The organism is Nocardia sp. NPDC050630, from assembly GCF_044457245.1.
In the GTDB taxonomy this organism is placed as follows: domain Bacteria; phylum Actinomycetota; class Actinomycetes; order Mycobacteriales; family Mycobacteriaceae; genus Nocardia.
The window spans coordinates 113,941-168,136 of record NZ_JBITGN010000007.1 but is presented as its reverse complement, the minus strand read 5'-3'; the positions used below and the strand labels follow the sequence as shown (position 1 = coordinate 168,136).

General features: G+C 65.0%; 55 protein-coding genes. 30 read left to right on the top strand and 25 right to left on the bottom strand.

The genetic code is table 11. The features are described 5' to 3' along the window. Positions 1 to 272: 272 nt before the first annotated feature. The 3 genes from ACIBG0_RS19975 to ACIBG0_RS19965 form a co-directional block, all read right to left on the bottom strand. Entirely contained in the window at positions 273 to 1,496 is a 1,224-nt protein-coding gene (locus ACIBG0_RS19975) for an oxygenase MpaB family protein (RefSeq protein ID WP_397034399.1), read from the bottom strand. A 481-nt stretch (positions 1,497 to 1,977) separates the two neighbouring features. Beyond that, complete coding sequence (locus tag ACIBG0_RS19970) at positions 1,978 to 3,705, bottom strand: DUF3556 domain-containing protein (protein ID WP_397034397.1); 1,728 nt, start codon at positions 3,703 to 3,705, stop codon at positions 1,978 to 1,980. A 154-nt stretch (positions 3,706 to 3,859) separates the two neighbouring features. Beyond that, a complete protein-coding gene (locus ACIBG0_RS19965; RefSeq protein WP_397034395.1) occupies positions 3,860 to 4,672 on the bottom strand; it encodes an alpha/beta fold hydrolase in 813 nt (270 codons plus the stop codon). A 137-nt stretch (positions 4,673 to 4,809) separates the two neighbouring features. Between ACIBG0_RS19965 and ACIBG0_RS19960 the strand changes: the two genes are divergently transcribed. The 3 genes from ACIBG0_RS19960 to ACIBG0_RS19950 all read left to right on the top strand — a co-directional run bounded on the left by ACIBG0_RS19960 (position 4,810) and on the right by ACIBG0_RS19950 (position 7,030). Then, on the top strand, positions 4,810 to 5,196 hold the full coding sequence (locus ACIBG0_RS19960) for a winged helix-turn-helix transcriptional regulator (protein WP_397034393.1): 387 nt from the start codon (positions 4,810 to 4,812) through the stop codon (positions 5,194 to 5,196). Positions 5,197 to 5,295: 99 nt separating this feature from the next. Next, complete coding sequence (locus ACIBG0_RS19955) at positions 5,296 to 6,033, top strand: SDR family oxidoreductase (protein ID WP_397034391.1); 738 nt, start codon at positions 5,296 to 5,298, stop codon at positions 6,031 to 6,033. Positions 6,034 to 6,106: 73 nt separating this feature from the next. After that, the gene (locus ACIBG0_RS19950) at positions 6,107 to 7,030 is read left to right on the top strand and encodes an NADP-dependent oxidoreductase (RefSeq protein WP_397034389.1); all 924 of its coding nucleotides are present in this window, start codon (positions 6,107 to 6,109) and stop codon (positions 7,028 to 7,030) included. A 164-nt stretch (positions 7,031 to 7,194) separates the two neighbouring features. Here the strand turns inward: ACIBG0_RS19950 and ACIBG0_RS19945 are convergent, their stop codons facing one another. Next, positions 7,195 to 7,836, bottom strand: coding sequence for a LysE family translocator (locus ACIBG0_RS19945; protein WP_397034388.1), 642 nt, complete (start codon positions 7,834 to 7,836; stop codon positions 7,195 to 7,197). Between the two features lie 172 nt (positions 7,837 to 8,008). On the opposite strand from ACIBG0_RS19945, the gene ACIBG0_RS19940 reads away from it, so the two are divergent. The 3 genes from ACIBG0_RS19940 to ACIBG0_RS19930 all read left to right on the top strand — a co-directional run bounded on the left by ACIBG0_RS19940 (position 8,009) and on the right by ACIBG0_RS19930 (position 9,915). Beyond that, the gene (locus ACIBG0_RS19940; RefSeq protein WP_397034386.1) at positions 8,009 to 8,416 is read left to right on the top strand and encodes a heme-binding protein; all 408 of its coding nucleotides are present in this window, start codon (positions 8,009 to 8,011) and stop codon (positions 8,414 to 8,416) included. Positions 8,417 to 8,522: 106 nt separating this feature from the next. Next, a complete protein-coding gene (locus ACIBG0_RS19935; RefSeq protein ID WP_397034384.1) occupies positions 8,523 to 9,314 on the top strand; it encodes an alpha/beta fold hydrolase in 792 nt (263 codons plus the stop codon). Positions 9,315 to 9,489: 175 nt separating this feature from the next. Further along, positions 9,490 to 9,915, top strand: coding sequence for a hypothetical protein (locus tag ACIBG0_RS19930; RefSeq protein WP_397034382.1), 426 nt, complete (start codon positions 9,490 to 9,492; stop codon positions 9,913 to 9,915). A gap of 51 nt (positions 9,916 to 9,966) precedes the next feature. Here ACIBG0_RS19930 and msrA read toward each other — a convergent pair whose 3' ends face one another. From msrA to ACIBG0_RS19915, 3 genes are all read right to left on the bottom strand, one after another. Beyond that, a complete protein-coding gene (gene msrA / locus ACIBG0_RS19925) occupies positions 9,967 to 10,434 on the bottom strand; it encodes a peptide-methionine (S)-S-oxide reductase MsrA (RefSeq protein ID WP_397034633.1) in 468 nt (155 codons plus the stop codon). Between the two features lie 44 nt (positions 10,435 to 10,478). Next, complete coding sequence (msrB, locus tag ACIBG0_RS19920) at positions 10,479 to 10,934, bottom strand: peptide-methionine (R)-S-oxide reductase MsrB (protein WP_397034380.1); 456 nt, start codon at positions 10,932 to 10,934, stop codon at positions 10,479 to 10,481. 101 nt (positions 10,935 to 11,035) lie between these two features. Next, positions 11,036 to 12,685 carry a bifunctional phosphatase PAP2/diacylglycerol kinase family protein gene (locus ACIBG0_RS19915; protein WP_397034378.1) on the bottom strand — a complete coding sequence of 550 codons (1,650 nt, stop codon included), beginning with the start codon at positions 12,683 to 12,685 and terminating at the stop codon, positions 11,036 to 11,038. Positions 12,686 to 12,704: 19 nt separating this feature from the next. Between ACIBG0_RS19915 and ACIBG0_RS19910 the strand changes: the two genes are divergently transcribed. Then, complete coding sequence (locus tag ACIBG0_RS19910) at positions 12,705 to 14,729, top strand: M3 family metallopeptidase (protein ID WP_397034376.1); 2,025 nt, start codon at positions 12,705 to 12,707, stop codon at positions 14,727 to 14,729. A gap of 49 nt (positions 14,730 to 14,778) precedes the next feature. On the opposite strand, the gene ACIBG0_RS19905 is transcribed toward ACIBG0_RS19910, so the two are convergent. Continuing rightward, positions 14,779 to 16,248, bottom strand: a complete 1,470-nt coding sequence (locus ACIBG0_RS19905; RefSeq protein WP_397034632.1) for an AIM24 family protein — start codon at positions 16,246 to 16,248, stop codon at positions 14,779 to 14,781. Positions 16,249 to 16,344: 96 nt separating this feature from the next. Next, positions 16,345 to 16,671: a hypothetical protein gene (locus tag ACIBG0_RS19900; RefSeq protein WP_397034374.1), complete on the bottom strand. Its 327-nt coding sequence runs from the start codon at positions 16,669 to 16,671 to the stop codon at positions 16,345 to 16,347. A gap of 138 nt (positions 16,672 to 16,809) precedes the next feature. On the opposite strand from ACIBG0_RS19900, the gene ACIBG0_RS19895 reads away from it, so the two are divergent. Beyond that, entirely contained in the window at positions 16,810 to 18,294 is a 1,485-nt protein-coding gene (locus tag ACIBG0_RS19895) for an alpha/beta hydrolase (protein WP_397034373.1), read from the top strand. Between the two features lie 3 nt (positions 18,295 to 18,297). Here ACIBG0_RS19895 and ACIBG0_RS19890 read toward each other — a convergent pair whose 3' ends face one another. Further along, positions 18,298 to 19,896 carry a putative glycoside hydrolase gene (locus ACIBG0_RS19890; RefSeq protein WP_397034371.1) on the bottom strand — a complete coding sequence of 533 codons (1,599 nt, stop codon included), beginning with the start codon at positions 19,894 to 19,896 and terminating at the stop codon, positions 18,298 to 18,300. 163 nt (positions 19,897 to 20,059) lie between these two features. Between ACIBG0_RS19890 and ACIBG0_RS19885 the strand changes: the two genes are divergently transcribed. The 3 genes from ACIBG0_RS19885 to ACIBG0_RS19875 all read left to right on the top strand — a co-directional run bounded on the left by ACIBG0_RS19885 (position 20,060) and on the right by ACIBG0_RS19875 (position 24,006). Continuing rightward, positions 20,060 to 21,016, top strand: coding sequence for a polysaccharide deacetylase family protein (locus ACIBG0_RS19885; RefSeq protein ID WP_397034369.1), 957 nt, complete (start codon positions 20,060 to 20,062; stop codon positions 21,014 to 21,016). A 63-nt stretch (positions 21,017 to 21,079) separates the two neighbouring features. Next, on the top strand, positions 21,080 to 21,250 hold the full coding sequence (locus ACIBG0_RS19880) for a hypothetical protein (RefSeq protein WP_397034367.1): 171 nt from the start codon (positions 21,080 to 21,082) through the stop codon (positions 21,248 to 21,250). Positions 21,251 to 21,447: 197 nt separating this feature from the next. Further along, positions 21,448 to 24,006 (top strand): MFS transporter, encoded by a 2,559-nt coding sequence (locus ACIBG0_RS19875; protein WP_397034365.1) that lies wholly within the window; start codon positions 21,448 to 21,450, stop codon positions 24,004 to 24,006. Between the two features lie 103 nt (positions 24,007 to 24,109). Here ACIBG0_RS19875 and ACIBG0_RS19870 read toward each other — a convergent pair whose 3' ends face one another. Continuing rightward, a complete protein-coding gene (locus tag ACIBG0_RS19870) occupies positions 24,110 to 25,030 on the bottom strand; it encodes an LLM class flavin-dependent oxidoreductase (protein ID WP_397034363.1) in 921 nt (306 codons plus the stop codon). A gap of 159 nt (positions 25,031 to 25,189) precedes the next feature. Here ACIBG0_RS19870 and ACIBG0_RS19865 point away from each other — a divergent pair, with 159 nt between their 5' ends. Beyond that, entirely contained in the window at positions 25,190 to 25,663 is a 474-nt protein-coding gene (locus tag ACIBG0_RS19865) for a hypothetical protein (protein WP_397034361.1), read from the top strand. A 151-nt stretch (positions 25,664 to 25,814) separates the two neighbouring features. Here the strand turns inward: ACIBG0_RS19865 and ACIBG0_RS19860 are convergent, their stop codons facing one another. The 5 genes from ACIBG0_RS19860 to ACIBG0_RS19840 all read right to left on the bottom strand — a co-directional run bounded on the left by ACIBG0_RS19860 (position 25,815) and on the right by ACIBG0_RS19840 (position 30,154). Next, a complete protein-coding gene (locus ACIBG0_RS19860; protein ID WP_397034359.1) occupies positions 25,815 to 26,039 on the bottom strand; it encodes a hypothetical protein in 225 nt (74 codons plus the stop codon). A gap of 46 nt (positions 26,040 to 26,085) precedes the next feature. Then, entirely contained in the window at positions 26,086 to 27,312 is a 1,227-nt protein-coding gene (locus tag ACIBG0_RS19855) for a cytochrome P450 (RefSeq protein ID WP_397034357.1), read from the bottom strand. An 87-nt stretch (positions 27,313 to 27,399) separates the two neighbouring features. After that, positions 27,400 to 27,819 carry a MarR family winged helix-turn-helix transcriptional regulator gene (locus ACIBG0_RS19850; RefSeq protein WP_397034355.1) on the bottom strand — a complete coding sequence of 140 codons (420 nt, stop codon included), beginning with the start codon at positions 27,817 to 27,819 and terminating at the stop codon, positions 27,400 to 27,402. Further along, positions 27,809 to 29,185, bottom strand: a complete 1,377-nt coding sequence (locus ACIBG0_RS19845; protein WP_397034354.1) for an MFS transporter — start codon at positions 29,183 to 29,185, stop codon at positions 27,809 to 27,811. Before ACIBG0_RS19845 ends, ACIBG0_RS19850 begins: the two co-directional genes overlap by 11 nt. 75 nt (positions 29,186 to 29,260) lie before the next feature. Further along, entirely contained in the window at positions 29,261 to 30,154 is an 894-nt protein-coding gene (locus ACIBG0_RS19840) for a LysR family transcriptional regulator (protein WP_397034352.1), read from the bottom strand. A gap of 79 nt (positions 30,155 to 30,233) precedes the next feature. On the opposite strand from ACIBG0_RS19840, the gene ACIBG0_RS19835 reads away from it, so the two are divergent. Genes ACIBG0_RS19835 through ACIBG0_RS19825 form a run of 3 tightly spaced genes read left to right on the top strand, consistent with a single transcriptional unit; the run spans position 30,234 to position 32,766 of the window. Continuing rightward, positions 30,234 to 31,157: an EamA family transporter gene (locus tag ACIBG0_RS19835; protein WP_397034351.1), complete on the top strand. Its 924-nt coding sequence runs from the start codon at positions 30,234 to 30,236 to the stop codon at positions 31,155 to 31,157. Continuing rightward, positions 31,154 to 31,777, top strand: coding sequence for an NAD(P)-dependent oxidoreductase (locus tag ACIBG0_RS19830; protein ID WP_397034349.1), 624 nt, complete (start codon positions 31,154 to 31,156; stop codon positions 31,775 to 31,777). The genes ACIBG0_RS19835 and ACIBG0_RS19830 overlap by 4 nt, the downstream gene beginning before the upstream one ends. Then, positions 31,744 to 32,766: an SMP-30/gluconolactonase/LRE family protein gene (locus ACIBG0_RS19825; RefSeq protein WP_397034347.1), complete on the top strand. Its 1,023-nt coding sequence runs from the start codon at positions 31,744 to 31,746 to the stop codon at positions 32,764 to 32,766. Before ACIBG0_RS19830 ends, ACIBG0_RS19825 begins: the two co-directional genes overlap by 34 nt. Positions 32,767 to 32,819: 53 nt before the next feature. On the opposite strand, the gene ACIBG0_RS19820 is transcribed toward ACIBG0_RS19825, so the two are convergent. Beyond that, positions 32,820 to 33,776 (bottom strand): alpha/beta fold hydrolase, encoded by a 957-nt coding sequence (locus ACIBG0_RS19820; protein WP_397034345.1) that lies wholly within the window; start codon positions 33,774 to 33,776, stop codon positions 32,820 to 32,822. A gap of 118 nt (positions 33,777 to 33,894) precedes the next feature. Next, positions 33,895 to 35,265: an ABC1 kinase family protein gene (locus tag ACIBG0_RS19815; protein WP_397034343.1), complete on the bottom strand. Its 1,371-nt coding sequence runs from the start codon at positions 35,263 to 35,265 to the stop codon at positions 33,895 to 33,897. 156 nt (positions 35,266 to 35,421) lie between these two features. Here ACIBG0_RS19815 and ACIBG0_RS19810 point away from each other — a divergent pair, with 156 nt between their 5' ends. Continuing rightward, complete coding sequence (locus ACIBG0_RS19810; protein ID WP_397034341.1) at positions 35,422 to 36,051, top strand: TetR/AcrR family transcriptional regulator; 630 nt, start codon at positions 35,422 to 35,424, stop codon at positions 36,049 to 36,051. A gap of 258 nt (positions 36,052 to 36,309) precedes the next feature. After that, positions 36,310 to 37,557, top strand: a complete 1,248-nt coding sequence (locus ACIBG0_RS19805) for a PucR family transcriptional regulator (protein WP_397034339.1) — start codon at positions 36,310 to 36,312, stop codon at positions 37,555 to 37,557. A gap of 153 nt (positions 37,558 to 37,710) precedes the next feature. Here the strand turns inward: ACIBG0_RS19805 and ACIBG0_RS19800 are convergent, their stop codons facing one another. Then, the gene (locus ACIBG0_RS19800; protein ID WP_397034337.1) at positions 37,711 to 39,252 is read right to left on the bottom strand and encodes an MFS transporter; all 1,542 of its coding nucleotides are present in this window, start codon (positions 39,250 to 39,252) and stop codon (positions 37,711 to 37,713) included. A 99-nt stretch (positions 39,253 to 39,351) separates the two neighbouring features. On the opposite strand from ACIBG0_RS19800, the gene ACIBG0_RS19795 reads away from it, so the two are divergent. From ACIBG0_RS19795 to ACIBG0_RS19780, 4 genes are all read left to right on the top strand, one after another. Further along, positions 39,352 to 40,266 carry a LysR family transcriptional regulator gene (locus ACIBG0_RS19795; protein ID WP_397034335.1) on the top strand — a complete coding sequence of 305 codons (915 nt, stop codon included), beginning with the start codon at positions 39,352 to 39,354 and terminating at the stop codon, positions 40,264 to 40,266. Positions 40,267 to 40,404: 138 nt separating this feature from the next. Next, a complete protein-coding gene (locus ACIBG0_RS19790) occupies positions 40,405 to 40,545 on the top strand; it encodes a hypothetical protein (protein ID WP_397034333.1) in 141 nt (46 codons plus the stop codon). A gap of 58 nt (positions 40,546 to 40,603) precedes the next feature. Then, positions 40,604 to 41,560: an alpha/beta hydrolase gene (locus ACIBG0_RS19785; protein WP_397034331.1), complete on the top strand. Its 957-nt coding sequence runs from the start codon at positions 40,604 to 40,606 to the stop codon at positions 41,558 to 41,560. A gap of 188 nt (positions 41,561 to 41,748) precedes the next feature. Next, positions 41,749 to 42,174 carry a nuclear transport factor 2 family protein gene (locus ACIBG0_RS19780; protein WP_397034329.1) on the top strand — a complete coding sequence of 142 codons (426 nt, stop codon included), beginning with the start codon at positions 41,749 to 41,751 and terminating at the stop codon, positions 42,172 to 42,174. Between the two features lie 12 nt (positions 42,175 to 42,186). On the opposite strand, the gene ACIBG0_RS19775 is transcribed toward ACIBG0_RS19780, so the two are convergent. Next, positions 42,187 to 42,852, bottom strand: coding sequence for a hypothetical protein (locus ACIBG0_RS19775; RefSeq protein ID WP_397034327.1), 666 nt, complete (start codon positions 42,850 to 42,852; stop codon positions 42,187 to 42,189). A gap of 220 nt (positions 42,853 to 43,072) precedes the next feature. On the opposite strand from ACIBG0_RS19775, the gene ACIBG0_RS19770 reads away from it, so the two are divergent. From ACIBG0_RS19770 to ACIBG0_RS19760, 3 genes are read left to right on the top strand one after another with little or no spacing between them, the layout of a single operon-like run. Beyond that, positions 43,073 to 44,257: an NAD(P)/FAD-dependent oxidoreductase gene (locus ACIBG0_RS19770; RefSeq protein ID WP_397034325.1), complete on the top strand. Its 1,185-nt coding sequence runs from the start codon at positions 43,073 to 43,075 to the stop codon at positions 44,255 to 44,257. After that, the gene (sigJ, locus tag ACIBG0_RS19765; protein WP_397034323.1) at positions 44,254 to 45,150 is read left to right on the top strand and encodes an RNA polymerase sigma factor SigJ; all 897 of its coding nucleotides are present in this window, start codon (positions 44,254 to 44,256) and stop codon (positions 45,148 to 45,150) included. The genes ACIBG0_RS19770 and sigJ overlap by 4 nt, the downstream gene beginning before the upstream one ends. 41 nt (positions 45,151 to 45,191) lie before the next feature. After that, positions 45,192 to 45,620 carry an ester cyclase gene (locus ACIBG0_RS19760; RefSeq protein WP_397034321.1) on the top strand — a complete coding sequence of 143 codons (429 nt, stop codon included), beginning with the start codon at positions 45,192 to 45,194 and terminating at the stop codon, positions 45,618 to 45,620. A gap of 178 nt (positions 45,621 to 45,798) precedes the next feature. Here ACIBG0_RS19760 and ACIBG0_RS19755 read toward each other — a convergent pair whose 3' ends face one another. Further along, complete coding sequence (locus ACIBG0_RS19755) at positions 45,799 to 46,299, bottom strand: DUF6194 family protein (protein ID WP_397034319.1); 501 nt, start codon at positions 46,297 to 46,299, stop codon at positions 45,799 to 45,801. Between the two features lie 85 nt (positions 46,300 to 46,384). On the opposite strand from ACIBG0_RS19755, the gene ACIBG0_RS19750 reads away from it, so the two are divergent. Continuing rightward, on the top strand, positions 46,385 to 47,080 hold the full coding sequence (locus ACIBG0_RS19750) for a MerR family transcriptional regulator (RefSeq protein ID WP_397034317.1): 696 nt from the start codon (positions 46,385 to 46,387) through the stop codon (positions 47,078 to 47,080). Positions 47,081 to 47,444: 364 nt separating this feature from the next. On the opposite strand, the gene ACIBG0_RS19745 is transcribed toward ACIBG0_RS19750, so the two are convergent. Then, on the bottom strand, positions 47,445 to 47,918 hold the full coding sequence (locus ACIBG0_RS19745; protein WP_397034315.1) for a nuclear transport factor 2 family protein: 474 nt from the start codon (positions 47,916 to 47,918) through the stop codon (positions 47,445 to 47,447). Here ACIBG0_RS19745 and ACIBG0_RS19740 point away from each other — a divergent pair. Then, a complete protein-coding gene (locus ACIBG0_RS19740; RefSeq protein WP_397034313.1) occupies positions 47,917 to 48,102 on the top strand; it encodes a hypothetical protein in 186 nt (61 codons plus the stop codon). The genes ACIBG0_RS19745 and ACIBG0_RS19740 overlap by 2 nt on opposite strands. Here ACIBG0_RS19740 and ACIBG0_RS19735 read toward each other — a convergent pair. From ACIBG0_RS19735 to ACIBG0_RS19725, 3 genes are all read right to left on the bottom strand, one after another. Further along, complete coding sequence (locus ACIBG0_RS19735) at positions 48,092 to 48,655, bottom strand: YdcF family protein (protein ID WP_397034311.1); 564 nt, start codon at positions 48,653 to 48,655, stop codon at positions 48,092 to 48,094. The two genes, ACIBG0_RS19740 and ACIBG0_RS19735, sit on opposite strands and share 11 nt — an antisense overlap. A 93-nt stretch (positions 48,656 to 48,748) precedes the next feature. Beyond that, the gene (locus ACIBG0_RS19730) at positions 48,749 to 49,003 is read right to left on the bottom strand and encodes a hypothetical protein (RefSeq protein ID WP_397034310.1); all 255 of its coding nucleotides are present in this window, start codon (positions 49,001 to 49,003) and stop codon (positions 48,749 to 48,751) included. Between the two features lie 213 nt (positions 49,004 to 49,216). Continuing rightward, positions 49,217 to 49,621, bottom strand: a complete 405-nt coding sequence (locus ACIBG0_RS19725; RefSeq protein ID WP_397034308.1) for a peptidase inhibitor family I36 protein — start codon at positions 49,619 to 49,621, stop codon at positions 49,217 to 49,219. A gap of 197 nt (positions 49,622 to 49,818) precedes the next feature. On the opposite strand from ACIBG0_RS19725, the gene ACIBG0_RS19720 reads away from it, so the two are divergent. The 4 genes from ACIBG0_RS19720 to ACIBG0_RS19705 all read left to right on the top strand — a co-directional run bounded on the left by ACIBG0_RS19720 (position 49,819) and on the right by ACIBG0_RS19705 (position 53,882). Next, positions 49,819 to 50,385 carry a hypothetical protein gene (locus ACIBG0_RS19720; protein ID WP_397034306.1) on the top strand — a complete coding sequence of 189 codons (567 nt, stop codon included), beginning with the start codon at positions 49,819 to 49,821 and terminating at the stop codon, positions 50,383 to 50,385. Positions 50,386 to 50,660: 275 nt separating this feature from the next. Then, positions 50,661 to 52,862, top strand: coding sequence for an RNA polymerase recycling motor ATPase HelR (gene helR / locus ACIBG0_RS19715; protein WP_397034304.1), 2,202 nt, complete (start codon positions 50,661 to 50,663; stop codon positions 52,860 to 52,862). A gap of 261 nt (positions 52,863 to 53,123) precedes the next feature. Beyond that, positions 53,124 to 53,429 carry a hypothetical protein gene (locus ACIBG0_RS19710; protein ID WP_397034302.1) on the top strand — a complete coding sequence of 102 codons (306 nt, stop codon included), beginning with the start codon at positions 53,124 to 53,126 and terminating at the stop codon, positions 53,427 to 53,429. Between the two features lie 204 nt (positions 53,430 to 53,633). Next, positions 53,634 to 53,882 carry a hypothetical protein gene (locus ACIBG0_RS19705; RefSeq protein WP_397034300.1) on the top strand — a complete coding sequence of 83 codons (249 nt, stop codon included), beginning with the start codon at positions 53,634 to 53,636 and terminating at the stop codon, positions 53,880 to 53,882. Positions 53,883 to 54,196: the final 314 nt, after the last annotated feature.

Here is a 54,196-nt window from a genome sequence, read left to right as displayed (position 1 = left end):
GTGGTCCCGCCGACCGCGGCACTCCCGCCGACCGCGGCACTCCCGCCGACCGCGGCACTCTCGCCGACTGGGGCGCTCTCGCCGACTGGGGCGCTCTCGCCGACTGGGGCGCTCCCGCCGACGCAGTGGTTCCGCCGACTGGGGCGGTCCCGCCAACCGCGGCGGCCCCGACGACGAGTCCGGCCGAGATGTCACGAACGCGTACGAGGTTCGAGCTGTTCTTCATCGGTCGCTCCTTCGCGGGTGTCCACTGCGGCCGGCGAGGCCGGTTGTCAGCGGTTGGTCAGGGGTATTTCGATGCTGAGCGGCATCCGCAGTTCGGCCATGTACCACATGGTGAACTGACGTAGGAACTCATCGAACATCCAGTACGCAGCGTCGGCCCCAGGGGCCACCGACAGCACGCCTTCCCGGACCGCGATGTACGGTCCCCAAGCGACTTCCAGCAGCGGGCTCCAGACCGGTTCCCTGGGGATGACGAGCCAGTCGGCGACCTTGTCGCCCAGAATGAATCGGGTGAACGCGCCGAGGATGCCCCGGCTGAGCAGGGTCAGGTCGAGATCGGCGCCGAGGTTGAGCAGCTGATGGGCCAGGTCGTTGCCCTCGGCGGTGGGCGCCAGGATGGGGTCGAGCTGCTGTTCGGCCTGCGCGTTGGCCTGCTCCCAGGTCGACGGGATGTATTCGTCGCTGATGCCGAGCAGGTGCGCGGCCAGCTGCCAACTGTGCAGGTAGCCTTCGGATTCGGCGGGCGGGATGGGCAATTTCCATGCGGTGAGGGTCCGCATGATGGTGGTGGCCAGGCTGTGCCAGGTGACCATCAGGTCATCCTGGCTGATCGGGGTGACACCAGCGGGCCAGTGCGGTGACTGCGGCAGCAGATGCCGCACGGACGCGTGGATGATCCTGGTCTTCACGCAGGTCACGACCATCTCGCCGCCGTCTCCGTAGGCGTTGACCGCGCCGATGTCGTACCCGAATTTCGCGGTCTTGGCGATGCGTTCCTTCAAATGCGACCCGCCGCGTGAGTAGTACACCGCGAGCGCCTCGTGCGGGATGACCGTGGACATCATGCCGCTGGCAAAGGCGTAGAGCACGCCGAGGTAGGTTCCACGCTTCTTGTAGAACTGGAAGGAACTGGCCAGCTTGCCCTGGTCGGTCCACGCGGGCAGCTGCCGAGCGTATTCGATGAAGTCGGCCAGTCCTTTCGGCAGGCCAACGGGCAGGGGCTGGTCGTTGTAGATCCAGGTCGCCAGCAGCCTGTTGATCTCGGGCACATCGGCGTGGTCGATGACATCCGCCAGCACCGAATCCGCTTCGGGGTCCCACACTTTCATCGGATCGGCGCCCCCGCCACTGCCGACCACCGAATCGGCGGGCGACCACTTCCATGGCTCCGCCCTCGCGGTACGGGCGGTCAGCGCCATCGCGCCGACCACGCCCAATAACCCGCCACCTGTCCGCAATGCGTCGCGCCGGCTGAGACGGTGTGCATCCATGCTAGGTCCTCTTCGTCGAGCTGATATAAAGACACAACGGATGTATCTGTGTATCTTCGATGACACCACACCGTGATCGCCATCACAACCAATTCGCAAGGATTTCCAACGATCAGAGCACCGCCAATCGCACGAGAGCGCTAGCAACCGTTGCGGCGCAACAGGTGTCGTCATCCTCGACCTTTGGTCGCCAACCACGAGAAAGGCCCTGACTATGAATCTCTATGTCGTGATCCAGAACCTCCTCAACCGCCTGGACCTCGGATCTGCTGGAAGCAGCGCACCCGTCGCCCTCCCATTCCTCTCGGGCTACATCAGCGCCTGAAAGTCGTTGTGGACTCGACGTCCCGGCTGGTGAATGGGAAGCTCGGCGGACCCACGAACCACCCGATCCCGCCTCGGCGTCACGGCCACTTGCTGTTCGAGCCGAGGTCGGTTTCGGCTGTATCTCAGCCGGCGCGACGCTGCGGGCCTTCTGCGATCAGCCCCGGTTGGTGTGGGTGACGTGCACGGGAACGTCGTCGGCCCACGGTTGGCGGGTGACCATATCGGCGACATTTACTGTGCCGCGCTCGAATTCGCCGGTGGCGGCATCGACCAGGCGATACGACTGGGTCTGTTTGTGGATGGGTTGGGCGTCGAGGAGGACTACGCGGACTTCGCCGGGTTCGAAGTGGCAGCGCTCCTGCATGGCGGTGATGAGTTGTTCGTTGTGCAGGTGGCCATCGCCGAAATTCCAGCCGAGGGCGGTGCTGCAGATGCGTTCGCCGTCGGTGAGGGTGTATTCGTCCTCATGGCCGGATGGCATCGCTCGGTGCACGAGCGTGAACAGGGCGCGGCCGTGGGTGTTCATGGCACGGAAGGCATACCCCATGAACATCGGGATCTGAGCGCGGTCCTTGCCGTAGAACCGTTCCAGTTGGGCCTGCGGCATGCTGGCGATCGCGACGATGCCGCGGCCGATCTTCTCGGCGGCCGATGGCTTGATGCACCACATCGTGGTGTCCCAGTTGCCCGCGTAGTAGCGCATGCCCGGTAGGAAAGAAATCTGATGCGGGAAAAGGTTTCCGGCGACCACGATGCCCGCGATGACGACAATGAGCAGTGCCACGGGCACCGGATATCGCAGATCGCCGAGTCCGAGATCGGTGTGCGCGACGAACAGTGCGAGTACACCGAAGATCATGAAGACATTCCACTCCAGCGGAACACCCATCGGAATGGCGGTCAGGATCGCCAGGTGGAAACACACCATCACGAATGCGGCCGCCGCCGTCAGCCAACCTCCATGAGAGAAGAACAGCACCAATGGAATACACATCTCGATGACGGTGCCGCCGTGCGCGAAGATGCGCGACAGCCGGCCCGGCCGCAGATCGTCGGGGAAGTTCTCGAAGAACTTGCGCTTGAGCGACTTGCCCCGGAATACCGGGCTATTGGACATCATCGTGGAAACCACGAACGGAAAGTGCTTGTTCAGCTTCGATGTCGCCGCACCCATCCAGATCACCACGAAGACCAGCTTCGCGGCGACGATCATATCGGCAGCGAAGAGGAAGGTGACGGCGAGCGTGGCATAGACCTCGCCGCGCGCAGCCAGGAATATCACCTTGTCGCGCAACCCGATCAGCGCCAGCAGACCGAGGATCACCGCGATCTGCCACACCGCAAGCATCCCGACCGTCGTATCCAACTCCGGCACTGGACCGTTTCCGTTGGATAGCAACGCGATCGTGGTCATCACCAGCAGCGCCGCGTACAACGCGATATCCACCGATGAGCGGCTGGTCCCCTTGGTCAGCGGAACGACCGCGGGCCACGGTGGCAGCCGAATAGTCTTGGGCCGCAGCCAATACAGAATCGATCCCATCGGCGGAAAGAACCTGTTGTTCAGCGGACCGAACCCGCATCCCAGCCCGACCACCTCGAACAACAGCGTGTACAGCACAACCTTTTCGAAGACGATCGGCTCCGACCACCACGCGTCGACGTTCGCGAATCCGTCGATCCCCTTGGTGGACAACGCGAACAGCCAGCCCCCGAGAATATAGAGACAGATCTTGGCGACATAGAACAAATGCAGCGCTACCGGCGTCCCGAATCCCACCTCGGCCCAGTGCCGCGCCATCGGCCGGATTCGCTCACTGCGGGTGCCCTTGCTCCACTCCGCCATATCGACCACGGGCAGGTCGGGTTCGAGAAACCCCATAAAGCACGCTCCGATTCGCCGACACCGGAGCATCAAGCCGAATCACGGACCCCGATGTTCTCCGATACGTTGACAGCTCGACCATTCGCTGTCAATCGTCGCTTCCGACGAGCGGATGGTGTCGTTCGCCACGGCTAGATCAGGTTCTGGCCCTTCAGGAATCGAGAAAGTCGACGAGTAGCGGCACCAGCGTCGCCGGACGGTCGAGGGGGATGATGTGACCACAGTCCTCGATCAAGTGCCCGGTCAAGGTGTCGGCGACCGGACGGAGTTGGTTTTCGAGTGCGGTTCCGACCGGGTGGGATCCGATGGCCATCGTCGGCACGGTGAGCCGGGCGGTGTCGACAGCCCGCCGGATCTGCTCGGCGCTGGTGGGCATCGCCCGATAGTAGGAGAAAGCGCACCGCAGGGAATCAGTGCCGGTGTAGGCGGCGACGAAGGCATCGCGGGTTTGTGCGGGGATGCCGCGGCCCTGGGTTCCGGTCGTCAGAAACCAGTCGAGGTAATCGGATTCGTTTCCGGCAAGGACTTTTTCGGCAAGACCCGGCACCGCGTGAAAACCGAACCACCAGGGCGGCCCACCGGCTAGGAAGGTTTCGGCACCGGGCAGCGTGCCCAGCAGCGATTCCATGAGCACCAGCCGGTTGACTCGTTCGGGCCGCCGCATCGCCAGTAGGAACGCCGGCGGAGTACCGGCATCGATCGCGACGACGGAGGCGCTGGTTTCACCCAGGGCGTCGAGCAGCCCCTCAGCGTCGGTGGCAAGCGTGCCCGCGTCGTAGCCGTCCTGTGCTCGTGTGCTGGCGCCGAGGCCGCGCAGGTCCGGCGCGATCACCCGGTGTCGTCGGACGAGTGGGCCCATCACCTCGCGCCATAGCTGCCAGGTGTGTGGAAAGCCGTGCAGCAGCAGGACTGCCGGTCCGGTGCCGGCGATCGCCACGTTCGCTGTGATCCCGTTGGTTGCCACCCTCCGCACTGTGAGATCTGGCAGTTCGTGAGACATTCGATCCTCCGCTAGCCGGTTACCAATAGTTACTAGCTGACCATAGGTAACCTGAGGTAGCCTGCCAAGACGGCACTTTCGATACAGGTGGTGAGCTCCAGGTGACTACCCGAACCAGCACAGGCCAGCGCGGGGATCTATTCGATCCGGGCTGCCCGACCCGTCGGCTTCTGGATCGGCTCGGCACCAAATGGGTGTCCATGGTGGTGAAACTGCTCGCCGAGGCCGCGCCCGGCGAGGTGCGCTTCGCCGAACTGCAGCGTCGGATGCCCGGCGTATCGCAGAAGATGCTGTCGGTGACTCTGCAAAGCCTGTCTCGCGACGGGCTGGTCGCCCGCCGCGTCGAACCCACCGTTCCCCCGCGCGTTCACTATCGCCTTACCGATCTCGGGCTCTCCCTGGAAAATCCGCTGGCCGCGCTGCGGGCGTGGGCGGAGGAGCACATGGCCGAGATCGACGCCGCCCCAAAGCCTGAGGACCACGCATGACCCTCGGCTGCGGCTGACCACGATCAATACCCGTGCGGTATCGCCGCCCACCCGACCGGTCTTGGACGCTGTCCCCGGAGCCACAGCAGGATCGGCAGTGTGAGTGAACAGACGATCGCGCTGGTGACCGGCGCGAACAAAGGAATCGGATACGAGATCGCCGCGGGCTTGGGCGCCCTTGGCTGGCGAATCGCTGTGGGCGCGAGGGATCAGCAACGCCGCGACACCGCGGTGGAGAAGCTGCGCGCGGCGGGGGCCGATGCGTTCGGTGTGCCGCTGGACGTGACCGACGATACGAGTGTGACCGAGGCGGCCGGTTTTATCGCCGACCACGCCGGAGGTCTGGACGTCCTGGTCAATAACGCGGCAATCGTCGGCGATCATCCACAGACACCCACCACGGTAGATCCCGCGACCCTGCGGACCGTCGTGGAAACCAATGTGATCGGTGTCATTCGCGTTACCAACGCGATGTTGCCGATGCTGCGCGACTCCGCATCTCCGCGCATCGTAAACATGTCCAGTAGCGTCGGTTCTCTCACCCTGCAAACCACGCCCGGTCTGCCCAGTACCGAGATCGGTTCGTTTGCCATCACCGCATACATGGCATCGAAGACGTTTCTCAACGCCGTCACGATCCAATACGTCAAAGAGCTGAGCGACACCAATATCTTGATCAACAGCGGTTGCCCGGGTTTCACTGCCACCGACCTCAACGGTTTTCGCGGCGTCCGTACACCGCAACAGGGTGCGACCATCGCGATTCGCCTCGCGACCCTGCCCGACAACGGCCCGACCGGCGGATTCTTCGACGACGCCGGAACAGTGCCCTGGTGACGGGCACCCCGGTGGCCACCATTCCCGTTCTCGAAGTCAGCCGCGCGTCGCGCGTCGGAGGAGAAGCACGACAATGACAAAGGCAGTCAGATACGACGAGTTCGGCGGAATCGAGGTCTTGCGGGTCGACGAGATCGACCGCCCTGTGCCCGGGGACGAGCAGGTCCTCGTGCGGGTCGAAGCGGCAGGCATCAACCCCGGTGAGGCCGCCATCCGAACTGGCGCGATGGCTGACATCTTTCCCTCGACCTTTCCGTCCGGGCAGGGCAGCGATCTCGCCGGGGTTGTCGCGGAAGTCGGCGCCGGAGTCGACCGATTCTCGGTCGGCGACGAAGTGATCGGGTTCTCCGAGAAGCGAGCCGCTCAGGCCGAGTTGGTCCTGGTCGACGTCGACAACCTCACACCCAAACCGCGCAACGTCTCATGGGAGGTGGCGGGCGGCCTGTTCGTCGCCGGCGTGACGGCATGGGGGGCAGTACATTCCGTGCAGCTCGACAAAGCGGAGACCGTTGTCGTCTCCGCCGCAGCCGGAGGAGTCGGCTCGCTCGCTGTTCAGCTCGCGCGACGTGCCGGAGCCACGGTCATCGGCCTGGCGAGCCAGTACAACCACGAGTGGCTGCAAAGCCACGGTGTGATCCCGGTCGTATACGGTGACCGCGTCATCGACCGGATCAAGGCCGCCGCACCGGGCGGCATCGATGCCTTCATCGACACCCACGGCGGCGGGTACGTCGAACTGGCCCTGGCTCTCGGCGTCGCGGTCGAACGGATCGACACCATCGCCGATTTCGCAGCAGCCGCGAAGTACGGAGTCAAAACCGAACCCGCAACCAACCCCCCGCCGGGTGCCGAGGTACTCGCCGAATTGGCCGCCCTGATCGCCGACGGACAACTCGAAGTCCCGATCGCGAACGTCTACCCGTTGGCACAGGTCCGCCAGGCATACACCGAACTCGAACGCCGACACACCCACGGCAAAATCGTGCTCGAGCCGTAACCTGCAGCAACACAACGCAACCCGCTCCCAGAGGAACTGCTGAACCGCAGGATGAATCCCGTCGGGACTGTCCGGTCGGCCACCCTGGGGACCGCGACAACCCGGACGACACATCCGATATTCGGCTACTTACCGCCAGCAGCGTGTTATTCGCGTCGGTCCGCCTAGGCCGGAACCGGGCGGGTCCGGTCGGTAGCTAGTAGAACGGCGACGACGCCGAGCATTGTGCCGGTGACCCAGCGTTGTGCCCGCATCCAGAGCGGGCGGCCGGTCAGGAACGCGGCGATTGTGGCGGCTCCCAGCACGATCAAGCCGTTGACCGTCAGCGCGATACCGATCTGCACTGCGCCCAACAGCAGGCTCTGCAACCAGACTCGCCCCTGTTCTGGAGTCACGAACTGCGGGATCAACGCCATGTAGATGATCGCGATCTTGGGATTGAGCAGGTTGGTGACCAGCCCCATGCTGAAGAGCCTGCGCGTGGAGTCGGCGGGCAGATCGGAGGGCTCGAACACAGAGATGCCGCCGCGCAACGTCTTCCACGCCAAGTACGCCAGATAAGCCGCGCCGGCCAGCTTCATGCTCAGATACAACCCCGGCACCACTGCGAAGATCGCGGTAATCCCGACGGTGGCGGCCGCGAGATACACGATGAATCCGACGGCCACACCCGATAGCGATACCAGACCCGCTCGTCGTCCCTGCGATATGGTGCGCGACACCAGATACATCATGTTCGGGCCCGGCGTCAGCACCATTCCCAACTCGGTCGCGGCCACTCCCAACACCGCCGTGGTTTCGATCATGCTCTCATCCTGGGGTGCAGCTGGCTATTTGTCGCGAGCCAGTTCCCACGCATTGGAACCGTAACCGTTGCTGCCGGGAGAACCCGCCGTTGAAACATCGCGGAATGCTTTGACGGCCGAGGCTATCGTCGTTAGTTTCGTGTTCGTGGCTGGTGCTCCGAGACTTCCCGGGTTGACGTTGGCAGATGCGGATCGGCTGGTGCAAACCGCATTGGCGGTCGGTGCGGAGCGAGGGTTCCCGCCGCTGGCTGTCGCGGTTGTCGACCTGGCCGCAGAGGTGATCGTCCTGCGGCGCGGCGATGGCGCTATGCCGATGACCAGCCGAATCGCTGTGGCCAAGGCGCGGACCGCGCTGTACACACTGCGCGCTTCCGGCACGATCGACCTGCCAGGGGGGATCGTCGATAGCATCCAACATCTTTATGGCGGCGACTTCGTCCCGTGGGCCGGTGGTGTTCTGGTCACCGACGGTGATTTGATCCTCGGTGCCGCGGGCGCATCCGGTGCCCATGCCGTCGAAGACGAAGCGGCGGTACAGACGGCAGTGCGGCGGTGGCAGGAGAACCGTTCGGCCGGGTAGCTCCACGCGATTCCATTGCGCCGTTCGCCGTCAAGCGGCCCATTGATGTAGATCTGTTCCGGAGCGATGAGGAGATAGGCATGAACGTCAATGTGGGCCGCGTCCGATGAGCGGTGAGCCGCTGGTGCTATTGCACGGTGTAGCGATGTCGGCGCGGGTGTGGGATCCGTTGATTCCGCCGCTGTCTGCCCAGTTCGAGCTGCTGGCGCCGACCGCGCTGGGGCATCGGGGTGGGGCGGCGGTGTCGCGGCGTCCGGCGCGGATCACCGACTTTGTCGACGAGGTTGAACGACTGCTCGATGAAAAAGGGTGGGCGACAGCACATCTGGCCGGAAACTCGCTCGGCGGGTGGACGGCCATCGAGTTGGCGCGCCGGGGTCGTGCTCGTACGGTCTGTGCGCTCTCACCGGCCGGATTCTGGGATGCGGGCGGCATCGGACACGCCGATTCCTCCGCGACCATCGCGCGCAACGTCACCTTCGCACGCCTGACCCGGCCGCTCGCACCGCTGACACTGCGGTCATCGCTGGTGCGGCGCTTGGCGTTGCGGGTGATCGCCGAACACGGTGACCGCCTCGAATCATCGGCTGCCAATGGGATTGTCGCGGATCTTCTCGGCTGCACGGTCACCGATGATCTGCTCGGTACCAAGGATGCGATCGCGGATTTCGAGCGACTGCCTTGCCCGATCACGGTGGCTTGGTCACAGGCCGACCGGATCTTTCCGGTAGCGGTCAATGGCGAGATCGCCAAGCAGCGGCTACCGGATGCCACGTTCGAGGTGCTGCCCGGTGTCGGGCATGTCCCGATGATCGACGACCCTGAGTTGGTCCTGCGCACCATCCTGACCGGCACCGGTGCTCCGCCAGGTCAGGCCAGGGTTTCCGGCACGAACTGAGCCTCCGCTGCACCTCGTCGGGCGCTTTCGCCGCACGGCGGTAGTGACAAGTGCCGGAAAATTCGGTTCGAATCTCTCACCGGGAGTTCATGATCATTCCCACCGGTGGCAGATGGTCACTTGTCCAGACATACTCGACGCTTGACATGACAACGTCGGTGAAAGGTGTCCGGATATGACCATCGGCACGCTGACTGCACTGGTATTGCTGGCCGCCGGCCTGCTCTTCGTGACGGCGCTCGGCCTCGGAGTGTGGAAGTGGTTGGCGATGGTCGGCGCACCAGATGGCCGGGCGCACCCGTACGTCGATATCGCGCACCGCTCGGCCCTGCTCTATTCGTTCGCGACCGCGATGATAGCGATCTTCGTCGAACTATCCGGTTGGCCCACCGCCGTCAATGCCACCGCCGCCACCGTGCTGATCCTGATGTTCGTCATCACGATCGCCAACTACGTCAACCACGGAATCCGCCGCGACACCGACAACCAGATGCACAATCCGCCGCCCACTTTCCGCTGGGTGCTGGTCGCACTGATCGTCGGCGAAATCGGCGGATTCTGTGTCCTGCTGACAGGATTCGTCGCCGCGCAATTCTTCTAGTCGCCGTCCAGACCGCACCTTGTGCCGCAACGAATTGCGGCACAAGACCAACTACTGCGTGGCGGCCTGCCGTCTCGGCAGCTTCCAGCCCGGTCGCGGGAAGTGGCAGGTGTAGCCGTCCGGGTAGCGCAGCAGGTAGTCCTGGTGCTCGGGTTCGGCCTCCCAGAACTCACTCGCCGCGGTCACCTCGGTGACCACCTTGCCCGGCCACAGGCCCGAGGCGTCGACATCGGCGATGGTGTCCAGCGCGACGCGCTTCTGCTCGTCGTCGAGATAGAAGATCGCCGAACGGTAGCTGGTACCGATGTCGTTGCCCTGGCGGTCCTTCGTCGTCGGATCGTGGATCTGGAAGAAGAACTCCAGCAGTGCCCGATAGTCGGTCTGGGTCGGGTCGTAGATGATCTCGACGGCCTCGGCATGGCCAGGATGGTTGCGATAGGTGGGGTGATCGTTGCGCCCGCCGGAGTAGCCGACTCGCGTCGAAATCACCCCCGGCTGCTTACGGATCAAATCCTGCATGCCCCAGAAGCAGCCGCCGGCCAGAATCGCCTTTCGCGTGTCCGTCACGCGTCCTCCTTAGTGAACAGGGTCTTGTACCGACCGTAACCTTCCGCCTCGAGGTCATCGAGGTGGATGAACCGCAGGGCCGCCGAGTTGATGCAATACCGCAGGCCACCCGCCGCGCGCGGTCCGTCGGTGAACACATGCCCGAGATGGCTGTCACCGTGCGCCGAACGCACCTCGGTGCGGATCATCAGATGACTGAAATCTCGCTTTTCGACGACATGGTCGCTATCGATCGGCTTGGTGAAACTCGGCCATCCCGAACCGCTGTCGAACTTGTCGACCGAGGCGAACAACGGTTCACCGGACACCACATCCACATAGAGACCTGGCTCGTGGTTGTCCCAGTACGCACCCGTGAACGCCCGCTCGGTCCCGTTCTCCTGTGTGACGTGGTACTGCTCGGGCGACAGCGCGTCTACCGCGGTCGGGTTCCGGTTGTATTCCTGTGCCACCTGACCTCCTTATATAGGCCCCACGTACAACCCGCGGTCCGATACGGAAAGTCCCCGCCGAGCAGCGCGTCACACTTCCGTCATTATTGCGCGGCCAGGACCTACGCAGTAGGCGTGCGGTTTGTGCGGAAGGCATCGCGGAGCCAAGGCGCGCGGCGGTGGTGCGGGCGGAACCGGTCGGCCCAGCGGGGGTTCGATTCGTCGCGGCGGTAGGCAGCGAGCTGCCCCGCCATCGCAAAATGCAGGTGGGTGGCCTTGCCGATCACCTCGCCATCGGTGGCCAGCGCCTCCGGCCTGGGCAATTGCACATGCAGCTCGGGTAGGCGGCGCTCGCCGTAGACCTTGCTGTGGCCGATCGCGGCCAGCAGCAGTGCCACCAGCGCACGGGTGCGCGACCAACGCAGATCGGCGCGCAGCCAGCGGACATCCAGTAGTCCGGCATCGAGCCGGTCGCGGAAGGCGGGTACGGCGCCGTGCGGGTGGTAGGGGCCGTTGCCGATGAACAGGAACCACACTCGCTGCCAGCGATCGTCGAGATAGATCTCGATCGGTACGGCCCGGTGCAGGGTGACCACCAGCGCGGCCGCGAAGGCGGGCCATTTGCCCCAGCGCACCTGCCATTTCTCGCGCAGCCGCACCAGGTCCGGATAGGCACCGATGCTTGCGGTATTGATCAAATGCCTGGTGTGCGAACAGGTTTCGTCGCCGTACTCGACGCGCGCGATATCGACCGCGACCGCTTCACCGGCACCGGTGGCATCGACCACCTCGAGCAGGTCGTAGACGCCGAGATCACGCGCGAAATGGTTGAGCGTGCCGGTGGGTATGACGGCCAGCGGCAACTCGTGCCGCAGCGCCACCGCGGCCGCCGCGGCCACGGTGCCGTCACCACCGGCGATGCCGATCGCCAACACCGGCTCGGTGTGTTCGGCGAGTGCTCGTTCGAGTTGTTCGGCGACATCCAGGTCGGGTTCGGTGCGCAGTACGGTGGCGGCGGGCAGGGCCGCGCTGATATCGGCGGTGGGATCGTAGCTCGGATCACCGGAAACCGGATTCACCAACACCACAAGACCTTTGCCCGCCACCATCGCGGGCGCCTCACGGACCAGCCGGGCCTGTGCCTCGTCCGATTCACGTACCGGCCACCAGCGTCGGGTGGCCAATGCGATGCCGGAACCCACGGCCGCTCCGATGAGCACATCGGAGCTCCAGTGCACGCCGGTATGCACCCGCGAGTACGCGACGGTAGCTGCCAGCGGGGCGACAACGAGTGCGGTGCGCGGACTTTCGAGTGCGACCGCCGTGGCGAATGCCGCCGCGCAGGCGCTGTGCCCGGAGGGGAAGGAGGAGGATTTCGGGGCGGGCGCCAGCCGCCGGTATGCGGGCAATAGTTCGGCGGCCGGTCGGCGCCGCGCAATGAGCGTCTTGAGACCGAGGTTGACGGCCAGGCTCGCGCCCCCGACCGAGACGACCCCGCGCAGCGCCGCCCGCCGCGGTGTGCCCTGGCGGGTGGCGAGCAGTGCGGCGCTGGCCAGCCACAGCGCACTGAAATCGGCACTCTTGGTGAGCCGCAGCAGGCCGCTGTCGAGCATCGAGGCCGGTAACTCGGCGACCGCGCTGCCGACCGCTCGATCGAATCGTCCGACCCTGTAGAACTTTCGCCGCACCCAGCCACTCACCCGCTCGACATTACCGATCGCAGCCGACAGCCTGCTGCGACTGGTGCCCCAGAGCAGTGCGAAGCTGGTCATAGGTCAATAGGGTTGACCTATGACCAGCAACCCGTTCTTCGAGCCAAGTGTGCTGCCGTATGAACTTCCTCCGTTCGCCGAGATCGCTACGGAGCACTATTTGCCTGCGTTCGAGCGAGGGATGGCGGAGCAACTGGCTGAGGTTGCCGCCATCACCTCGAGCGGAGAGGAACCGAGTTTCGCGAATACCATTGCGGCCTTGGAGCGTTCGGGCGCGGTGCTGGTCCGGGTCGCGAATGTGTTCTTCAATATCACGAGCTCCGATTCCAGTGCGACCACCGATGCGATCGAGGCCGAGGTATCGCCGAAGCTCGCGGCGCATCGCGACGCGATCTATTTGGATCCTCAGCTCTTCGCGCGGGTCGAGGCCCTCTACGGCCGCCGGGAGGAATTGGGATTGGATCCCGAGGAAGCGCGACTGTTGGAGCAGTACCACATTCGGTTCGTGCGGGCGGGGGCTCGCCTGGATGCGGCGGGGCAGGCGCGGTTGCGTGAGCTGAATGCGGAACTCGCTGCGGCGGCAACGGAATTCGGGCAGAATATTTTGGCGGCGACCAATGATGCGACCGTGGTCGTCGAGTCGGCGGCGGAGTTGGCGGGACTGGGGCAGGCCACAGTGGCCGCGGCCGCGGAGAACGCTCGGGAGTTGGGGCGCGAGGGCGCGTGGGCGCTTCGGTTGCAGAACGTTTCGAATCAACCCGTGCTGGCGGAACTGGCGGACCGCGACGTGCGGCAGCGCGTAATGGCGGCTTCACTGGGTCGCGGGTTGGGTGACAACGGCACGCTCGCCGTGCGGATCGCCGCATTGCGAGCGGAACGGGCCGCGCTGCTCGGCTATTCGGATCATGCGGCTTATACGGTGGCGGATCAGACCGCCAAAACCCCTGCGGCAGTAGAGGACATGCTCGGGCGTTTGATCGCACCAGCGGTGGCGAATGCGGAGCGCGAGGCGGCCGAGTTGGCACAGGCCATGGGCGGCCAGGAGCTGCGCTCATGGGATTGGCAGTACTGGTCGGAAAAGGTTCGGGCCGAGCGGTTTTCGGTAGACGCGGAGGCGTTGCGTCCCTATTTCGAGCTCGAGCGGGTGTTGCGCGACGGAGTGTTCTTCGCCGCCGAGCAGGTGTACGGGATCACCTTCCAGGAGCGCGAGGATCTGGTCGGATACCACCCGGAGGTGCGGATCTTCGAGGTATTCGACACCGACGGCAGTGCGCTCGGACTGTTTCTCGGTGACTTCTTCGCGCGACCGTCGAAGCGCGGCGGGGCGTGGATGAACGAACTGGTCCACCAGTCACGGCTTTTGGGTAAGCGGCCGGTGGTGGTCAACAACCTCAATATCGTGAAGCCGCCCGCGGGCGAACCTGCCCTGCTCACCTGGGACAATGTGCGCACGCTGTTCCACGAGTTCGGGCACGCACTGCACGGACTGTTCTCGGATGTGACGTATCCGTTCTTCTCCGGCACCGAAGTCCCTCGGGATTTCGTCGAATTCCCGTCCCAGGTGAACGAGATGTGGATGTCGCGACCGGAGGTGCTCGCCAACTACGCCCGGCATATCGAGACCGGCGAGCCGATGCCCACCGAACTGGTCGAGCGGATGGCCGAGGCCGCGCGGTTCGGTACCGGCTTCAAGACCGTCGAATACCTCGGCGCGACACTGCTGGACTGGGCCTGGCACCGCGTACCCGCCCCCGAGGCGCTGGCCGACACCGATGCCGAGGCGTTCGAAGAGGAAGCGTTACGCAAGGCCGGTCTGGCCATCGACGTGATTCCGCCGCGCTACCGGACCGGCTACTTCGCCCACATCTTCTCCGGCGGTTACGCGGCGGGGTACTACTCCTATATCTGGAGCGAGGTGCTGGACGCGGACACCGTCGAATGGTTCGACGAGGGTGATGCGTCCATCCGCGAGAAGGGCGAGACCTTCCGTCGCGAACTGCTCTCCCACGGCGGCTCGGTCGACCCGCTGACGGCCTTCGAATCCTTCCGCGGCCGCGCCCCCGAAATCGAACCGCTGCTGGTCCGGCGGGGTCTGCTGAACTGACCGGGACGCTGGAACCGGCTGTGGCCCAGCCGGTTCCAGCACCGGGCGGTTATCCGAACAAGCCGCCGAGCACGCCGCCGCTCTGTCCAGCCTCTTGACCGCCACCGGTGCCGCCGATGAACCCGCCCGGCGGCAGTTCCGAGGGCTGCACGATGACGAAACCGCGCCCGGAGAACGACAGGGTGAGGCCCTCGCCGGTGCTGCGGCCGATGAGGCGGCCGAGGCCGAAGGAGTCGTTGCGTTTGATGCCGGTGGACAGGCTCGACGACCAGGCCACCGCGGCCTGCGGGTCGGCGTAGGTCGGTTGGTCGACATTGAGGACGACCGGCGAGCCGTGTGTGGTGATGGCGATGCGACCGCGCCCGGTGAACACGCAGTTGAAGAAGCCCGCGTTACTGGCGAAACCGGCTGCGCCCTGGACCCTTTGGATGTTGTAGGACAGCGAGGTATCGAAGGCGAGCACATTCGAGCCGTTGATGGTCAGCCCATCGGTGCCGTCGAGATCGACGGTGTGCACGTCGGCGGCGGAATCGGCGAGGAACAGGTCGCCGCGACCGGTCACCTGCATCAGCGGCACACCCTCGCCGGTCAGTCGCTGCTGGATCGCCCGGCCGATACCGCCCGAACCGAGCGCCTTGAAATGCAGATCGCCCTGGTATGCGACCATCGAGCCGGCCCGCGCCATGGTCTCGCCATTGACGGCGACCTTGATCATCTTGCCGCCCTGCTTCTGGATGCCGATGCCGTTGACCTCGGCGTGGCTCGGATCGAACAGTTCGCTCTGCATCGGCAGCGCTCCTTGCTGGGGTGCAATCGGTGGTGGCGGCACGGCGCCGGACTGGGGATAGGCGGGCGGAGCCTGGTACTGGGGCTGGGCCGGGTATTGCGGCGGTGCCACAGCGGGCGGCATCGGAGCCTGGTACTGCGGCTGGGCTGGATATTGCGGCGCCGGGGCCTGCGGTTGGGCTGGATATTGCGGCGCCGGGGCCTGCTGCTGGGCTGGATACTGCGGCGCCGGGGCCTGCTGCCGGTACTGCGGCTGGGCCGCAGCGGGCGGCGCCGCTTCGGGTTCGTCGTCGATATTCACACCGAATGCCGTCGCGATTCCGGCCAGCCCATTGTCGTAGCCCTGCCCGACCGCGCGCACCTTCCACGCACCGCCGCGCCGGTAGATCTCCACGCACACAACGGCCGTCTCGGTGCTGAGCCCGGTCATCGGGAAGGTCAGCGTTGCCGCGTCGGATCCGATCGTCGCGGTCAGCGAACTCGCGCCCGCGAAGGTCGGCGGCCCACTGCCGTCGAGACTGGCCGTGACCACGACCTTGTCGACATCAGCGGGCAGGGCGGAGGTCTGCACATCGACCATATCGCCGGCGCCGCGGCCGTGCCGATAGGTGACGCCGGGTCCGGCCGGTTGATTGAAGAAGACGAAGTCGGCATCGGAGCGGACCCGCCCGTCGGCCCCGAGCAGGAGCGCCGACACATCGACCGGCGCTGCACAGGTGACGGTCACGATCATCCGGTCGCCGGGTGCGGGGCGATTTTCCCCGCGCGCGAGTGCGGTCACGGCGGACCGCCCCGGTCCATATGTCCGAGTGGCATGCGATTCACGGGATCAAGTGTGTCGCGAGTCCCGTCCGATTGCCACCACCCGCGATAGATCGGGCCACGGCGGCCTACGCAGCACCGCGAGTGTGGCGATGACCGCGGCCAGTAGACCGATCAATTCACCCATCAGCGCGATCCGGGTAGCATCGACCGCGGGCGTCCAGCTGACTTCGCCTTCGTGGACGACGAACGCGCCCACCGGACGAGCGGTGCGCAGCAGGCCGCCCGTCCTGGTGGCGGTGATGATCGTGGTGCCGTCGGACGTTTCGTACGGCTGCCCGTAGGCGAGCGAATCATCCACTGTCCGTAGTGAATTCAATGGGTTTCGAAGCATTGGTTCCTCCCCTCGATGCGGAACCTGCGGTGGCGCGGCCCCCTTGGAGTATCGGCGGCACCACCAAATGTGGCAAGGGTGTCCCGCATGTGGGTGTGGTACGAAGTTGCGGGATTTGGCGGGTGAGAGGTGGGTGGGTTGTCGGCGACGCTTTTGCGGTGGCTGGTGCTGGTAGCGGTCGGGGCGGCGTTGATCACCGTGCCCGGGGCGCAGGTCGATCCGGAATACCGGTTTTATCACCAGCGACTGCACTGGCATGCTTGCGGTCTCGAGGATCTGGACAAGGCAGGGGCCGAATGCGCGGATGTGCTGGTGCCGCTGGATTATCTGCGGCCCTCCGATCGCACGCTGAAGATCGCCATATCGCGGCTGCGAGCCACCGATCCGGATCAGCGTCATGGCATTCTGCTGGCCAATCCGGGCGGGCCCGGTGCGTCGGGCCTCGACACCGTGGATCTGCTCGGTGACGTGCTCTCTGCGCAGGTGCGGGCGCGTTTCGATGTGATCGGTATGGATCCGCGTGGGATCGGCGACTCCGGGCGCACGCCGCGCTGCGGGTGGCCGGTCGGCGAAATGATCCATTCGGCGGGTCTGGATTCGCAGGGCTTCGCGCGGGAAACCGCGCTGGCGGCGGATATGGCCGCAGGATGTCTGGCCGATGATCCGGTGAAGGTGCGCCAGCTCACCACCCGCAATACCGCTCGCGATATGGAGGTCATCCGAGTGGCGCTGGGCGAACCGAAGCTCAGCTACTACGGCGTCTCCTACGGCACGTATCTCGGTGCGGTATTCACCCAGATGTTCCCGGAACGCAGTGATCGGATGGTGCTCGACAGCGCAATCGACCCGGATCGTTATTGGACCGGCCTTGTCCAGGATTGGGGTCCCTCGGACGAGCGAGCGATCGATGAATGGTCGAATTGGGCTGCGGGACAGGATGATACCTATCACTTCGGGTCGTCCCCGGTCGAAGTGCGGGCATGGGTGACGGAGTTGATCGTCGCGTCGGCACGCCAACCGATCGTGATCGACGACTTCCCGATCGACGATCACTGGCTTCCATTTCTCTTGCACAACATGGTGACCGATTTCCGGCGCAACCAAGCGCTGGCCGAATCGTTACGTGAGATCGCCGATGCGGCGGGCGGCCCACCCGTAGCCGCGCGGGCGCCACGCCTGCAAATCGTCTTGCGGGCCTTGCGATCCGAGGAGAACTCCGTCCTCGCCCAGATCACCTGCGGTGATGCCGCGGCACCGACAGATCCGGCGTGGTATGCGAACAATATCGAAACCAGCCGGGCCACCCAGCCCATATTCGGTCCGCTGGCCAACAACATCCAGCCGTGCGCATTCTGGCCAAGGCCCGTCGAACCTGCCACCACCGTGCGGAATTCGGTTCCGGTGCTCATCCTGCAGGCGACCGGCGATGCCCGAACCCCGTACACCCACGGTGTCCGACTACATCGGTACCTCTCCGCATCCCGCTTGGTCACACTGCAGGACATCCGCATCCACATGACCTTCCGGCCGGATTTGAGCGCCTGCGTCAACAACGCGATCAATACTTACCTCGCCGAGGGCACCCTGCCCGCCGCCGACGTCACCTGCCACGCGGACCAGTAGGAATCAACCGGGCGCCACCGCCCATGAGTGATACCGCGACGCCGCATTCCACAGGAAGAAACTATTCGTCCCCGCCGCGGCCGCGGCATCGATCTGCGCCTTGACCTCGGCATCGCCATAGTTCACTCCCAGGCTGAAATCCTGCAGCCACGGAATGACTTTCGCGCCGGTACCTTCGGTCTGTCCGAAGAAATCGGCGAGCGACCGGAAAATGATGTCGTACGGCTGGGCGTTCGGGTTCGCGACACCGTACTCACCAGGATTCCAATGCGACGGGTACAGCATCGGAGCGACATAGTCGACATACCGAGCGATCGCCGGAATGTCCTGTGCGATCTCATCCGGCCGCGTCGCAGCGATACCGAACACCGCGGCACCGAGATTCGCGCCTTTGTCGCGCACCGGATCCCGGCTCTCGTGCAGGAATTCGGCGATCGATGCGCTCGGCGCGACGGTCAGCCCCGGAAACTGCATCTGCGACAGCGCACCATCGGGCCGCCGGACATAGTCGTACATAATTCCGTCGAAGCCGAGTTCGGCTGCCTCGGTGGCGAGATCGATGTTGTACTTGCGGATTTCCGGATCGGCGAAGTTGGTGAAGGCGATCGCACCGTACTTGCTGGCATACGGCTGACCGGAGGGATTCTGGATGACCCAGTCCGGATGTCCTGCGTGCCAGGCCCATTCGGCCATGGTCGGATCACGGAAGGCCACGATCCGCCCGACCACCCGCAGGTTCATATCGTGCAGTTGTCGAAGTGCGGCGCGCACATCGTAGATATTTGCGGCCGCACCCGCCTGCCGTGCCAGCGGCACTTGCGAGTCGTAACCGATAACCCCGTCCTCATCCTTGATATCGAGCTGAACGGTATCGATGCGCCCCTCGCGCGCCATATCCAGAATGGGTTCGCGCAAGCCGTCGTACGCCCATCCGTACGCCGTGATGTGCGCGGCCTTGACTCGAGGCATATCGACCGATGTGGTAATCGCCTGCGTCGCCCTATTTCCCGCCGCGTCGACCGCGGTCACCTCACCGCCGACGGGAGTGCGCGCCAGCGTGATCTCGAAGGTGCCGTCCGCGGCGGGCGTGACCGACTGTGTGCCGACGAAGACGCGCACGGCACCGGATTCCTTGCCGCGCAATGTAATCGGCTGACGATACGATCCGGCCCTGCCCGGCTGGGTCAGCTCGAGTTTCGGCGCCTCGGTATCGACGGTAAAGGTTGCGGTAACCCCCGGACCGGCGCTGAACAGCCCGAATATGCCCGCGCGTGGGATCTCGGCGGTGAACTTGTGATCGCCATCGGCGAGCTGACCGGGCCGATACACCACCGAATCGCCCTCGACCGTGCCGTTCACCGTCTTGCCGTCGAGTTCGAGCCGCATATCGTTCGGGTTGTGGCCCTGGGCATCCACGCGCAATGCGAGCCCGGTCAGCGTGCTCGCGCCGACAACTCCGTCCGGTAATCCGGTCAGCGCCGAACCCGCGGGTTCGGACCGATGGGCGCCGATGATCACGGATGCGATGAGGATTGATAATGCTGCGATAACCGCTATTGCCGCCAGCCGCCATCGCCCGGTGATCGGGACCAATTTGTCCAACGCGCACACCAACTTTCATCTGTCGCTATTGCCCAACTATCTACCTCGGACAGCGCCATCGGGCGTGGTTATGCCGATTCGCAACCGAGATTCCTCGCCGCCGCGTACCGTTCGATCGGTGGTGCGGTGCAGGGCTAGCGGAACTCGGGTTGTCCTGTCGGCCTTGATATTCGCGACCCTCACCGCATGTGGGGCAGCGGCGGATCCGGCCCCGGCGGCCATCGAAAAGGTTCCGGTGGCCACCTCGACGCCCGACCCGATCGCGGTGGGAGCCAATGAACTCGGACTCGTCCCGATCCTGATGTATCACCAGGTGACATCGACTCCGGTCGGCGAATACGACCAGACTCCGGAGAAGTTCCGCGCCGAACTCGAGCGCCTGTACCGCGAGAACTACCGGCCGGTGACCGTCGCCGACTACATCCGCGGCCATATCGACATCCCTGCTGGCACCCATCCGGTGGTGCTCACCTTCGACGACTCCACCAGCACCCAGTTCCGGTTCACCGAGGACGCCACGGTGGCTCCGGATACCGCGATCGGGATACTCGAGGAGTTCGGCGCATGCAATCCGGACTTCCGGCCCACCGCGACGTTCTATGTCAATAACGAGCCGTTCGCCGGTGACGCGCGCGCACTGCCCTGGCTGGCCGCGCACGGATACGAAATCGGTGCGCACACCGCGAGCCACGCCAATCTCGGTCGGTTGGACAGCACCGGTGTGCAGCGTGAGCTGGTCGAGAACTTGCGCGCGATCGCGATCGCGGCGCCCGGCGATCGCGTGCGCACGATGGCCCTACCGCTCGGCATCTTTCCCAGCGACCGTGCACTCGTCACCGCGGGAAGCTGGGACGGTACGAACTACGCGTTCGAAGCCGTGTTGCTGGTCGGCGCCGAGCCAGCACCCTCCCCGTTCGGTCAGGTCGATCCCGCTGGTGTGCCGCGCATCCGGTCGGGAAAGACCGAGGTTGACTTCGCTTCGGCCTACTGGCTCGACCGCCTCGACCAGCATCCCGACCAGCGTTATACCTCCGACGGCAACCCGAATAGGATCTCGGCCCCCAAACGGCTTGCCGACGAACTGAACCCGCGTTGGCGCGGTGAGTTCAACCCCTATTGACCAGCAGAGAACCAAGTATGCCAAGAGTTTGAGGATGCATTCGAAGATCTGCTGCGGTGGCTGGTGCTCGGTACCGCGACCGCCGTGGCGGGCGCGGCCTGCGCTGCTGTTCTGCTCGGCGTCGGCCAGATCTGGGACCCGTCGAATCACGCCGAACCTGTCATGATCTTCGGCTGCGGTCGAGCCGTTGCCAGTGATCCGGTGCAGTGCCGCCCGGATCCGCTCGGCCGCTGAGGTATTGGTGCCGGGATGACCCGACCAGGCCGTTTCGCCCTGAGTGGCCGTATGTATATTAGCGAGCGCAACTAGTTACGGGTGATCGGCGTGGGGGCGGATCGCTTGTGGCGCAGTGTGCCAATCGCTCGACCGGCTCGACTCAGGTTTCGAGACACTTCCACCACGGATAGCCGATCAGAACTAGGGCTCAAATTATGACGAATTCGACCAGCCAGGCCCCGGCAACGTCGCCGGACCTGGGTGCCGGTGAGGGTACGTCACTGTCGCACCGGCAGATCCTCACCATCCTGTCCGGACTGCTGCTCGGCATGTTCCTCGCCGCGCTCGATCAGAACATCGTGAGCGTCGCGATCGTGCGGATCGCCAACAGCCTGGACGGATTCGACGAACAGGCCTGGGCGACCACGGCGTATCTGATCACCGCGACGATCACCACCCCGCTGTACGGCAAACTGGCCGATATCTACGGTCGAAAGCCGTTCTATCTCACAGCGATCGGATTGTTCGTCATCGGCTCGGTGGCCTGCACCTTCGCCACGTCGATGTATGAACTCGCCGGATTCCGCGCTTTCCAGGGCCTCGGTGCGGGCGGGTTGATGTCGTTGGCGTTCACCATCATCGGCGATATCGTGCCCGCCCGGGAGCGGGTGCGCTACCAGGGCTATTTCATGATGGTCTTCGGTTCGGCGACGGTGCTCGGTCCGGTGCTCGGTGGTTTCTTCTCGAACTACGACCAGCTCTGGGGCCTCGAGGGCTGGCGCTGGGTGTTCCTGGTCAATGCGCCGATCGGTGTGCTCGCGCTCGGTGTGGTCGCCAAGGTGCTCAATGTGCCGCATCAGCGCCAGGATCACCGCATCGACTGGTTCGGCGCGGTGGCATTGACGACATGTGTGGTGCCGCTGCTGATCGTCGCCGAACAGGGCCGGGATTGGGGCTGGAGTTCGCAGCACGCGCTCATCTGCTACGGGATCGGTGCGGGCGGACTGCTGCTGTTCCTGCTCGTCGAATTCTTGATGAAGGATGCGGCGCTGATTCCGCTACGGCTGTTCGAGAACTCGACCTTCAGCGTGACCATCGCGGGTGGGTTCATTGTCGGTATCGCGATGTTCGGCGCGATCGTCATGGTGCCGCAGTACTTCCAAGTGGTGCGCGGATATTCGCCGACCAAATCGGGTCTGCTGATGCTGCCGCTGGTGCTGGGGATCATGTTCGGTTCGCAGCTGGCCGGCTTGACCACCAAGTTGACCGGGCGCTACAAGATCCTGCCGGTGATCGGGACATTCATCATCGCGGTCGGCGCGGGGCTCTACGGGCAGGTGCATTATGACAGTCCGCTCTGGCAGCCGATGGTCTACGGCGGCGTGATCGGATTCGGGCTCGGTTGCTGTATGCAGACCCTGATCATCGCGGCGCAGAATGCCGGTCCGCGTTCGGATATGGGTGTTTCGACCGCATCGGCGACCTTCTTCCGGCAGATGGGCGGCACGCTCGGTGTCGCGGTATTCCTGACCATTCTGTTCAACCTGTTGCCGCACCGGATCATCGACGCCTTCGGTGGCGCGCTGCCCGCCGGGTTCGATGCCGCGCAGCTGAGCACCATGCAGAGCAATACCAGCGGAATCGCGGCACTGCCGGATGAGCTGAGGGTGCCGATTCTGATCGGGTTCACCGATGCGATGCACGGCGTCTTCTATGCCGCGGCGGGAGTCGCTCTGCTCGCGTGCCTGGTGCTGATGTTCATGAAAGAGATTCCGCTGCAGGACAATCCGGTACCCGCTGTGGAGTCGGCGGCTGTGGAGTCCGAATCCAGCTGGGATGAGGCGCAGGTTTGGGAGGGTGCGGCGAAGGTGCTCTCCGAACCAGAACCCGAACCGGTGCTGGCGGGTGCGGTCGGCCGCATTTCGGTAAATCATGACGGCAATGGTGTGTATGTGGCCGCCGTTGTGCCGCAGTCGCATTCGGTCCTCGACTACGAAGGCGCGTCGATCGGCGGGCGGATCGGGCGCGAAGACGGCAGACCGGTGCCGGGCACGGTGCTGACCCTGATCGACCAACGAGGACATCAGGTTTCGCGCGCGACCGGGGATGCCGATGGCGGCTACCGCATCGAAGCGCCAGCCGCGGGCAACTATGTCTTGATCGCGTCGGCGACCGGACATCGGCCGGAGGCGGTCAGCGTGGCCATCGGACAGCGACCACAGCTGCTCGATCTGACGCTGACGGGCTCCGGTGAATTGTCCGGTGTGGTCCGTTCGGCCGGTCGCGGTACCCCGCTACCCGGTGCCACCGTCACACTCACCGATATCCACGGCGAGGTCGTCGGTGCCGCGATAACCGCGAGCGACGGCGCCTATGTCTGCCACGGCGTCGTCTCGGGCACCTACACCCTGGTGGCCGTCGCCGAACATATGCGCCCCAGTGCCACCACCCTCACCATTCCCGACAGCGGTCTCCTACATCACGACATCGATATGGCATCGATGGCCGTGCTGGCCGGATCCGCCTGGGCCGACGGCGACCGAGCCGTGCCGGACATCCAGATCAGCGTCCTCGACGCATCCGGCGATCTCACCGCCACCACCCGCACCGATGCCAACGGCCGCTATCTGGTAACCGACCTCCCCGAAGGCCACTACACCGTAATCGCGCGCGGCTACCCGCCGGTCACCACCCGAGTAACAGTCTCCGGCGGCGAAGTAGCCCACGACGTCCGCCTCGGCTACGAAACCGCGGAGGCCCCCGACCCCCGCTGACCCTGGAGCGGTCTCTTCAAGCCGCGTAGGCGATGGCGTTGGTGGAGTTGTCGTTGCGGATGTCGCCGTTGAAGTGGTCGAAGCGGGCGTGCCCCGGTATTGCTCAATCAACCTGCGGCAGTACCTCCGCGGCAATGCGCTCCATCTGAGCGGTCTCGTCGAAAAGTGGGTTGATCAGGATCATCTCGGCCCCGGCGTCGGACACTTCGCGCAGGCCTTGGATGCAGTCCTTCGGTGTGCCGTGGACGGCGACGGGGAGCAGGGTTTTGCCGAAGTCGCCGTAGAAGTCGGTCAGGGCGGTGGCCATGCGCTGTTCGGCACGCGCCGGATCGTCGTCGACCGCGATGTAGACGCGTTTGGCAATGCGGAAATCCGATGGCGCGCCGGAGTTCTCGGCCACGGTTTCGCGCACGTACCGGACCTGTTCGGCGAATTTGGCCGTCGTGCTGGAACCGGCGCCGAAGAATCCGTTGCCGTGCCGGACCGCGCGGCGCAGGGCCGCGGGTGTGCTGCCGCCGAACCATAATGGCGGATAAGGCTTCTGGAACGGCTTCGGCTCCATGGTGGCATCGGTGAGCTGCCAGAACTCACCCTCGAAATCGATTCGCGGTTGGGTCCACAGCGCCTTCATGACGCGCAGGCCCTCATTGAAGCGGGTCACCAGATTGTCGGCAGGGTCGACATCGAAGGCGGAGAACATCCGGTTGCGCCCGCCGATCCCGACGCCGATCTCCAGTCGGCCACGCGCGAGCTGATCCAGCGTGCTGATGCGTTTGGCGAGGTGCACCGGATTGTGCAGCGGCGTCACGAACACCGCGCATCCGAAGCGAAGCCGCTCATTGCATGCGGCCGCGTAGGTCAACAACTCGATCGGACTCAGATTGGGCGCGGATCCGAGCAGCTGCTCGGTCGTCCAGGCGCTTTCGAAGCCGAGGGCCTCGGCTCGATCCAGGTAGGTCCGCAGATTTTCCGGTTGGAAAGATCCGTCGGGAATGAGCTGCGGAACCGAAATGGCGTATCGCATCGTTCGAGCCTAGCTCGTGCGTCGCGGCACCCCTTTCAGGTGATTTCGAGCCAGACCTCAACATGCCGGTAACTCGACTGTTACCGCCCGCCGAGCGACGGCGCGCCTGGCACGGTTAGATTGTCCGAAAGCCGTTATCCCAGAGAGGAAAACACCCCCGTGGGGCCGTTCTGCAGAGCCGTCTTCCTGGACGTCGACCACAAGCTGATCGGGTATCTCGAACCCAAGGTCCGCTTCCTGAAACGCGCCTGGATCGGCGACGACTTCGTCCAGGGTGTGGAGCGCCTCCTGACGGTGCCGACGCGCGTGGTGTGGGCCGGACCGCAAGTAGGGGAGCAGGTCAGTCTGTATGACAAGGCCGCCTCCGTTGCCCCGCTGATCGCGCCCCAGCATGGCTTCATCGGCCGCTACATCCTCAACCACGACAAACGCACCTATGTGGACAAGGCGGCGGTCCGACACGGCGACGACCGCCATCGCATCCACCCGCTGCCGATGCTCACCGCCGAAGGCGCGGATTGCGCCGGTGGCGATTTCGCACTGATCGGTACCTGGTCCGGCGATCGCATTTCCATGAGCGCCACCGTGCCCACCGGCTTCGAGCTGCTGAAGTACGACATTGTGCCGAACTGATCCATGGTCGACTTCGGTCGACCATGTCAGCTCGACGTGCGGCGTGTCCGCTCGCACCAGGCGTTGGGCTGAAAACGCTTGCGGCGTTCGGAAATTGCGTGATGATAGCCGCAGCACTCGCGCATCCTCTGCACAATCCGCCTGCTGCTTATCAGAGCCGCGGATCGAAGACCAGCCGAAATCCGGTCAGCTCGTGCTCATCACCGACGGCCCAGAACTCCCGTCCCGGTAATTCGTTCTGCGGCAGCCCGGCCTGTTCGGCGATATCGGCCGCCGGTATCCACATTGGCGAATGTGCCGGATGCCATGGTGTCTGCACCTGCGCCCGATCGCCGAACAACAGGATCACCCGCACCCGCACTGGTTCAGGATCCATAGGTACATGATGCGCGCTCGCAACGGCGTTGCCGAGGTCGCGTGCATCAATCGAAACGTACTTCCCACCGTTTGATGCCATTGAGCCAGCCGGAGCGCAGATGTTCCGGTTCGGCGACCTGACTCAATTCGGGCATGGTGTCGGCAATGGCATTGAACATCAGATCGATCTCGAGTCGGGCCAGGTTCGCGCCGAGGCAGTAGTGCGTGCCCGCGCCGCCGAAGCCGACGTGTGGATTGGGATCGCGCAGGATATCGAAGGTGAACGGATTCTCGAAGGCATCCTCGTCGAAATTGGCCGAGCTGTAGAACAACCCGACACGCTGACCCTCGCGGATCAGCTGTCCGCCGAGCTCCACATCGCGCATCGCCGTCCGCTGGAATACCGAGACGGGGGTCGCCCAGCGGACGATCTCATCCGGCGCGGTGCGGGGCCGCTGCTGCTTGTAGAGCTCCCATTGGTCCGGATTGTCGACGAAGGCCTTCATGCCGTGGGTGATCGAATTTCGGGTGGTCTCATTGCCCGCCACCGACAGCAGGATCACGAAGAACGCGAACTCGTCCGAACCCAGATGCTCACCTTCGATATCGGCATTGACCAGCTGCGTCACGATATCTTCTGCCGGGCAGGCCCGCCGCTGCTCGGCCATGGTCCAGGCGTAGCCGCTCAATTCCAGCTGTGCGGTCTGCGCATCGCTGGCGTACTCCGGGTCGTCGGCGCCGATCATCTGATTGGACCAGTGGAACAGCTTCTTGCGGTCCTGCTGTGGCACCCCGAGTAGTTCGGCAATGGCCTGCAGCGGTAATTCACAGGCGACCTGCTCCACGAAATCACCGCTACCCGACTTCTTCGCCTCGTGCACGATTCGGGCCGCGCGCTCGGTGAGCGCCGCCCGCAGCGCCTCCACCGCGCGCGGTGTGAAGCCCTTGGACACGATGCGCCGATTCTTCGTGTGGGCGGGCGGGTCCATATTGAGCAGAATCAGCCGCTGCATCTCGATCTGCTCGCGGGTGATGGTGGACTGGAACCGGATGATCGCGCTGTTGGCGGAGGAGGAGAAGATCTCCGGATGTTTCGAGATCTCCCTGATGTCTTCGAGCTTGGTGACCGCCCAATAGCCGCCGTCATCGAAGCCGCTGGACCGGTCGGACTGGGCACACCACCAGACCGGTGCGGTTCGACGCAGTTCCGCGAATTCCTCGGTGGGTCTGCGTTTCGCCCACAGGTCCGGGTCGGTGAAATCGAATCCGGCGGGAATCGACGGCGTGGCCATGGCCACCTCCCAGAGCTAGAACACGTTCTACAGCCGATTCAAGCACATGTGCCGCTCGGAAACAGGGAAATGCCCATGTGCCGACGGTCAGTGTTCGAGCTTGCGTAAGAGCCGGTGGAGTGTGTGCAGGTCGTCGGGGGAGAGGGCGGCGACGGTGGCCGGGGCGGGGTCGGGGGTGGCCATCGCCTGTGCGAGTACGGCGCGGCCCGCATTGGTAATGGAGACCTGTTTGCGGCGGCGGTTGGTGGGGTCGATCTCGCGCACGACGAGGCCGAGTTCGTCGAGATTATTGACCGCGACCGTGGTCGCGGGCGCGTCCATGCCGGTCGCCTGCGCGATCTGGTTGAGCGTGAGCGGGCCGGGGCGCAAGCGGCGCAGAATGCGAATTCGACTGAACGGCAATCCCGTTCGCTCGGTGACCGCCCGCTTCCACGAGTCACGGGTATCCATCACCAATTGGGTGAGCTGGGCCCAGACATCGTCGGCGGTTGGCACGTCATCCGGCATGTGCGGGGACCTTCTCTTCCAGTATCGGGGCGACGCGATCGCGGGACCGCGCGGCCCAGCGGGTGTTCGCGACAATGCCGAGTATGGCGATTCCGGCCGTGAAAACCGCAATCAGCCACCACAGACCGGCGCCGGTCAGCGCGCCGCACAGTGCGACACCCATGCTCACGCCGACCTGTCTGCTGGTCGAGGCGACCGCCGACGCGGCGCCCGCGCGATCCAGCGGCATCCCGCTGACCGCCGCCGTGGTGATCGGCGCATTGACCATGCCGAATCCGATTCCGAAGATCGCGAAGACGATGACCAGTTGCCAGATCGGAGTCGTCACATCGAGCCGGGTCAGCAGCACGGCGGCGATGGTCATCGCGATGCCCGCCGCGACCAGTGAGGGTTTGGTTCCGTAGCGCCCGACCAGACGCCCTGACAGGGGCGAGAAGATGAGTGTCGCGACCGCCATGGCCAGATATAGCGCCCCGGTGTGCACGGCCGAATAACCGCGCAGCTCTTGCAGATACAGCGAGCAGGTGAACAGGAATGCGCCGAGTGCGGCGAAGGCGAAGATCGCGGTCACCGTCGCCGAGGCGAACGGCACGCTGCGGAAGAAGCGTAGATCGATGAACGGATCCGAGCGTCGCGATTCCTGCCACAGGAAGGCCACGAGGGCGAGCGCCGACACCATGAATACCGCGGGCGAGCGCTCGATCAACCCGAACACCACCGTGAACAGAAATGCGATGGCCAGCAACTGCCCGATCGGATCGAGCCCGCGCACCGTGGCCGACTTCGATTCCGGCACGAACAGTGTCGTCAAGACCAGTGCGAGCACACAGATCGGCAGGTTGATCCAGAACACCGACTGCCACCCGAGTCCATCGATCAGCACGCCGCCGACCATCGGTCCCAATGCCATCGATATGCCGACCACCGCACCCCAAATGCCCACCGCGCGAGCACGTTCCACCTTCCCTGTGAAAACCTGGGTAATGATCGACATCGCAACCGGGTTCAGCATCGATCCACCGATCGCCTGCAAAAACCTTGCCCCGATGAGGGTTTCGATATTCGGTGCGAGGCTGCATGTCAGCGACCCGAGTGCGAACACCGTCAACCCGATCCGGAACACCCGCCGTCGCCCGAACCGGTCCGCCGTCGCGCCCGCGAGCATCAGCAGGCTCGCCATCGTGAGCGTGTAGATATCGATGATCCACTGCAGCCGAGCCAGTGGCGCACCCAGATCTACCCGAATAGCGGGCACCGCGACATTCACGATCGTCGAATCCATCGACACGATAAGCAGACTCAGACAACACGTCGCCAACACCACCAACTTCCGTCGCGGCGCCAACTCTCCAACAGTTGTATTCACACAACAATTGTGTAAGCACAACTGTCTTGAATGCAAGGGGTGTCCCAGGATGTGAGCCGTGCAACAACGCTGGTCTTATGAGCCTGGTGGGCGGTCGGTTGCGGGGATTCCGAGGATAGTGAGGAAAGCGGTCGCCGCGGGCGTCCGGCCGATACGGCTCCAGATGACGTACTCGATGCGGGCCGGTGCGTCGGTCACCTCGATGGTGACAACGCCACTGAGCTGGGGCGTGTAGGCGGCGGGGAGCATAGCCACGGCGAGGCCCGGTCTGACCAGTCGGGCGATGTAATCCCCGGTGGTCACCTCGAACGCGACGTCGCGGTCGAGACCGGCGGCGGCGAAGGCCTGATCGGATTGGATGCGTCCGGCCGTCCCGGCCGGAAGGTCCACGAAAACCTCCGAAGAAAGTCTGCGCAGGTCGACCAGCGCTTGGTCGGCGAGCGGATGATCCGGCGCGACCACGGCGACGAGGCGGTCACGCGCGAGCTCGTGGGCGGCGACACCCTGGGGGTGCGCCGTGGTGGGCAGACCAAGGAAGGCCACGTCGACGGTGCCGTCCTTGACCTGTTCGATCAGGTCATCGCTCGCGCCCACCCGCAAGTCGATGCGCACCTGTGGATACTGCCGACGGAACTCGCGCAGCGCATCCGGGATATCGACCGCGGCGACGGTCGCAATCAGGCCGACGGCGAGGCGGCCGCGTATTTCCCCGACGGCCGCGGCGACCTCGGCCGCCGCGCGCTCGGCGGCGTCCAGGCACTGGCGGGCGGCGGGCAGGAATGCCGCACCGGCCGGTGTCAGGCGCACCCGGCGGCTGGTGCGCTCGAAGAGTCGCGCGCCGAGTTCGCGTTCCAGGCGTGCGATCTGGTGGCTGAGGGCGGACTGGACGACCAGACACCGTTGGGCGGCTCTGGTGAAGCTGTTCGTCTCGGCGACCGCGACGACATAGCGCATCTGCTGGAGCTCCATGGATCAATCTTGTACCGAGATTGATCCAGTGACAAACATGTGTTGGACTCATCAATTAATTGGCGGTCAAATGGCGAGTGTGAAAAATCCAGCAGCACAGCGGGTTTCCGGAGCAACCACCACCGGAAACCTGTCGCGCGCCGCGCTGACGGCGTCCGCGCCTTTGGCATGGGGCACGACCTATGTCGTCACCACCGAACTTCTCCCGCAGGGACATCCACTGTTCGCGGGACTCTTGCGTGCGCTGCCCGCCGGTCTGATCGCACTGGCGGTTACCCGGACGGTGCCGCGCGGAGTGTGGTGGGGAAAGGCCGCGACGCTCGGAGTTCTGAATATCGGGCTGTTCTTTCCACTGCTGTTCGTTGCGGCCGAACGTCTGCCGGGTGGTGTTGCCGCGACCTTGGCAGCGGCTCAGCCACTCATCGTGGCGATCCTGGCTGTGCTGGTCCTGCACGAGAGCCCATCGGCCTGGCGGATCGGCTGGGGCGCGGTGGGGCTCGTTGGCGTCGGTCTGGTGGTGATCGGGCCGAATGCGGCACTGGACGCAATCGGGATCGTGGCGGGCCTCGGTTGCGCGGCCACGATGGCGCTCGGCGTGACGCTCACCAAACGCTGGGGACGGCCCGCCGAAGCGAGTCCAACGGCCTTCGCCGGCTGGCAACTCACCGCGGGTGGCCTGTTCCTGGTGCCCGTCACCTTCCTGTTCGAGGGAGCGCCTCCCGCCATCGATCCGCCCGCCATCCTCGGCTACCTCTGGCTCGGTCTGTTCGGCGGACTGCTTGCTTACGTCCTGTGGTTCCGCGGCATCACCACCTTGCCCGTCAACTCGGTCTCCATCTTGTCGCTGCTCTCACCCCTGGTCGCCGCCGTGCTCGGCGCAGTCCTGCTCGACCAGACACTCGGCCCGATCCAACTCGTCGGATTCGGCCTCGCACTCGCCGCCATCGTCGCCGGTCAACTTCCCGCGCCCATGCGCGCCGGACTGGAAAGGACAATTCGATGAAAATCGCCGTAGTAGGAGCCGCGGGCATGGTCGGTTCGCGCGTCCTCGACGAAGCCGCAAGCCGCGGCCACGACCTCATCGCGGTATTCCGGAACCAGCGGCCTACCACGCTGCCACCGGGAACGACCTCGGTCGCAAGTGACGCCGACGAGTTGAGCGCTCTGTTCGATAGCGCCGATGCGATCGTGCTGGCGACCCGTCCGGCGCCAGGGCAGGAAGACTCTGCCGCCGCGACCACGACGGCGCTACTCGACGCCGCCGCGGCAGCTGACGCGCGCATCCTCGTTGTCGGCGGTGCGGCACCGCTGCGAAACCCGAGGCATCCCGATCGGCTCGTCATAGACAGTCCGGAGTACGTGCCGCCCGCGATCCGCCCCATCGCCGCCGCCAGCGTCGCGCAATGGGAAGCCTGCCGAACCCACCCCGCCAACTGGATCTATCTCAGTCCGCCCGCCCTCCTGGAACCCGGACTTCGCACCGGAAGGTACCGGCGTGGCACCACGACCCTCATCACCGATGCCGATGGCGCATCCCGAATCTCCGCCGAAGATCTCGCCGTGGCAGTCCTCGACGAACTCGAAACCCCATGCGATACACAACATTTCACCGTCGCCTACTGAGGCTGATCCTGGGTATCTCGATAACGCTCACCGGTGTCGGCGTCGTGGTGCCGGTACCCGTGCACCGGGCGGCAGCCGATGGTTTCTTCCCGACCTCGATCGACCTACCCGCCGGATTTCGCCCAGAAGGTGTCGCAATCGGGGTGCTGCCGGTGGCCTACCTCGGCTCGCAGGCAGACGGCTCCATCTACCGCGTCAGTCTGCTCACCGGGCAGGGCGCCATTGTGAGCCCTGGTCCGGGCACACCGTCGCTCGGGCTCCAGCTCGACGACCATGGTCGGCTGTTCGTCGCCGGTGGCACCGCTGGGGATGCGCGTGTCGTAGATACCCGGACGGGCGCGGTGTCGGCCAGCTACCGACTTGGCACGCCGCCGGACACCTTCGTCAACGATGTGGTGCTCACCGCCACGGGCGCATGGTTCACCGACTCGCGCACGCCCGTGCTGTACCAGCTACCAGTCGGTCGCGATGGTGCCCTACCACCGCCGGAGGCAATGCGGCGGCTCGCATTGACCGGCGACATCGTTTATGTACCAGGAGCTTTCAACGCCAACGGAATCGTGCGCACCCCCGACGGCACGGGCTTGATCATCGTTCAGTCGGTGACCGGCCAGCTGTTCCGCGTCGACCCGGCGACGGGCGTGACGCGCCGGATCGAACTCGGCACCGAGACCGTGCCCGACGCCGACGGACTGCTCTTGCGCGGCAGCACGCTGTTCGTCGTCCAGAACCGGCGCAACGCGATCGCCGTGATCGCGCTCGACGCGGCGGGTACGGCCGGCACGGTCGAGCGGCGCTTGACCGATCCGCGCTTCGACACACCGACAACCATCGCGGCATTCGGCGATCGGCTGTACCTGCCGAACGCGCGGTTCACCACACCGCAGTCGCCGACCACGCCATACAACGCCGTCGCGGTCGATCGACCTCTCGATAGCCTGCACCCGATCCGTACGCGTACCACGAAAACTGCGAGAGGGTATCGGTGAACGGCTTGAAGCCGGTGGTCCGGCTCAACTCGCGCTGATTGCTCGCCGCCCCGCTACGCGACGAGGGCGAGGTGCGCGCCCGCGGCCTTGCCGGTACCGCGGGCGCGCGTCATCAGGCGGGTGATGGCCTCGGTGACCGCCGTCGGCTGCTCGAGGATCACCGAATGGCCGGCACCGTCGACCAAGACGAAATCCGAGTACTCGATGGCGGCGGCCATCGCGATGGAATGCGGCGGCGGCGTCATCAGGTCGGCACTGCCGCACAGCACCAGGGTCGGGATTTTCGACAGGACCGCGAGGGCGTCGGTCTGGTCGAACACCATGAAGGCGCTCAGGAAGCTCGCCATCGTCACGATCGGCGTCTCGTTGTGCATCGCGTTGGCGAGGGCGAGCACCCGCGAGCTCACCTTGCGATCGCCGAATTCGGCGGTACGGATGATCGGGGCGAAGACCTTGCAGGCCATGAGCTTCGCATGGTGCATGAGGCCCGGCGCGCGTCGGACGGCCGCCTGGAATGCGGAAACGGCCGGGTTGCGCAGCAGGCGTCCGAAGCCGGCGTCGGCGAGTCCACTCGCGGCGGTCGCGATGAGTGCGACCCCGGTAATGCGCGTGCCGATCTCGTGCGGGTTCTGACTGGCGTAGGTGAGCACCGTCATGCCGCCCATCGAGTGGCCGACGAGGACGACCGGTCCGGTGGGGGCGACGGCATCGAGAACGTCGCGCAGGTCGTTGCCGAGCTGCTCGAGGTGGTAGGTCCGCCGGGATGCGGCGGCGGAATCACCGTGGCCGCGGTGGTCGTAGCAGACGATCCGGGCGCCCGGGTACCGGCGCAGCAGCGCGTGACGTACGTAGGTCCACGAAGCGGTGCGCAGGCAGTGCCCGTGCAGCAGGACCACGGTGAGCTCGGCGTCGCGCGGGCCGTATTCGCGAACCGCGAGTTCCACGCCGTCCTCGGTCGAGACCGTGGCACGACGTTCCGCCGAGGCGGCGGGGGTGCTGGTGATCGACATCGAGGGCTCCGGTTCGGTTGCGGTGACTTGATTAACTGTCCGCCGCATCGCCCGCCGATATCAGGTCCCCGAGTGCTGAGCTCTTTCCCCCAAGGTGGAGCGGATCACCACCAAGGTGTCACCGGTCGGCGCGCCACAGCGCTGTCGCCCGTCCGATCCGGGTTACCGGAGGTTCGTGGTAGAGCCACTCCCGGGCGATTCGGTGCCAATTGTTCGTCGTCCGCAATTGTCCCAATACGGCGAGCGTGAACAGATCTGCTCGCCGCGAGAAGACATGCTCCGGCGGAAGCCACTGCTGTCGCATACCGCGAAACTCGACGGCCCTCGGGTCGACCGCGAGAATCACTGCGCCGGTGGCGAGTTCGGGTGTCACCGTGATTTCCTCATCGGTCAGATGCCAGCCCGCGGCCGCCCACACATACTCCAGGCATTCGGCTGCCGTGACATCCGATTCCGGGTCGATGATGCCGCGATCCACCCACGCCGCATAAAGGTCCTGGGCCCGATTTTCACCGGCGGCCCGCAGACACGCACGCTCGAGTTCGACATGCACCGGATCCATCTTGTTGTAGAGCCCGAAATCCACGAACGCGACGCGACCGTCCGCGGCGAGCATGATATTGCCGGGATGCGGGTCACCGCAGAATTCGAAATCCGAAAACAGCGAACCGACATAGAAGCGATAGATCAGCTCGCCGATCCCATCGCGTTCGGTCGCTGGCAGGTCCTGGATCTGCTGAAACGACTTGCCGTCGACGAACTCGGTCACGAGGACGTGGTGCCCGCACAGCTCTTCGACGCTGTCGGGGACCGTGATGAACGGATGGCCCCGGTAGCGTGCGGCGACCCGGTGCTGGGTTCGTGCTTCGTGCACGTAATCGAGTTCACTGCCGATATTGCGGGCGATTTCTTCCAGTACATCGCTGTCGGCCGCGCTCGGCAGAATGGATTTCCAGAGTCTGCTGATCATCGCCAGATTGCGCATATCCGCCTCGACAGCCTCGTCCACGCCCGGGTATTTGACCTTCACCGCGACGGTGCGTCCATCGTGCAACTTCGCGCGATAAACCTGGCCGATCGAGGCCGCGGCGATGGCGTTCTCGTCGAAGTCGGCGAATGCCCGCGCCAATGGCCCGAGATCGTCCTCGATCACCTGTCGCATCGCCGGAAACGGGAATGCGGGCGCTTGATCGCGTAGCTCGGCGAGTTTGTCGCGGAACATCGCACGGTGCGATTCCGGCAGCAGATCCACATCGAGTACCGACAGCATCTGTCCGAATTTCATCGCCGCGCCTTTCATGGCGCCGAGCACGGTGACGAGTTGCTGTGCGGTGCGCAGTGTGGATTTTTCGGCGAGCAGTTGCCGGGCCTGTTCCGTTCGACCGATCATCGCCAGGCGAGTACCGACTTCCCGGACGGCTTGTCCGGCGACCAATCGGCCCATTCGGCCGCCCCGCGCGAGACGACTCTTCGGCACTCGACCGACCACTATCGCACCTCCATCGGCCACGCTCCTATAGCTGGACTCACCACATTCCACCCCATGGCGGCGTCATCGGATCCGGAATTCGCGGCATGGAAACTGATGCGGCCATTAAACTGAGCGCCGCTCATCTTCTCAGGACAGCTCGGCAGGAGTGGTGCGATGCCGCCGAAAACCGTTGGGCAGCGCCGTCGCCCGACCCAGGAACGCGCCAGGGCGACCCGGGAACACATACTCGACACCGCCGCAGAGCTTTTCGGGGAGCGCGGTATCGCCAACACCTCGACGAACCGGATCGCGGCCGAGGCCGGGGTGAGCATCGGCACCGTCTATCGGTACTTCGCCGACCGCTCGGTCATCGTCGAGGAGTTGCTGCGGCGCCTGCTCGAAAATGTCGAAAGGCGCTTTACCGAGCGGATATTCGGGCTGTCGGACAAGCCGATCCTGGAGATGATCACCGGCATCCTGGAAGTCATCACCGACGAACTGGTGGCCAACGCCCGGTTGGTGCGGGCGCTGGTAGCCGGAGTCCAGTTCTACAGCAGTGGTATCCCCGAATTCGAGCCGCGACTGCGTCTGCTGGTCAAGCTGCTGGTGATCCAGTTGCTCGGCCCCGGTGACGATCACGAGTACGACGTGATGACATTCGTGCTGATCAACACCGGTTTTGCCGCAGTGCTCCGTGCGTCGGCGCTGGAGGTCGACAGCCGGGAACGCAAAGAGGCGATCGAGATGACCGCGCGGATGATGACGGCCATGGCCGAGGCCGAGATCAAGGCCAAGTCGGCCTGAGGCGGCTTCAAAAGTGAGCACCTCCCCAACTATTGGTGGGTGAGCGCTCCTCGACATGGATCGAGACTCAGCATTTCGCCTGGTAGTCGAGTATGTCTGTGGCCGTTGGGGATTGCTCAAAGAGGAGTAGAAGCTGAGCTACCGCTCGGCTTAACGTTTCCTGATACAGCAGACAGCCGGTAACAGCAAAGTTCTCGGCGCGGCAGTTGTTCACCCGGGCGTAGTGACCGCGTGACTACGGCGACAAGGAGGTCATACGTGGCGATCGAGAGTCTCGTCCGGCCCGAACACAATGGGCTGGAGCGGCCGATTTCGCTGTCCGCGCGCGATATCGAGAGGTTGACCCGCGAGGTGATGACACATCTCGCGGAGTCGGACGAACAGTGCGGTGCGATGCCGGGTCAAACGCTGGTTCGTGATGTGAAGGCCGTGGTCCGGATCTGCCTCGGGTGGTTGATCCACGGTGTGGAGGGGCATGTGCTGCCGACGAGCACCGACCGGCTGGCGATCGCGGCCGCGGGATGTGCCCGTGAGCGAATCCCGGTCGAGACCGTTCTGCATGCTGTTCACAAGGGACTCGAGGTGGGGCTGGATCTGATTTTCGCTCGCACGGGTCCGGCAGACGTGCGAGGTGTCGTCACGGGCACCGCCAGGGTGCTGGAGCTGTCGAGCCTGATCACCGCCACCGTCAGCAAGGCCTACGTGCTCGAGCACAAGGCCGTCGCCGCCGAGCATCAGACCGCAGCGCACAGCCTGACCTCGGCATTGCTCGCCGGTCGGCTCGATTCCGCGGCGGCGCGGGACGGCGGCTTACCGATCGCCGACGAGTACTCGGTGCTCGCCGTCGCGATTCCGGCGCATCCTGATGAGAGTCACCCGCGGCTCGACGGACAGGTCGTCGCACGCCGTAAGCTGCGCCGCCTGCAGGCCGCACTCGCGACCATCTTCGGAGGCCATGCGCTGTCGCTGTTATCCGTAGACGGCGGAACGATTCTCGTCCCGTCGACGGTGCTGGCCGATCCCGCACTCGACGGTTCGGTGCAACGGATGTCCTGCGCCACGCAGGTGCCGCTGACAGTCGCCGTTGTCGCCGCCCCACCCGACGAGGTGCCCACCGCCGCGCGTCATGCCCACGAACTCCTCGACACCGTGCAACAGCTCGAATTGGAGCCTGGCGTATACAGATTCACCGAACTGGCACTGCAGTACCAACTGACCCGCCCCGGAGTAGGTCGCGATGCGCTCGCCACCCGACTCACCCCACTGGACGAACACCCGGGCCTGCTGGAAACCCTCCAGATCTATATCGAAACCGGCCTGAGCCGAACGCGCGCGGCACGCCAACTACGCGTCCACCCGAATACCGTCGACTATCGGCTCCGCCGAATTGCCCACCTCACCGGATTCGATCCAGCCGAACCCAGCGGACTCTGGTACCTCCGCTCCGCCCTAATCGCCCGCAAGGGCCACCTCGCAACCGGCCCGATACGACTAACGGCCTGTTAGCCTTCGGCCTATGACGTGGGGTCGGGAGACGGCGATGCGGCTCGACGAGCATTGGGACCAGAGTTCCGGCTGGTGCGGTATCCGGTGATGATGTCGCATCTGTGGCAAGAAGATTCCGCAGAACGCGCGGTGCCATCGGCGGCCTCGCCAGGCTCACGAGGTGTGATCGACTAGGGAGGGGGACGACGTTGTAGTCCGACTACTCGATGGCGAGGACGCATCGAGGTCCTTGGCCCGACGGTCGGATCCACGTCGGGACAGCAGCGACTGCAGCACGACGAGCACGCCGGAGATGAGCACGAGCACGCCGATTGCCCGTAGCCCGTCGTCGGCACCCGAAACAAACGCTGCCACAACGTCATCGGTGTGTCCGGATGCGAGAGCTTGTGCCACGGTGTGCGGATCGTGGTCGGCGCGGATATCCGGCGGTAGTGCGGCGACGAACCGTGCAGTGAGCACCGTACCGATAACCGCGACGCCGAGCGCGCTGCCGAACTCCCGGGTGGTGGCCTGCAATCCCGCTGCGACCCCGGCTTGCTCCGGCGGCAGCGACCCTGCGATCGCCCCCGACAATGTCGGAAGTGCCAGCGTCACACCGACTCCCATCACCACGAGCCACGCGGCATATGCGACATACGGAGTCCGCGCATCGCTCGTGGACAGGCCGAGCAGTCCGCCGCCGACGAATACGAAGGCGAGCGCGGTGGTGGCGTCGAGTCCGATGCGCTGTGCCAGTCGTCCGACATGTTTCGCGCCGAGGATGATCGGGATGGTCAACGGGATTATCCCGAGACCGGTACGCAACACGCCGAATCCCTTGCCGTACTGCAGGAATGACGCGTTGACGTAGAACAGTGCGAACATGCCGAAGAACACCGCCGTCATGCCGAGGCAGGAACTGCGCAGGGCCGGGAGACGGAGCAATCGCGGATCCAGCAGCGGGTGTTCGACTTTCAATTCGACAATCGTCCACACCGCGAACAAGACTGCCGCGCAGGCGAATCCGGCGATGACAATGCCACTGTCCCAACCCGCCTCCGGACCTTGGACGATGCCGAGCAGCAGCGCGACCGACGCGCCGACGAGCAATACCGCGCCGAGCGGGTCGAGACGTCGGTCATGGCGCGGCGACACCGGTGCGATACGTGCCACAAGTGCGGCGAGCAGCAGCGCGATCGGCACGGCGGCGGCGAACAACCAACGCCATGAGCCGCCCGAAAGGATCACCCCCCCACCGACATTGCCGACAACGCCACCGATACCGGTCATCGACGCCCAGACCGCGATCGTCGCGCTCTTGCGCTGGGCGGGAACAGCATGCAGCAGGACGGCAAGTGTATTGGGCAGGACGGCAGCAGCACCGATACCCGTGACCGCGCGCCCCGCCAGCAGAAGCGCCACGTTCGGTGCCGCTGCCGAGATGAGCGCGCCCACCGCGAACAGTCCGAGCCCGCTGAGCAGAACACCCTTGCGCCCGAAGCGATCTCCCGCCGCGCCACCGGGGATAACCAGGCAGGCGAAGACGATCACGTAGGTATCGACGATCCAGACCAGTGCCGACGCGGACGGGTGCAGTGCGCTGGCGGCGAGCATCGGGACGGCGAGATTGATCGCGGCGACCATACCGACGACGAGCACCACGCAGGCGCAGATGACCGCGAGTAGGCCGCGGTGCGCGGTTGGCCGCGATGGCATGTCCGTAGTGTTATTCAGGTGCATGGCCACGACCGTATGGACGTGGGTATTCTCCGTGCCACGCAACTTTCACAATTGATACTTGCGTATCATGCAACTGTGTCAGAACAGCTCGACCTGAACCTCCTGCGCGTATTCGACGCCCTACTCCAGGACGGCAGCGTCACGGGGGCCTCCGAGCGCCTACATCTGTCCATCCCAGCGACCAGCCGGGCTTTGGGCCGACTGCGGCGGGCGATGGGTGATCCGATCCTGGTGCGCGCCGGTCGTGGGATGGCTCCGACACCGTTCGCGCTGCGCACCGCGCCGCGGGTGCGGTCCCTGCTGGACGAGGCCTCGGCACTGATCAGCGCCGATCGCGACGTCACGGTCGCGGAATTGCAGCGCACCTTCACGATTCGCATCAATGACGGTGTGGCCGCGACCCTGGCGGCAGTGGCGGTCGATGCCACGGCCGCGGTCGCCCCCGGCGTAACGCTGCGCTTCGTCGCGGAGGGCAGCGAGAGCATCGAGGCGCTGCGTGATGGCTCGGTCGATCTGGATATCGGCGCGGGCGACATCGTCGCTCCCGACATTCGGTCGGCTGTGCTGTATCGCGAACGAATAGTGGGCATAGTCCGCGCCGACAGCCCGCTGGGCCGCCGCCCGACCTTGCGGCAACTGTGCCGCCATCCGCACGTCTCGGCTTCCCGGCGTGGCCGCGCTCGCGGGCCGCTCGACGACGCACTCGACGCCGCGGGATTGCAACGCCGCGTGGCCGCCGTCGTGCCGACTTCCGCCGTCGCCGCGCTCTTGGTCGCCTCGAGTCGGTACGTCGGACTCGTGCCGCAGCGGCTCGCCGAACAGTACGGCCAAGCCCTCGGCCTGCGCTGGTTTCCGATCCCCGCGCCCCTACCGGATGTCGAAGTGCGACTGCTCTGGCACGCCCGCCTCGACGCCGACCCGGCGCAGCGCTGGCTCCGCGACACCATCCGCGACGCGCTCCGCCCGCCGGGCGACTCCGGCTCCGAGTGATTGATCGGTTTCGAAGAAGTCCGGTGCGGGATCGGCCAAGGCACCAGCTCTTGCACCGAAACTCTGGTACGGTATGGCCGCGTATGCCATGGGCGGCAAGGTCGTCTGCTTCTTCCGAACCGCCGAGAAATTCGAGTCGTGGTACCGCGACGTTCGGCATCGAACGACATCGCGGCCCTCGATGAAGGCACCATCTGGCCGACCGCCTTCGCATGGACGAAGTTGACGGCCGACGATGAGGAACGGCTCGGCGCGCTCATTGCGAAGGCGGTCAGCTGAGGCGAGAGCATTGTCGCGCAAACTATGATGATCTTTCCGATCGGTAGGAGGTGTGCGGGTGGGTACAGCACGGTCTGGGAATCATTGGGGTTGGCTGCGCAAGACCGGCGCTGCGCTGGCAGCCGCCGTTCTGCTCTCATCGATCGGTGCGGCACAAGCCAGCGCCACACCCGCGGGTGGTTTCGAGGACCTGTTCGTGCCGTCGAGTATGGGACCGGTCAAGGTCCAGGTGCAGTGGGCGGCCCGAGGCGGCAGCGCGGCCGTCTACGTGCTCGACGGTCTCCGTGCGCCCACCGATCACAGTCAGTGGACCAGCGACACCGACGCGCTGCGCGAATTCGCAGGCGACAACGTCACTTTGGTGTTCCCGGTCGGCGGCCGGTCGAGCTTCTACACCGACTGGTACCGACCCAGCAGTACCAATGGTCAGCAGACGACGTACAAATGGGAAACCTTCCTCACCCGGGAGTTGCCCGCATTCCTGGCGGGGTACGGCGTTTCGCGCACCAACAACGCGATCGTCGGTGCCTCTATGGGCGGCAATGCCGCACTGATACTGGCCGGGCAGCATCGCGACCAATTCAAGTTCGCCGGATCATTTTCCGGCTTCGTGCACCCGACTTTCCCACTCTGGAACGAAGCGATGCGCGCTGCCATGTGGGACGAGGGCAACTTCAATGTGGACGATATGTGGGGTCCGGCTGGTGACCCCGCCTGGATCCGCAACGATGCCACTGTCCAGGCGGAATCGCTGCGCGGGCTGCCGGTCTACGTCTGGACCGGCAATGGCCAGCCCGGCCCGCTCGACCTGCCGTACGGAATCGGCAACACGGTGAACGGGATGGCCCTCGAAGCGATGACGTTGACCTCCGCCCAGATGCTGCGTGATCGGATGACCGAACTCGGCATCCCCGCGCGTTTCGACATCGTCAACGGAACGCACACCTGGCCCTATTGGCAGCAAGCGCTCGCGTCGGCGCGTCCGATGATCCTGGATGCGCTCGGCGCACACTGACTTGTCCCGTGCCCACCACTACGTGACCACCTGCGGTGCACCGTGGCCTCCAGCGGTGCGCCCGGACATGGCGACCGGCCGCGAAACGGTATTGGCGATTGGCTTCGTGCCGGTTGTCGGTATCGCGGCGGGTCGGATTATCTCGACGTGTATCGGGTAGGTGCGACTATGACGACGGAAGGAGAGTCATGGACGACCACGAGAGCTTTGCGCAAGCAGCACAACGGATCTACTACGAATGGGACAAAGCGTTGTCCGATGACGACGTAGCGGGACTGCTGGCTCTGTACGCCCCCGACGCAGTGCTCGAAAGCCCCGCCGTCCCACTGACCATGGGCACCGAGAGCGGAGTCGTACACGGCCACAACGAACTTCGGCCGGTGCTCGAACAAGTCGCCGCGCGCAAACCGCCGCTGCGCACCTACTATCGAACGGGCTACCTGACCGACGGCGCGCGCACCATGATCTTCGAATACCCCCGCCAGACGCCCACGGGTGAGCAAATGGACTTCGTCGAGGTGATGGAGATCGCCGACGGCCTCATTCAGCGCCACTGCGTCTACTGGGGATGGCGCGGTGTCCAAGTCATCCGCGACGATGCCTACCACAAGTAGCAGTGCCCGGCCTCAGTGAACCAAGGCGCGGTTTCGTGCGTACGCGATGACATCGTCCGCGTATGCGGCCGCATTTCGTTCCGCGCAATGCTTTCGGAGCTGATCGAATGCGTCGTCCAGGTGGGGTCCCGGTCCCCGATCGGCGAGCAGGACAACGATCGCCTCCCAGGTGCCGATGCGCGGGTCGGGATGGGCGAGCAGTTCGTCGAGGTACTGGTCCGGCTCCACCAACCGTAATGCGCGGCGCGCGTAGGCGTGTACGCGCCGGGGGAGTTCGGTACGGATGGCGTCGATATCGAGTTGCAGGACATGCTGGCCGGGTTGTTCCGGATCGAGTCGTATGGACCACGATGCGGTCAGCTCGTCGGGCAGGGGGTGGGTGTTGATCAGATCGGGGCCCGTGGCCTCTTCCAGCGGTGTGGGCGGCACGCCAAGTTGTGCGTTGCGCCAATTGAGGTATTCCCACCAGGCCGTTGGGGTGGCACTCAGCTCCAAGCCGAATCCGAGGACCTGCTGCCCACTGGTCCACGTGCGGGAAACTCGAGTGCGGCCGACGGCGGCGACACCGCCTGGCTCGACCCGTATCCACCTGGGGTCGGAGCCGTGAAACCCGTACGGTTGCAACAGTTTTCCTGTTTCACGCAACAGGCGACGCAGCGCCGACTCAGGTCTGACCATCCTCGCAGATTAACGACGTGCTCCGACAGATTGCCGCGGCGGGGCAGCGTCGACTTCCACAGCCCGGCACACGGAGCGCCCTGCTGTCGATGTGGATGGATGCACTCGATACGACCACGGGCACGCCCGCCGAGCTGCTCAGAGCCGTACTCCAGCGATGAGTGACGCACGTCACGTCGCATCCATGTCATGTTTCAGGGTTGGGCGGTGTCTTGTGGGCATGAATGAACACGACACACCCCATAAGGTCGTCGTCATCGGCGGCGGTTACGCCGGGACAGTTGCGGCCAACCATCTGCGGATGCGCACCGATATCGACATCACGCTGGTGAATCCCCGTCCGGAGTTCGTCGATCGGGTCCGCCTGCACCAGTTCGTGGCCGGAACCGGCGATGCGACGATCGACTATGGCACACTGCTCGGCGAGGGCATCCGGTTGGTAGTCGACAGCGCCACGCGCATCGATACCGCTGCCCGCACGGTGCGCCTGGCGTCGGGTCGCACGCTCGACTACGACCACGTCATCTACGCGGTCGGCAGCACAGCGGCGATACCGTCGGTGACCGGCGCGGCCGAGTTCGCTTTCCCCCTCGCTGAATTCGAGTCCGCGCAGCGGCTGCGTGCCAGGCTGGACGAGTTGCCTCTCGATGCTCCCGTCACCGTGGTCGGCGGCGGACCGACCGGCATCGAGACGGCCGCCGAACTCGCCGAACAAGGACGCACGGTCACCCTGGTGTGTGGCGCAACGCTGATGCCCGCACTGAGCGTGTCGGGTCGCCGGTACGTCGCCGACTGCCTATCGCGGCATGGTGTCGCCGTGCTCGAGGGTGACGTGGTGACCGAGGTGCGGCCGGACGCGGTTGTCTTCGCCGATGGTGTGGCGCGACCGAGCGCACTGACCATCTGGACGACGGGTTTCGGCGTGCCGCAGTTGGCGGCCGAGAGCGGGCTGCGAACCGACGCGCTCGGTCGGCTGCTCACCGACGAAACCCTGACCAGCATCGACGACGACCGGATCGTGGCGACCGGCGACGCCGCAGCACCATCGGGCCAACCGCTGCGGATGAGCTGCCAGGGCGCCGGGCCGCTCGGGGCGCAGGCAGCGAATACTGTGCTGAGTCACATCGCGGGGACCGAACCCGCGATGCTCGACTTGGCCCTCACCGGGGCGTGCGTCAGCCTCGGTCGTCGCGTCGGCATCCGACAACTCGCCCGCAAAGACGACACCGCGGTGAACCTCTATATCGGCGGCCGCATGGGTGCGCGGATCAAGGAGGTGACCTGCAAGGTCGCGGTGTGGAAGATCCGTCGCGAGGCCCGCAAGCCGGGTTCCCTGATCTGGCCGAAGGGCGGCCCGCGTCCTGCGCGGCCGACCTCCGCCGCGCCGGTGGTCGCGTCCTCGTGACGACCGACGAGCACGCCGAGCGCTTCACCGTGCTGCGGCCACTGCTGTTCACGATCGTGTACGAAATCCTCGGTTCGGCAACCGAATCCGACGACGTGCTGCAGGACAGCTATCTGCGGTGGGCCGAGGTGAACCTCGCGACGGTGCGCGATACCAAGTCGTATTTGGCACAGTTGGTGACTCGGCAGGCCCTCAATGCCGTGCGGGCCGGCGCGCGCCGTCGCGAGGACTACATCGGCCCGTGGCTGCCCGAGCCGCTGCTGCTCGACGAGCACGACCCGTCAGCCGACGTCGTACTCGCCGAATCGGTGTCGATGGCGATGCTCGTACTCCTGGAAACACTCACTCCCGACGAGCGTGCGGTGTTCGTGCTCCGCGAGGTATTCGGCTTCGACTATGACGACATCGCCGCGGCGGTGGACAAATCCGTGGCGACGGTGCGCCAGGTTGCCCATCGCGCCCGCTCGCACGTGCAGGCGCGGCGTAAACGCTTCGAGCCCGTCGACACAGTGAAAATAGCGGAGATCACCCAGCAGTTCATGACAGCGGCGTCCACCGGTGACGCACAGGGGCTGCTCTCGCTACTCGCTCCGGAGGTCGCCTGGACCGCCGACAGCGGCGGCAAGGCCATCGCGACGCGCAGACCGGTAGTGGGTGCGCAGAAGGTGGCCCGATGCCTCGTGGACCTGTTCCACAAGGCGAGCAGGACACCGAACCTGCGGATCGAAATGCTCAACTGCAACAACACTCCCGCCATGGCCGTCTACAGCCACGACTACCTGGAAGGCGTCTTCCTGATGGAGATCATCGACGGCAAGATCACCAATTTCTATGCCATCCGCAACCCGGACAAGCTCGTCACGGTGGCGGTTCCGCGTCGGATCAGCCGATAGCGGTCCGGCAAACCCGTTCATGTCAATCGAGGAGAAGCCACATGTCAACAGCAGCAACTAATAAGGCGGCGTTCAACCGCATCCATGACGCCGTCAACAGCGGCGATCTGGAGGTCATCTCGAAGACGATCGATGAGGTCGTCACGCCGGACATGCTGTTCCACGCGCCGGTGCCGATGGGTACGACGGGGCCACAGGCGCTAAAACAGGTGTGGGCGGTGCTCCTTCGTGCGTTCCCCGATATTCACGTTGCGGTCGAGGATGTGATCGCCGAGGGGGACAAGGTTGTCTTCCGGAACACGGTCACCGGGACCCACCAGGGTGAGTATCGGGGACTGCCGCCAACCGGCAAATCCGTTGCGTACAACGAGATCTTCATCGTCCGCTTCGCCGACGGCCGAATCGCTGAGATCTGGGGTGTCGTCGACGTCTTCTCGCAGCTGCGACAACTCGGCGCCATTCCCACCTAGGTGTAGGAGGGCCAGACGTTGGTGACGCCGGTCGTGAGCCGTGACGCTGATGCGGGCAGCTGACCATTTGTGGTGGCGTCGCCATGCCTCCATCTGGTCGATGGCATCGGCCGGTGTCGCATTGCGATTGTGATGCGGCGCCGACTGCCCTCGATCGACAACAGGGCGTTGCGATGAGTCACCGATCGTTGCCTGAGGTGGTGTCATCGGCGGACGTGGTGGACTTCCGGCGGGCCGTTCGTCGACGCGCCGCGTCATGTGCCTCGTGCAGGAGGCTGACCGCCAGCTCGTGGGTTTGCACGTCCGGGTTGATGATCGAGATCCAGCCCTGTCTGCGATACACAGGATGAGGGAGAACGGCGTCGAGGGCAGTGAAGTCGACCGCCGCCGAACTGGCCTGCGGAGGCGCACCGACGAGTTCGGTGAAGGCGCTGCTGCCGACGTGGATGTTCAGCCGCCAGCGGTCGGGGCGGTCGAGGTCACACGAACTGTCATCGGGGTAGTTCTTCGTCACGATGGTGGCGTAGGGCTGTTCGCGTTGCGGCAGTTGGCCATCGGGCGCGTAATAGAAGAAGTGGTCTCCCCAGGCGATCTTCGGGAACGGGCCGCCATCGGCCGGAGCAAGCTCGAGCACCCCGTCGAAGCCTCGGATCGTCTCGAGAATCTGGTCCATACTCATGGTTCAAGCGTGAACTTGAAGTGCTTATGGAGGGTTGATACATGCTCGAGAACACCTGGCAGCGCAGTTGCTGACTGTCACCGCGGTGGCGGCAGCGACCGGCTACTCGGCCCAGCAGATCCGTGACCTGGAGAGGCTCGGTGTTATCCCCGCCGCAACCCGAGCGGGTAACCGATACCGGCAGTTCTCCGCAGACCACATCCGCGACCTGCACGCCTACCGCGGCCTCGCCTACGCCGTGGGACCGGTCGAGGCTCGTCGCGCGATGCGCACGATCCGCTCACTGCCGCCCGACCAGGCCGCAGCCCTGGTGTGCTCCTTCCACGCACGGCTCAACCAGGAACGAGAACAAGCGCTGGCTGCCCGTGCGGCGTTGAAGGCGATACATGACGAAGCGACAACTGACGCCGACCCGGTCGAAGCAGACGCTATGACCATCACCGAACTGTCCAGGGCGCTCGGGCTGCGAGCTTCAACACTCCGCTTCTGGGAGCAGGTCGGTCTGGTAGCACCCGAACGGATCATCACCCGAGCGGGATCAGCCCGGCGCTACCACCTTGCAGCAATCCGAGACGCCCGCATCACCACGGCCCTGCGAGCCGCCGGCTACCGCATCACCGACGTCCACAAGGCCATCACGGCGATCCGGGACCTCCACGACGTGAGTCACTCGCTCGAGGCACTCGGTAACCGCCTGAACACCATCGCTCAACGACAACTAGCCCTCCTTCGCGCAGCAGCGACACTGTGCGAGATCATCCAACCAACCTCGCAAACCTGAAACACCCCACCAGCCTTCGGCTTCGCGTGAGCAGGCGCCGTCAGCAACGTCCCGGCCCGCAATACCTAGTCCGCGACCGAATCGTCTGCTGCGCGGCTGATTGCCACTGCGCTACCCCTGATCCGGATCGCCCGCTGATTGGCTTGTGCGCCAACGGGTGCCCGAGAACTGGGGTACCGGTCGGGGGTCGGCAGTGTGCGCAGCAGACAGGTTGGCGCCCAACTGGATCCGTCGCTGTTCGCCTATCGGCGTTTCGAATGTTTTCCAGCTTCCGCGCATCTCACTGCAGGCTGTGGCATTCCGCAGGAACGGATTTCGAATGATGTTGGCTGCCAACCAATCCGAGAATTGAGGCCGGGCGGGATCACAATGCGTTCGAGCCGCTTTGGTCGTGCACGGGTATCCGTGGGTCGAAGGCTTGGGCGACGGCGAGGCTGTCTTCGTAGACGTGGTGGCGGGTAACGAGGCCGTTTTCGATGGTCAGGTGTAGCGCGAAACGGGAGCGGTAGGCGCGGCCGGTGGGGCGGGCGGTTTGGCGGATTTCACCGAGTACCACCGCATCTGGGCCGTCGACCAGAATGCGTTCGACCACGGTGCCGACCTCTTCGGGCACATGGTGGTGAGCGATTTCACGGAAATGCGCGGCCGCGTCGGCGCGGGTGGCGCGGTGGCGGATCCATGGGGTGGCGGGTCGGTTGTGCTCATTGTCCGGCCAATTGAGTTTCCAGTCGCTGACCGGGGCATAGAGTGCGGCGGTGGCGTCCGGGTCGCCCGCACCGATCCGGCGCAGCAACTCCTCGACGACAGTCCGAGTGGTGGTCGTCCCGAGTTCGTTCATGCCCGCCACCATGCCCGCGTCGCTGCGGCGCGTCGATTACCTCCGACGTAATACCGCGATCGCCTGGCGTGCAGGCGTGACCGCCCGCATGTGCGTCGCGGTTCTTGCGGTGCGGGTCATCTCGACGATGATGACGCATTGGATCCCGCGCCTGTCGAAATTGCCGATCGAGGTCAACGGCTGATGCCATCGCGCGGGCTTTTCCGGACACGTGAGCGGGCGTCCTTCCACCGGCCGTAGATCGCCACCACTGGCTTTACCAGCATCCACTCACCGAACCGATAATCCGCGCCCCGCACCAGACGCGACGCCAGCTCCGGGCGCTGCTGGGCGAGGTATTGTCGTGCCTTCTCGGCATGGAGGGGAATCGAGACGATTTTGATCCGATCGACGTCCTCCAGGTAGGGGATCGCAAAACTGATGTTCTCCCAAGTAGTGCGGCTTTGGTCTTCCAAAACGAGCTCGCCGCGGTACCCGCGGGTCTGGGTGGCGTATCGGGCCATCAGAGCAGCCTCGGTCTGCGGACCCGCGCACGCTCCTCCGCAGAGCACGAGACGAGTTCTGACCGCGGGGTCGATGGAACGCAGACCTGCGCGTACCCGCCACCGGTTCATGATGTTCGCGCGTGGGCTCGCATTGCGATAGCCGAGAACCACGACGACTTCGGAGGCACCCGTAACCGAACCCACCAGTCTGCGGGATGCGCGCCAGTTCTCCCACTCGCCCCACAGCAGCACGAGTACGAGACCGGTCGTCGAAAGCCAAGTCCGTTTCCGCACGGGATCAGCCAAGCACAAGCCTTTCGAAAGGCCGGTTCGCGACATGGCTTTTCACCGAGATCTCGGCTGCGCCCCCGATGTGGTCCGTTGGAATTCACCATTGAGGCGACCAGGGCAGGTTTCCGGGAACCGGCGGTGCAGGCGGTCGATGAATCGTTGTATTGCGCGCAGCTCGACTACCAGTTCTGCGCGGTATGCCGGGGTGAGGCGCTGGGCGCGTCCCAGTTCACGGGTCAGCGATTCGCCCCGATTCGCCAGCAGTTCCAAGAAGACCTGTGCTTGGGCAAGGTCCGGATCTTCATACATCTGTGCGGCCGTTCTCTATGCGTCGCATGGGATTCCAGGTGGCGTCCCGGCGGTCGCGGCCCTCGACAGCGTGGGAATCGACTGATGCTATCCCGCGGCAACACACTTCGCGATGACTTCGTACCCCTTGATACCCGATCGGTTTCGTCCCCGCGACCGTGCGGACGCTGTATGTGAGTGCGAAGTTACTTCGCACTCACATACCGGCGCGATTCAGCGGCACATCTCGACCGCATCGGCCTTGTTGTCCGCGCTGGACGGCAGGGTGCCCCGAGCGTTGTCCGGGACGGATGCGAGCAGCTGCCAGCGCTCGCCCGTCCAGTTGTACACCGCGACGGTTACCCCGGTGCGGTTCCAGTACGAGGTCAAACGGTCGCCGACGCCACCGTTGCCGATGTCGTGCAGAAAACATTCCGCGTTGTACTGAAAGAGCATGTCGCCGGTCCCGTTGGCGCCGTCCCAGCCACAGAACTTTCCGCCGGGGCAGTCGTAGCTCGGTGTCGCCGATGCCGGGGCGGCCGAGATCATCGCGCCACCCGCCACTGTGCCGAGTGTCAGCACGGCCGCGGCGAGCGGAACCAGACGGCGAACGGCGTTGGCGCGGTAGGTGAGTTTCATGGTGATGTCCTTCGTGAGTATCGGTGTCGGCCTTGCGAGCGGCTTGCCACCAACTCTGTGCCGACACACCAACGACCGACCAACGACCGACTAATCGGCCAGATCAGCGGGCTCAACACCTACTCGGATCGAGTGGAATCCATTGCTGTGCAAGATCGACGCGGCTAGTTGTCCCCGGGTCCTTCTACAATCCCGGCGTGACGCTCAACCTCGCCGACCTGGTCGGCTACACCGATCGCGACCTCGACACCGATCTGGCGCGTTGGTTTCCCGCTGCCGACCTCGTCCAGGTTCCCGAGGAAACCCGGCCGGTGGCACCGTTTCTCGCGCGCCTGGCTGCTGCGGACGCGGCGGCGCTGGCCGCGTTCGATCGTCGGGTGCGCTCGGGCGAGCTGGCGCAGTTCTTGGACATCTTCGACTGGTCCTACGGATTCGATTTCGCCGGAAATGACTGCGGCATCGTTGATTCCGACTACACGACCGAGTTGACCGACGACGATGTGTACTCGATCGGTGCGGACGGCGGCGGCAATCTGTATGTCGTCCTCACCAATGGTCAAGTGGCCGTATGGTTCCACGAGGAGGAGGTGCTCGAAGGCGGCACCCGCTTCGACAATCTCGACGTTTTCCTCTGGTCGTTCGTGCGCTACCGCGCGGTACGCGCCGGGAAGCTCGCGCTCTCCGACATCGAGCCGGACTTCCTGGCGCTCGGCCAAGACGGCGCACTCGAACCGAACCTCGGTCTGCTCAGTCTCATGAAGTAGTGCACCTCCCCATGGAGCAGACATCCCCCGCCATATTCAATCTATAGCGCACCCGGGGGCTTGCGGCAAGACCCCGGTCGTGCCGCAGAATCACTGGCCGAAGCCAGAACCTGCGGAAATGGGAGTCACGAAGTGCGTGTGTTGCTGTCGACGTATGGGTGGCGCGGGGACGTCGAACCGATGGTGGGACTAGTGGCCCCTACGCCGCTGCCCGCTGCGCTCGGTCGAGAAGCGCATTCCGAGTGAATTCGTCGAGCCAGGAGAAGGAGGGGAACTTGACAACGCGAGAGTATGAACTCGAATTGCAGTCCGAGCAGCGCTACGTGGCCGAGCTCTATACGCGACTCGACGCCGAACGCGCGCGAGTGAAGGGCAACTACACCGCCGCGCTGCGCGGAACCGGCGGCACGCCCATGGAACGAGATTTCGAAGTGCGCGCGCTGGCCAAGGAGGCCAAGCGGCTGGACGTGGCCGACAACGGGTTGTGTTTCGGCCGGTTGGACAGTGTTTCCGGCGAACATTCCTATATCGGCCGAATCGGCATCTTCGACGCGGACAACGAGTACGAACCGCTCCTGCTCGATTGGCGGGCGCCGGCGTCGCGCGCGTTCTATGTCGCGACCGCCGCGACACCGGAGAACATGCGCCGCCGCCGCCAGTTCCACACGCGCGGACGTCGAGTTGTCGAATTCACCGATGAGGTGCTCGGCCGCCCGAGTGATGGCGAGCGAGGGGACGCGGCCTTGCTCGCGGCGGTCAATGCGCCGCGCGGTGCGGGCATGCGCGACATCGTGGCGACGATCCAGGCAGAACAAGACCAGATCATCCGGCTCGACCACCCAGGGGTGCTGGTGATCGAGGGTGGCCCGGGCACCGGCAAAACGGTGGTGGCGCTGCACCGCGTCGCGTACCTGCTCTATACCCAGCGAGAGCGGATGGAGCGCCACGGTGTGCTCGTGGTCGGGCCGAATCCGGCATACCTCAACCACATCGGCCGCGTTCTGCCGTCACTGGGCGAGACGAATGTCGTGTTCATGACCACGGGCGATCTAGTGCCCGGTTTGCGCGTTACCGCCGAGGACACCCCGGACGCCGTGCGGCTCAAAGGCTCGCTGAAAATCCTCGACGTGCTCGCGGCGGCCATCGCCGATCGGCAGCGGGTGCCGCAGCATCCGGTGCAGATCGAACTGAAGGACGTCACTGTGCGGATCGACACCGAGACCGCGGAATGGGCGCGGGAGGAGGCACGCGCGAGCGGGCTGCCACACAACGAGGCCCGCTCGGTGTTCAGCGAGATCATCACGTATGTACTCACCGAACGAGCCATCGCCAGGATCGGCCGTGGCTGGCTGACCCGCGAGGACCGCGAAGCATGGGAGAACCTGCGGACGGACCTGGTGGCCGAGCTCGCCGACACCGACCAGTTCACCGCCGCACTCGACGAACTCTGGCCGATACTGACGCCGGAAGCAATACTGGCACAGCTGTATTCGTCCCAGGAACGGTTGCGTGCGGCTGGTGCGGACCAGTCGCTGTGGCGCGCCGATGGTGCGGCCTGGACGGTGTCGGACGTGCCGCTGCTCGACGAATTGGTCGACCTGCTCGGCCGTGACAAGGCGGCCGACGAGGCCGCCGCACGAGCCGCTGAGCGGGAACGCAAGGCCGCGGCCGAGTATGCCGAAGGCGTGTTCGACACTCTCATCGCGCGTGAGGACCTGAACGACGACATCGGCCTGCTCGCCCAGGACATGCTCTACGCCGAGGACCTTGCCGAGCGCTTCCTCGAGCGCGATACCCGTGAACTCGTCGAACGCGCTGCCGCGGACCGGGATTGGACTTATCGACACGTGGTTGTCGACGAGGCCCAAGAACTGTCCGAAATGGACTGGCGGGTCCTGATGCGGCGCTGCCCTGGCCGGTCCTTCACGGTGGTAGGCGATCTCGCGCAACGCCGATCGGTGGCCGGAGCGACCTCATGGGACACGATCTTCGAGTCGTACGTGCCCGGTCGCTGGGTCTACCGGTCGCTGTCGGTGAACTACCGCACCCCGGCGGAGATCATGACCGTCGCCGCCGCACTGCTCGCTGAATTCGCCCCCGGAGTGCAGGCGCCGGAGTCGGTCCGCGCGTGCGGTGTCCAGCCCTGGTCCAGACAGGTTACCGAGGATGAATTGCCCACTGCCATCGCGGGATTCGTACGCGACGAAGCCGATCGCGAAGGCACCAGCATCGTGATCGGCCCAGCGGGCGTGCCGGGCACGGTGCCCGCATCGGAGACGAAGGGGCTGGAATTCGACGCCGTCCTGGTTGTGGAGCCGGAGCGGATCCTCGCCGACGGCCCGCGCGGCGCGGCCGAACTCTACGTCGCCCTGACCCGTGCCACCCAACGCCTCGGCGTGCTGCACCTGGGTCCATTGCCGCAGGCGCTCACTGGACTCGGCACACCCGCTCCGGCCGGTCATCGAAGTTCGGCGTAACCATTTCGCGCGCGATCCCGGACGCGAGATCGGGGCCGCCGTCGACAGTCATCACAGCGGACCGATGCGCGCTCGGCATACGGGGACAACGAATGATGCTGGCTGCCAACCGATCTGCGAGTAAGCGAGCAACCCGCATTCACAGACGTTGTCGATCACTGTCCGAAGGAGTAACGAAGATCGGCAAACAGCAGCTGGTTCAGGCGACGGCGGAGGTGTCCAACTTTGCTCTGGTCAGGCGGTTGCCCGTATGCCAGCAGCGTGAACCGCAGCGATGTGCACCCGCCGTCGACGGCCGTCAGGTTGAAACGCACTTGGTCGTTGGGCCTGCTCGGCCACAACGATGACCACACGACCATTGCGGGTTCATCGGCGTTCAAGACCATCGGGTTCACTTCGTCCGGCAGCAGGTCGAGCCAGGGGCGTGCGCTCGGCTGCCTGGGCTCGGTCAGCGATTTCCAGACCGTGTGTGGGGGTGCGGGCAAAGTCCGCGACCTGGAACCGATCTCCTTCATCCGCGGAGCGTACGCCGCCGCAGCCGCCGAGCCGACTATTGCTCGCCGCTAGCGGGAGTTCGGCCGTCTTCTTGCGCCGAGCAATACTCCTGGACGCGGCGCAGCCATTCGGTGATGAGCGCCTCCACGAGGTCGCCTTGTTCGTGTGGCAGCGCTTGCCCGGCGCGGTTGAGCACAGCGATGAGGCGCCAGCTGGAAACGACAGTAGCGCGCGGAATCGACCCGCGGGGGGCTGCCGATTGCAAGAATCGGGCCCATGTCTTCTGGTGTGGTTTCGACGTTGGTAACGGGTTTGATGCCCTTGCTGGGCGCTGGTCTCGGTGCATCGGCAACGCTTCTGGTGCAACGGAATTCGGCGCGCGAGGCGAAGCTCGAGTTCCTCGCTGAAAGTCGTCTGGCGCATCGGGAAGAACTGAAGTCCGCCATCCTCGACTACTTCGCGACCGCGCAGGACTACAGGGAGAGCTCGATGTCCGAGAGCGAGGCGGCGCTCCGGACGACATGAAGCGCATGATCGAGAGCGTCTGGCTAGCGGAGAAGCGGGTCGAGCTCATCTGCTCAGATGCCTTGCGGGACCGTGTGGTCGCCCATGCCCGGGGCCTGCACGACGCTGTGCGCGACCCTGTGGCCTAGCCCGATTGGTGGGCACATTGTCGGCCACTTCAATCCGACTTGATATCGCAAGCAAAAGCAGAGCTCGCGCGCAATCACGATTGGTGACCAGACTCGAGACCACCTCGTACCATTCCGCGAGGTTCATTCTGCTGGGCAGAGGGCTCCGAGCAGCCGCCATCGAGCACGTGGATACGTCGAATGATG

Bases quoted from the DNA above. Each gene is read 5' to 3' on its own strand.
- ACIBG0_RS19975 (WP_397034399.1), bottom strand. From the start codon at position 1,496: ATGGATGCACACCGTCTCAGCCGGCGCGACGCATTGCGGACAGGTGGC.
- ACIBG0_RS19970 (WP_397034397.1), bottom strand. From the start codon at position 3,705: ATGGGGTTTCTCGAACCCGACCTGCCCGTGGTCGATATGGCGGAGTGG.
- ACIBG0_RS19950 (WP_397034389.1), top strand. From the start codon at position 6,107: ATGACAAAGGCAGTCAGATACGACGAGTTCGGCGGAATCGAGGTCTTG.
- ACIBG0_RS19945 (WP_397034388.1), bottom strand. From the start codon at position 7,836: ATGATCGAAACCACGGCGGTGTTGGGAGTGGCCGCGACCGAGTTGGGA.
- ACIBG0_RS19935 (WP_397034384.1), top strand. From the start codon at position 8,523: ATGAGCGGTGAGCCGCTGGTGCTATTGCACGGTGTAGCGATGTCGGCG.
- ACIBG0_RS19930 (WP_397034382.1), top strand. From the start codon at position 9,490: ATGACCATCGGCACGCTGACTGCACTGGTATTGCTGGCCGCCGGCCTG.
- msrA (WP_397034633.1), bottom strand. From the start codon at position 10,434: ATGCAGGATTTGATCCGTAAGCAGCCGGGGGTGATTTCGACGCGAGTC.
- ACIBG0_RS19915 (WP_397034378.1), bottom strand. From the start codon at position 12,685: ATGACCAGCTTCGCACTGCTCTGGGGCACCAGTCGCAGCAGGCTGTCG.
- ACIBG0_RS19910 (WP_397034376.1), top strand. From the start codon at position 12,705: ATGACCAGCAACCCGTTCTTCGAGCCAAGTGTGCTGCCGTATGAACTT.
- ACIBG0_RS19905 (WP_397034632.1), bottom strand. From the start codon at position 16,248: ATGATCGTGACCGTCACCTGTGCAGCGCCGGTCGATGTGTCGGCGCTC.
- ACIBG0_RS19900 (WP_397034374.1), bottom strand. From the start codon at position 16,671: ATGCTTCGAAACCCATTGAATTCACTACGGACAGTGGATGATTCGCTC.
- ACIBG0_RS19875 (WP_397034365.1), top strand. From the start codon at position 21,448: ATGACGAATTCGACCAGCCAGGCCCCGGCAACGTCGCCGGACCTGGGT.
- ACIBG0_RS19870 (WP_397034363.1), bottom strand. From the start codon at position 25,030: ATGCGATACGCCATTTCGGTTCCGCAGCTCATTCCCGACGGATCTTTC.
- ACIBG0_RS19860 (WP_397034359.1), bottom strand. From the start codon at position 26,039: ATGGATCCTGAACCAGTGCGGGTGCGGGTGATCCTGTTGTTCGGCGAT.
- ACIBG0_RS19855 (WP_397034357.1), bottom strand. From the start codon at position 27,312: ATGGCCACGCCGTCGATTCCCGCCGGATTCGATTTCACCGACCCGGAC.
- ACIBG0_RS19850 (WP_397034355.1), bottom strand. From the start codon at position 27,819: ATGCCGGATGACGTGCCAACCGCCGACGATGTCTGGGCCCAGCTCACC.
- ACIBG0_RS19840 (WP_397034352.1), bottom strand. From the start codon at position 30,154: ATGGAGCTCCAGCAGATGCGCTATGTCGTCGCGGTCGCCGAGACGAAC.
- ACIBG0_RS19830 (WP_397034349.1), top strand. From the start codon at position 31,154: ATGAAAATCGCCGTAGTAGGAGCCGCGGGCATGGTCGGTTCGCGCGTC.
- ACIBG0_RS19825 (WP_397034347.1), top strand. From the start codon at position 31,744: ATGCGATACACAACATTTCACCGTCGCCTACTGAGGCTGATCCTGGGT.
- ACIBG0_RS19820 (WP_397034345.1), bottom strand. From the start codon at position 33,776: ATGTCGATCACCAGCACCCCCGCCGCCTCGGCGGAACGTCGTGCCACG.
- ACIBG0_RS19810 (WP_397034341.1), top strand. From the start codon at position 35,422: ATGCCGCCGAAAACCGTTGGGCAGCGCCGTCGCCCGACCCAGGAACGC.
- ACIBG0_RS19800 (WP_397034337.1), bottom strand. From the start codon at position 39,252: ATGCCATCGCGGCCAACCGCGCACCGCGGCCTACTCGCGGTCATCTGC.
- ACIBG0_RS19780 (WP_397034329.1), top strand. From the start codon at position 41,749: ATGGACGACCACGAGAGCTTTGCGCAAGCAGCACAACGGATCTACTAC.
- ACIBG0_RS19775 (WP_397034327.1), bottom strand. From the start codon at position 42,852: ATGGTCAGACCTGAGTCGGCGCTGCGTCGCCTGTTGCGTGAAACAGGA.
- ACIBG0_RS19770 (WP_397034325.1), top strand. From the start codon at position 43,073: ATGAATGAACACGACACACCCCATAAGGTCGTCGTCATCGGCGGCGGT.
- ACIBG0_RS19760 (WP_397034321.1), top strand. From the start codon at position 45,192: ATGTCAACAGCAGCAACTAATAAGGCGGCGTTCAACCGCATCCATGAC.
- ACIBG0_RS19755 (WP_397034319.1), bottom strand. From the start codon at position 46,299: ATGAGTATGGACCAGATTCTCGAGACGATCCGAGGCTTCGACGGGGTG.
- ACIBG0_RS19740 (WP_397034313.1), top strand. From the start codon at position 47,917: ATGCCCGCCACCATGCCCGCGTCGCTGCGGCGCGTCGATTACCTCCGA.
- ACIBG0_RS19745 (WP_397034315.1), bottom strand. From the start codon at position 47,918: ATGAACGAACTCGGGACGACCACCACTCGGACTGTCGTCGAGGAGTTG.
- ACIBG0_RS19730 (WP_397034310.1), bottom strand. From the start codon at position 49,003: ATGTATGAAGATCCGGACCTTGCCCAAGCACAGGTCTTCTTGGAACTG.
- ACIBG0_RS19725 (WP_397034308.1), bottom strand. From the start codon at position 49,621: ATGAAACTCACCTACCGCGCCAACGCCGTTCGCCGTCTGGTTCCGCTC.
- ACIBG0_RS19705 (WP_397034300.1), top strand. From the start codon at position 53,634: ATGTCTTCTGGTGTGGTTTCGACGTTGGTAACGGGTTTGATGCCCTTG.